This window comes from Acinetobacter sp. NIPH1876, assembly GCF_022808535.1.
GTDB lineage: Bacteria > Pseudomonadota > Gammaproteobacteria > Pseudomonadales > Moraxellaceae > Acinetobacter > Acinetobacter higginsii.
This window is the reverse complement of sequence record NZ_JALGBR010000004.1, coordinates 1-57,671: the sequence shown is the minus strand read 5'-3', so window position 1 is coordinate 57,671 and position 57,671 is coordinate 1. Positions and strand designations below refer to the sequence as shown.

General features: G+C 41.6%; 50 protein-coding genes, 1 CRISPR repeat array and 1 riboswitch. Of the genes, 31 read left to right on the top strand and 19 right to left on the bottom strand.

What is annotated here, in order from left to right; translation table 11 throughout:
* Window positions 1–119: 119 nt before the first annotated feature.
* Complete coding sequence (locus MN869_RS05490) at window positions 120–803, bottom strand: 3'-5' exonuclease (protein ID WP_033132986.1); 684 nt, start codon at window positions 801–803, stop codon at window positions 120–122.
* 242 nt (window positions 804–1,045) lie between these two features.
* Here MN869_RS05490 and MN869_RS05485 point away from each other — a divergent pair, with 242 nt between their 5' ends.
* From MN869_RS05485 to MN869_RS05455, 7 genes are all read left to right on the top strand, one after another.
* Window positions 1,046–2,293, top strand: a complete 1,248-nt coding sequence (locus MN869_RS05485) for an alpha/beta fold hydrolase (protein WP_033132985.1) — start codon at window positions 1,046–1,048, stop codon at window positions 2,291–2,293.
* A gap of 243 nt (window positions 2,294–2,536) precedes the next feature.
* The gene (glyA, locus tag MN869_RS05480; protein ID WP_033132984.1) at window positions 2,537–3,790 is read left to right on the top strand and encodes a serine hydroxymethyltransferase; all 1,254 of its coding nucleotides are present in this window, start codon (window positions 2,537–2,539) and stop codon (window positions 3,788–3,790) included.
* A 206-nt stretch (window positions 3,791–3,996) separates the two neighbouring features.
* Window positions 3,997–4,098: riboswitch (guanidine-I (ykkC/yxkD leader) on the top strand.
* Window positions 4,099–4,144: 46 nt separating this feature from the next.
* The gene (locus MN869_RS05475) at window positions 4,145–4,882 is read left to right on the top strand and encodes an urea amidolyase associated protein UAAP1 (protein ID WP_033132983.1); all 738 of its coding nucleotides are present in this window, start codon (window positions 4,145–4,147) and stop codon (window positions 4,880–4,882) included.
* A gap of 16 nt (window positions 4,883–4,898) precedes the next feature.
* Complete coding sequence (locus MN869_RS05470) at window positions 4,899–5,543, top strand: urea amidolyase associated protein UAAP2 (protein ID WP_033132982.1); 645 nt, start codon at window positions 4,899–4,901, stop codon at window positions 5,541–5,543.
* A gap of 9 nt (window positions 5,544–5,552) precedes the next feature.
* Window positions 5,553–9,158, top strand: a complete 3,606-nt coding sequence (gene uca / locus MN869_RS05465) for an urea carboxylase (RefSeq protein ID WP_033132981.1) — start codon at window positions 5,553–5,555, stop codon at window positions 9,156–9,158.
* A 299-nt stretch (window positions 9,159–9,457) separates the two neighbouring features.
* Window positions 9,458–9,895 (top strand): ribbon-helix-helix protein, CopG family, encoded by a 438-nt coding sequence (locus MN869_RS05460; RefSeq protein ID WP_004654007.1) that lies wholly within the window; start codon window positions 9,458–9,460, stop codon window positions 9,893–9,895.
* 79 nt (window positions 9,896–9,974) lie between these two features.
* Entirely contained in the window at window positions 9,975–11,009 is a 1,035-nt protein-coding gene (locus MN869_RS05455) for an ABC transporter substrate-binding protein (RefSeq protein WP_164467920.1), read from the top strand.
* Between the two features lie 132 nt (window positions 11,010–11,141).
* Here MN869_RS05455 and MN869_RS05450 read toward each other — a convergent pair whose 3' ends face one another.
* The 8 genes from MN869_RS05450 to yiaA form a co-directional block, all read right to left on the bottom strand.
* Window positions 11,142–12,017, bottom strand: a complete 876-nt coding sequence (locus tag MN869_RS05450) for a hypothetical protein (RefSeq protein WP_033132979.1) — start codon at window positions 12,015–12,017, stop codon at window positions 11,142–11,144.
* On the bottom strand, window positions 12,014–13,030 hold the full coding sequence (locus MN869_RS05445; protein WP_033132978.1) for a 2-oxoglutarate and iron-dependent oxygenase domain-containing protein: 1,017 nt from the start codon (window positions 13,028–13,030) through the stop codon (window positions 12,014–12,016). Before MN869_RS05445 ends, MN869_RS05450 begins: the two co-directional genes overlap by 4 nt.
* Window positions 13,031–13,083: 53 nt before the next feature.
* Window positions 13,084–13,962, bottom strand: coding sequence for an ABC transporter ATP-binding protein (locus MN869_RS05440; protein ID WP_033132977.1), 879 nt, complete (start codon window positions 13,960–13,962; stop codon window positions 13,084–13,086).
* Window positions 13,963–13,964: 2 nt separating this feature from the next.
* On the bottom strand, window positions 13,965–14,900 hold the full coding sequence (locus MN869_RS05435; RefSeq protein ID WP_033132976.1) for an ABC transporter permease: 936 nt from the start codon (window positions 14,898–14,900) through the stop codon (window positions 13,965–13,967).
* Between the two features lie 170 nt (window positions 14,901–15,070).
* A complete protein-coding gene (locus MN869_RS05430; protein ID WP_033132975.1) occupies window positions 15,071–15,325 on the bottom strand; it encodes a YfhL family 4Fe-4S dicluster ferredoxin in 255 nt (84 codons plus the stop codon).
* 1 nt (window position 15,326) lies between these two features.
* The gene (yegQ, locus tag MN869_RS05425) at window positions 15,327–16,694 is read right to left on the bottom strand and encodes a tRNA 5-hydroxyuridine modification protein YegQ (protein WP_033132974.1); all 1,368 of its coding nucleotides are present in this window, start codon (window positions 16,692–16,694) and stop codon (window positions 15,327–15,329) included.
* Between the two features lie 145 nt (window positions 16,695–16,839).
* Window positions 16,840–17,268 (bottom strand): hypothetical protein, encoded by a 429-nt coding sequence (locus MN869_RS05420; protein WP_004806422.1) that lies wholly within the window; start codon window positions 17,266–17,268, stop codon window positions 16,840–16,842.
* A gap of 236 nt (window positions 17,269–17,504) precedes the next feature.
* The gene (gene yiaA / locus MN869_RS05415; RefSeq protein ID WP_033132973.1) at window positions 17,505–17,972 is read right to left on the bottom strand and encodes an inner membrane protein YiaA; all 468 of its coding nucleotides are present in this window, start codon (window positions 17,970–17,972) and stop codon (window positions 17,505–17,507) included.
* Window positions 17,973–18,210: 238 nt separating this feature from the next.
* Between yiaA and prfA the strand changes: the two genes are divergently transcribed.
* Both prfA and prmC read left to right on the top strand, forming a co-directional pair.
* Window positions 18,211–19,299, top strand: coding sequence for a peptide chain release factor 1 (prfA, locus tag MN869_RS05410; protein ID WP_004653992.1), 1,089 nt, complete (start codon window positions 18,211–18,213; stop codon window positions 19,297–19,299).
* Entirely contained in the window at window positions 19,299–20,114 is an 816-nt protein-coding gene (gene prmC / locus MN869_RS05405; protein WP_033132972.1) for a peptide chain release factor N(5)-glutamine methyltransferase, read from the top strand. Before prfA ends, prmC begins: the two co-directional genes overlap by 1 nt.
* Here prmC and MN869_RS05400 read toward each other — a convergent pair.
* The 4 genes from MN869_RS05400 to MN869_RS05385 form a co-directional block, all read right to left on the bottom strand.
* On the bottom strand, window positions 20,111–20,956 hold the full coding sequence (locus tag MN869_RS05400; protein WP_005313245.1) for an ABC transporter permease: 846 nt from the start codon (window positions 20,954–20,956) through the stop codon (window positions 20,111–20,113). The two genes, prmC and MN869_RS05400, sit on opposite strands and share 4 nt — an antisense overlap.
* Window positions 20,957–20,959: 3 nt before the next feature.
* Window positions 20,960–21,934, bottom strand: coding sequence for an aliphatic sulfonate ABC transporter substrate-binding protein (locus MN869_RS05395; protein WP_004806432.1), 975 nt, complete (start codon window positions 21,932–21,934; stop codon window positions 20,960–20,962).
* A gap of 194 nt (window positions 21,935–22,128) precedes the next feature.
* Entirely contained in the window at window positions 22,129–22,761 is a 633-nt protein-coding gene (locus tag MN869_RS05390; RefSeq protein ID WP_033132971.1) for an FMN-binding negative transcriptional regulator, read from the bottom strand.
* Between the two features lie 15 nt (window positions 22,762–22,776).
* Window positions 22,777–23,835 (bottom strand): AraC family transcriptional regulator, encoded by a 1,059-nt coding sequence (locus MN869_RS05385; protein ID WP_033132970.1) that lies wholly within the window; start codon window positions 23,833–23,835, stop codon window positions 22,777–22,779.
* 143 nt (window positions 23,836–23,978) lie between these two features.
* Between MN869_RS05385 and MN869_RS05380 the strand changes: the two genes are divergently transcribed.
* Together MN869_RS05380 and MN869_RS05375 are read left to right on the top strand one after the other, a co-directional pair.
* Entirely contained in the window at window positions 23,979–24,749 is a 771-nt protein-coding gene (locus MN869_RS05380) for a 3-hydroxyacyl-CoA dehydrogenase (protein WP_033132969.1), read from the top strand.
* 150 nt (window positions 24,750–24,899) lie between these two features.
* A complete protein-coding gene (locus MN869_RS05375) occupies window positions 24,900–25,472 on the top strand; it encodes a hypothetical protein (protein WP_033132968.1) in 573 nt (190 codons plus the stop codon).
* Window positions 25,473–25,484: 12 nt separating this feature from the next.
* Here the strand turns inward: MN869_RS05375 and MN869_RS05370 are convergent, their stop codons facing one another.
* Together MN869_RS05370 and MN869_RS05365 are read right to left on the bottom strand one after the other, a co-directional pair.
* Window positions 25,485–26,060 carry a flavin reductase family protein gene (locus tag MN869_RS05370; protein WP_004806443.1) on the bottom strand — a complete coding sequence of 192 codons (576 nt, stop codon included), beginning with the start codon at window positions 26,058–26,060 and terminating at the stop codon, window positions 25,485–25,487.
* Window positions 26,061–26,116: 56 nt separating this feature from the next.
* A complete protein-coding gene (locus MN869_RS05365) occupies window positions 26,117–27,136 on the bottom strand; it encodes an AraC family transcriptional regulator (RefSeq protein WP_033132967.1) in 1,020 nt (339 codons plus the stop codon).
* Between the two features lie 278 nt (window positions 27,137–27,414).
* On the opposite strand from MN869_RS05365, the gene MN869_RS05360 reads away from it, so the two are divergent.
* The 8 genes from MN869_RS05360 to MN869_RS05325 all read left to right on the top strand — a co-directional run bounded on the left by MN869_RS05360 (window position 27,415) and on the right by MN869_RS05325 (window position 34,744).
* Window positions 27,415–28,431 (top strand): triacylglycerol lipase, encoded by a 1,017-nt coding sequence (locus tag MN869_RS05360; RefSeq protein ID WP_033132966.1) that lies wholly within the window; start codon window positions 27,415–27,417, stop codon window positions 28,429–28,431.
* An 83-nt stretch (window positions 28,432–28,514) separates the two neighbouring features.
* The gene (locus MN869_RS05355; protein WP_033133000.1) at window positions 28,515–29,546 is read left to right on the top strand and encodes a lipase secretion chaperone; all 1,032 of its coding nucleotides are present in this window, start codon (window positions 28,515–28,517) and stop codon (window positions 29,544–29,546) included.
* A gap of 499 nt (window positions 29,547–30,045) precedes the next feature.
* Window positions 30,046–30,374: direct repeats of the CRISPR family, unit length 28 nt; unit sequence TTTCTAAATGACGTATGCCGTCATGAAC.
* Window positions 30,375–30,620: 246 nt separating this feature from the next.
* Complete coding sequence (locus tag MN869_RS05350; RefSeq protein WP_033132999.1) at window positions 30,621–31,394, top strand: HesA/MoeB/ThiF family protein; 774 nt, start codon at window positions 30,621–30,623, stop codon at window positions 31,392–31,394.
* Between the two features lie 56 nt (window positions 31,395–31,450).
* Complete coding sequence (locus MN869_RS05345; RefSeq protein WP_004806458.1) at window positions 31,451–32,749, top strand: AarF/UbiB family protein; 1,299 nt, start codon at window positions 31,451–31,453, stop codon at window positions 32,747–32,749.
* 26 nt (window positions 32,750–32,775) lie between these two features.
* Complete coding sequence (folB, locus tag MN869_RS05340) at window positions 32,776–33,156, top strand: dihydroneopterin aldolase (RefSeq protein WP_005313266.1); 381 nt, start codon at window positions 32,776–32,778, stop codon at window positions 33,154–33,156.
* Window positions 33,113–33,547 (top strand): 2-amino-4-hydroxy-6-hydroxymethyldihydropteridine diphosphokinase, encoded by a 435-nt coding sequence (locus MN869_RS05335; RefSeq protein ID WP_033132964.1) that lies wholly within the window; start codon window positions 33,113–33,115, stop codon window positions 33,545–33,547. The genes folB and MN869_RS05335 overlap by 44 nt, the downstream gene beginning before the upstream one ends.
* A 40-nt stretch (window positions 33,548–33,587) precedes the next feature.
* Entirely contained in the window at window positions 33,588–34,139 is a 552-nt protein-coding gene (locus MN869_RS05330) for a DUF2799 domain-containing protein (RefSeq protein WP_005313269.1), read from the top strand.
* 140 nt (window positions 34,140–34,279) lie between these two features.
* Window positions 34,280–34,744 carry a hypothetical protein gene (locus MN869_RS05325; RefSeq protein WP_033132963.1) on the top strand — a complete coding sequence of 155 codons (465 nt, stop codon included), beginning with the start codon at window positions 34,280–34,282 and terminating at the stop codon, window positions 34,742–34,744.
* Between the two features lie 59 nt (window positions 34,745–34,803).
* Here the strand turns inward: MN869_RS05325 and coq7 are convergent, their stop codons facing one another.
* Window positions 34,804–35,439, bottom strand: coding sequence for a 2-polyprenyl-3-methyl-6-methoxy-1,4-benzoquinone monooxygenase (gene coq7 / locus MN869_RS05320; protein ID WP_005313273.1), 636 nt, complete (start codon window positions 35,437–35,439; stop codon window positions 34,804–34,806).
* Between the two features lie 3 nt (window positions 35,440–35,442).
* Window positions 35,443–36,762, bottom strand: a complete 1,320-nt coding sequence (locus MN869_RS05315) for an MFS transporter (protein ID WP_032858926.1) — start codon at window positions 36,760–36,762, stop codon at window positions 35,443–35,445.
* 162 nt (window positions 36,763–36,924) lie between these two features.
* Here MN869_RS05315 and MN869_RS05310 point away from each other — a divergent pair, with 162 nt between their 5' ends.
* From MN869_RS05310 to MN869_RS05285, 6 genes are all read left to right on the top strand, one after another.
* Window positions 36,925–39,639 carry an autotransporter assembly complex family protein gene (locus tag MN869_RS05310; protein ID WP_033132962.1) on the top strand — a complete coding sequence of 905 codons (2,715 nt, stop codon included), beginning with the start codon at window positions 36,925–36,927 and terminating at the stop codon, window positions 39,637–39,639.
* A gap of 48 nt (window positions 39,640–39,687) precedes the next feature.
* Entirely contained in the window at window positions 39,688–44,193 is a 4,506-nt protein-coding gene (locus tag MN869_RS05305) for a translocation/assembly module TamB domain-containing protein (RefSeq protein ID WP_033132961.1), read from the top strand.
* Between the two features lie 252 nt (window positions 44,194–44,445).
* A complete protein-coding gene (locus MN869_RS05300) occupies window positions 44,446–44,928 on the top strand; it encodes a DUF4124 domain-containing protein (protein WP_033132960.1) in 483 nt (160 codons plus the stop codon).
* Between the two features lie 102 nt (window positions 44,929–45,030).
* On the top strand, window positions 45,031–45,390 hold the full coding sequence (locus tag MN869_RS05295) for a hypothetical protein (RefSeq protein WP_005204329.1): 360 nt from the start codon (window positions 45,031–45,033) through the stop codon (window positions 45,388–45,390).
* A gap of 259 nt (window positions 45,391–45,649) precedes the next feature.
* Window positions 45,650–48,289 (top strand): bifunctional aconitate hydratase 2/2-methylisocitrate dehydratase, encoded by a 2,640-nt coding sequence (locus MN869_RS05290; RefSeq protein WP_004653959.1) that lies wholly within the window; start codon window positions 45,650–45,652, stop codon window positions 48,287–48,289.
* A 233-nt stretch (window positions 48,290–48,522) separates the two neighbouring features.
* Window positions 48,523–48,744 (top strand): hypothetical protein, encoded by a 222-nt coding sequence (locus MN869_RS05285; RefSeq protein ID WP_033132959.1) that lies wholly within the window; start codon window positions 48,523–48,525, stop codon window positions 48,742–48,744.
* A gap of 108 nt (window positions 48,745–48,852) precedes the next feature.
* Here MN869_RS05285 and MN869_RS05280 read toward each other — a convergent pair whose 3' ends face one another.
* On the bottom strand, window positions 48,853–50,310 hold the full coding sequence (locus MN869_RS05280) for a DASS family sodium-coupled anion symporter (RefSeq protein WP_033132958.1): 1,458 nt from the start codon (window positions 50,308–50,310) through the stop codon (window positions 48,853–48,855).
* A gap of 267 nt (window positions 50,311–50,577) precedes the next feature.
* On the opposite strand from MN869_RS05280, the gene MN869_RS05275 reads away from it, so the two are divergent.
* The 6 genes from MN869_RS05275 (at window position 50,578) to MN869_RS05250 (ending at window position 56,174) form a co-directional block, all read left to right on the top strand.
* The gene (locus MN869_RS05275; protein ID WP_033132957.1) at window positions 50,578–51,561 is read left to right on the top strand and encodes an ion transporter; all 984 of its coding nucleotides are present in this window, start codon (window positions 50,578–50,580) and stop codon (window positions 51,559–51,561) included.
* A gap of 291 nt (window positions 51,562–51,852) precedes the next feature.
* Window positions 51,853–52,809 carry an iron chelate uptake ABC transporter family permease subunit gene (locus MN869_RS05270; protein WP_033132956.1) on the top strand — a complete coding sequence of 319 codons (957 nt, stop codon included), beginning with the start codon at window positions 51,853–51,855 and terminating at the stop codon, window positions 52,807–52,809.
* Entirely contained in the window at window positions 52,799–53,755 is a 957-nt protein-coding gene (locus MN869_RS05265) for an iron chelate uptake ABC transporter family permease subunit (RefSeq protein ID WP_033132955.1), read from the top strand. The genes MN869_RS05270 and MN869_RS05265 overlap by 11 nt, the downstream gene beginning before the upstream one ends.
* A complete protein-coding gene (locus tag MN869_RS05260) occupies window positions 53,746–54,510 on the top strand; it encodes an ATP-binding cassette domain-containing protein (RefSeq protein ID WP_033132954.1) in 765 nt (254 codons plus the stop codon). Before MN869_RS05265 ends, MN869_RS05260 begins: the two co-directional genes overlap by 10 nt.
* Window positions 54,511–54,519: 9 nt before the next feature.
* Entirely contained in the window at window positions 54,520–55,473 is a 954-nt protein-coding gene (locus MN869_RS05255) for an ABC transporter substrate-binding protein (protein ID WP_033132953.1), read from the top strand.
* Between the two features lie 95 nt (window positions 55,474–55,568).
* Window positions 55,569–56,174, top strand: coding sequence for a DUF2238 domain-containing protein (locus MN869_RS05250; protein WP_033132952.1), 606 nt, complete (start codon window positions 55,569–55,571; stop codon window positions 56,172–56,174).
* Window positions 56,175–56,200: 26 nt separating this feature from the next.
* Here the strand turns inward: MN869_RS05250 and MN869_RS05245 are convergent, their stop codons facing one another.
* The gene (locus MN869_RS05245) at window positions 56,201–57,421 is read right to left on the bottom strand and encodes an MFS transporter (RefSeq protein WP_005204315.1); all 1,221 of its coding nucleotides are present in this window, start codon (window positions 57,419–57,421) and stop codon (window positions 56,201–56,203) included.
* Window positions 57,422–57,671: the final 250 nt, after the last annotated feature.

The following is a 57,671-nucleotide window of genomic DNA, read 5'->3' as shown; positions in this document are numbered from 1 at the left end:
CGGAGATTAAGATAAGGTTAAAAAATGACAATAATGTTAACAATTTATTAAATATCATTGTCTTGTTTAAAGTAACTGGCAAATAAGATAAAAATTGAGAACTTTATCCTTTATTTCACTCATTTAGTTTCTAATGCTTTGCGCAAATATGGGTCAAGATCATCCTGACGTATTAACCATTGAATGTAATCAGCAGGGAGGTCTTGAATGGCAGTGCCTTTATGTTTACCAAAGGTAATGCTTTTAGGAATACGGGCGTCTTCAGAAGCAAGATAAAGTTGTTCAATATTTTGAATGTTAAGCTGATGAATAATATGCATCAGAATGTTGGCGGTTAAGATAATGTCTGCATCAGCTCGATGTGCACCTTTCAACATTTCCCGTGCTTTATCACTGCCTTTTGAGATCAAATAAATCAAGGCGGAAATGTTATGTGCCTCTGCATCTTCCCATACGCGACGAGCTAAGGCCAAGGTACAAATTGGTTTTAATTTTGAGGTATCAACGCCACAACGTGCAATAGCTGCAATATCATAATCAACGTTGTGACCAATGATATAAGTTGTTTGAGCAGGAAGTTGAAATTCATTATAAAAAGGTTGGTCTACGAGATCAGATTCTAAAATATGATGTACCGCCATCGCAGCAAATGAAATGGGCTGGCCAACTTGATAAAGCTGATCAAAAATTTGTTTTTTATCGAGACTGAGTTTGCCATTTTCAATTTCAATCGGGGCATAGGCAATTTCAATCGGCAAACCATTCAGTGTATGTGTTTCAGTATCTAAGATGATTGCTTGCATAAAACTAACCTAGCTTGAGTTGAGTGTGCGAATATCTTACAAGAAATTCATAGTCAGCAGTGCTGAATGAAGGGGATGCGATTTAATTTTCTAGTTATCAAAAAGAGTTTGAATAAATAAACAGCAAAATAAAAAAATACTTGAACAATTTGATATTAAGCGCATCCTTATGGAAGTAATTGCCTTAGTAAAAGAAATACTAAGCACTAAAATGAAAACGATAATAATCAGGGAAACATGACATGAACATGAAATTATTAACGGTTGCACTGCTGAGCTCAAGTGTGTTGCTTACAGCTTGTAATGATGATGACGACAATATTTCGTTTGTACCGAAGCCAGAAATTCCAGAAAATAATATTAAAAATCCTGTGGTGGGTATTCCTGTCGCTTATACCAAAACAGATTTTAGCGCTGTGGCTGCTGAAAGTTCGGTCATGACGTATAAAATGCTAGGACAAAATGGTAAAGAGACCATGGCAACCAGTTTATTGTTTGTCCCTGGTGGACCAACGCCAGCAGGTGGCTGGAAAATTGTTGCTTGGGCGCATGGTACAACAGGGGTTGCAGATCAATGTGCACCGAGTCGTAATGCGACTAATCCTGCTATTAAAGATATGATTAGCCAATTTCTGGCAGCAGGTTATGTGGTGGTTGCACCTGACTATGAGGGTTTAGGAGAGCCAAGTGGTCGCGAACTTCATCCTTTCTTGAATGTTAAAAGTGAGGCATATTCAATTACCGATGCGGTGGTTGCTGCACGCTATTATTTAGCAGGGCAAGGTAAACTGCTTTCACGTCAATGGATGACCGTTGGGCACTCTCAAGGTGGGCAAGCCGCATTAGGTGCAGCACAATATCAAAGTCGTGCTAAGCTTGACTATAAAGGGACAATTGCTGTTGCACCTGCCTCAAATTTAGCTGCGATTTTAGTCAATGGTAATGCGTCAGTTGAGAATGCACCTTTAGCGCAAAAAATTGCGATGTACGCACAGTTAGATACATATACTGCATTGATCACAGCTGGGCTTAGAAATAGTGCGCCTGCTTTAACTTATCGAGATGTATTTAAAGTTCCTACAGATGATGTGGCAAGTAAAGCTGAAAGCTTATGCGCTAGTGGCGACAAAAGTTTAGGGCAGGCTTTTGTCCAAAGTATGGGGATTTATGCTGCAAGCCATAATAATAGTCTAGATGGTTACCCGCGAACTCAAACTAACTTTATGGGTATTCCTGTGATAAAAACATTCTTGGATACAGATTCCCAGCCAGCTCAAGTGAAGTTGAATCAACCTGTCACTATTTATCAGGGCGACAAAGATACAACTGTTCCTAAAGCTGTAACGGATGTGTTGGTCACAACTGCTCAAAATAAAGGATCAAAAATCCAATATATTACCAATGCAGAGTGGGACCATAGTACTGCCTATGAGGCGAATATTGTGAATATTGTGGATGATGTAAAAACGAAAATGCCTGCCAATAATTAAGAGACCAGAGGAGCCCGATTTTCCCTTTTGAGAAGATTGGGCTTTTTCAATTTTAGCCTCTAATATATAAAAATGTATAAAAAATAGCTTGTTGATTTTGGCTTATCAAAACCACTGCTAGGAATGAATAAAATTCACGAATAATTAAATAAATATCAATCTGTGAAACCATAAACTTCGTGCTACAATATGCACCAATCTTTAGCACGGCTTAAAAGCCCTAATATATAGGACCCTCCGCTAATGTTTGCCAATATTTCTATTGCTGAATTTGATCCAGAATTAGCTCAAGCGATTGCTTCTGAAGGCGTACGCCAAGAAGCGCATATTGAGTTAATCGCATCTGAAAACTATTGCTCACCAGCTGTAATGGAAGCACAGGGATCAAAACTTACGAATAAATATGCAGAAGGCTATCCTGGCAAACGCTACTACGGCGGTTGTGAATATGTGGATGTGATTGAACAACTTGCGATTGATCGCGCTAAAGAGTTGTTTGGTGCAGACTATGCAAACGTTCAACCACATGCGGGTTCACAAGCAAACTCTGCGGTTTACCTCGCGCTTCTTAACCCAGGTGATACCGTTCTTGGTATGAGCTTGGCTCACGGTGGTCACTTGACTCACGGTGCTAAAGTAAGCTTCTCTGGTAAAACCTATAACGCGGTTCAGTATGGTTTAAATACTGAAACTGGCGAAATTGATTATGAAGAAGTAGAACGTCTAGCGTTGGAACATAAGCCACGCATGATCGTTGCTGGTTTCTCTGCATATAGTCAAATCGTTGATTGGCAGCGTTTCCGTGACATCGCAGACAAAGTAGGTGCATACCTTTTTGTTGATATGGCGCATGTTGCAGGTTTAGTTGCTGCTGGTGTTTATCCTAACCCAGTTCAAATTGCAGACGTTACTACAACAACGACGCATAAAACACTTCGTGGTCCACGTTCTGGTTTAATCCTTGCGAAAGCAAATGAAGAAATCGAAAAGAAACTTCAATCTGCTGTATTCCCAGGCAACCAAGGTGGTCCTTTGATGCATGCGATTGCCGCTAAAGCAATCTGCTTCAAAGAAGCAATGTCTGATGAGTTTAAAACTTACCAACAACAAGTTGTGAAAAACGCGCAAGCAATGGCTGAAGTATTAATTTCACGTGGTTTTGATGTTGTTTCTGGTGGCACAGAAAACCATTTATTCTTATTGTCTTTGATTAAACAAGACGTAACGGGTAAAGAAGTTGATGCTTGGTTAGGTGATGCTCACATTACCGTAAACAAAAACGCAGTTCCAAATGACCCGCGTTCTCCGTTCGTGACTTCTGGTATCCGTATTGGTACGCCAGCAGTGACGACTCGTGGTTTTGGCGAAGCTGAAGTACGTGAACTTGCAGCTTGGATCGCTGACGTGATCGACAGCAAAGGTGACGAGAAAGTTATCGCTGACGTAAAAGCTAAAGTTGAAGCTGTTTGTGCAAAATTCCCAGTATATGCAAACTAATTTGTATATCTAAAAAAGCGCCGTAAGGCGCTTTTTTTTATGGATAAAGAAAACCTAAAAGTATCAATCATTCCAATTTCACAGCATCAAATTGGTGCTTTCTTTTTAAAAGCGCACCTAGAATAATCTAAAAATGATCATTTTAGTATTACGAATATGGAAAATCGTATTACCAAACTGGCATGTCTTTTGCTTCATACAATACAGATAAAGTTGTCTAGGGTTCCGATGTGTCCGTAGGGAGACATGACTGGTCCGAGAGATAACGGTTCGATAGAACTACACGGAGGGATAAAAGCCCGGGAGGACAGGCATATCGCCATAACGAGGTTAAGCATCCGCAAGAGGTTTGTTATGAATCAATCGTTCTATCACGACAATAAAATACTGTGGGAAGAAACACTACCGGGTGGGCATCACTGGTCTGATCGCATTCAACGTGGCGCAGTTTTGCAGTTTGAAGCACTGGAACATCGTGCCAATGTGTCTTTGTTCTGTGTCAATGCCGATGACAAGTTGGAGCGCTTTAATATGCCGGATAGTTTGAAAGCACAACATACGGCTTTTCTCTCGACAGGGCATGTTCTGTATTCTGATCTGGGTCGTGTGATGGCCTCCATTGTTCAAGATCAACATGGCTGGAATGATGTGTTTTGTGGTCCGAGTACGGCACAGCATATTGCACAACATTTTGGTCAGAAAAACTTTCAGGATGCGCGTAATGACATGCATCAAAATGGTCTAGATAGTTTATTGGTGGAATTGACCAAGTTTGGTCTAGGCCAAGCGGATTTGAGTGCGACGGTAAATTTATTTTCAAAAGTCCAGCCTGATGATCATGGTCGATTAAGCTACATCACAGACGATAATCAAAATCAAAAGATTGAACTGCGTTTTGAAATGGATTGTTTGGTGTTTCTTTCTGCGGCACCGCATCCACTCGACTCATCCACACCTTATCAGCCCTCCGATATCCAACTTCGCCTATTCAAAGCCAATACCTTAACTGAACAGGACGTTTGTCGGGATTCATGCACGCAAAATCAGCGTGGTTTTGCCAATAACACACGCTATTACGCATTGTCGAATTAAGGTGGGGAGCGAGAAAATGACAGCATCTGCAAAAATTGAACAGATTGTTTTAGATGAGATTTGCCTTGCAGGCGAAGCGTGGATGGGGGAGGTTAAACAAGGTCAGTACTTCCGCATTATTGATCTGGAAGGCAACCAAGCCGTTGATACCTTATTTATCAGTGCCAACAATGCCGAAGAGCGTTATAGCGCAACAGATACTTTGGCGCAAAATCAGCAGCTTTATCTGGAAAAAGGCACAACCTTATTTAGTAATTTTGCCCGTCCTATTGCCAGCATTGTCGATGACAATTGCGGCAGACATGACACCTTAGGCGGCGCGTGTTCATGTGAAAGCAATACGGTACGTTATGCACACGATAAATATCCGATGCACAGTTGCCGTAATAATTTTATGTACGCCTTGGCACAGCACCCAATTGCCAAAAAGCATCAGCTCAATGTCCGTCATATTGGACCCAATATTAACTTTTTTATGAATGTACCTGTGACCGCTGAAGGCCACTTAAAGTTTGAAGATGGGGTGTCTGCACCGGGTAAATATGTCGAGATCAAAGCGGAAATGGATCTGATCATTCTGATTTCGAATTGTCCGCAATTGAATAATCCTTGTAATGCCTATAACCCGACCAAAATTCAACTTGTTATACGTGACACGTGAGGTGACATAATGTTTAAAAAAGTACTCATTGCCAATCGTGGTGCGATTGCCTGTCGTGTCATTCGTAGTTTAAAGAAACTTGGGATTCAATCTGTTGCGGTTTATTCCGAAGCGGATCGGGATTCCTTACACGTCAGTTTAGCTGATGAAGCGATTTTTATTGGTGATTCAGCTGCACAGCAAAGCTATCTTAATATTGAAAAAATTCTGGCTGCAGCACAGCATACTGGGGCCGAAGCGATTCATCCTGGTTATGGTTTTTTATCGGAAAATGCCGCATTTTGTGATTTGTGCGAGCAACAAGGTATCGAATTTATTGGTCCGACTTCACAGCAAATGCGTGATTTTGGTCTAAAACATACTGCACGTGAATTGGCAATTCAAAACAATGTACCCTTACTCCCAGGCAGTCAGTTGCTTATCGACTTGGCTGATGCCGTGTTTCAGGCCGATCAGATTGGCTATCCCGTGATGCTGAAAAGCACCGCAGGCGGTGGCGGTATCGGGATGCGTTTGGTATGGAATGCGCAGGAATTAAAAGAAGCCTATCAAACTGTTTCTTATCTGGCACAAGCCAATTTTAAAGATGCAGGGCTGTATCTGGAAAAGTTTGTCGAAAATGCGCGTCATATTGAGGTACAAATTTTCGGTGATGGTCAGGGTCATGTCATTGCACTTGGTGAGCGTGATTGTTCCGTACAACGCCGTAATCAAAAGGTGATTGAGGAAACACCTGCACCGCATTTGAATGATGAGCAACGTACTTATATTCAAAAAGTTGCGATTCAATTGATGCAGTCGGTGCAATATCGTTCCGCGGGTACGGTGGAATTTGTGATGGATACCGATACACAACAGTTCTACTTTTTAGAAGTGAATACACGTTTGCAAGTGGAACATGGGGTGACGGAACAGGTTTATGACGTTGATCTGGTTGAATGGATGGTGAATTTGGCCAGTGGGGATTGGCAAGCACCGCAACAGATTGCGCCACCCAAAGGTCATTCGATTCAAGTGCGTTTATATGCCGAAGATCCGATTAAGAACTTTCAACCTAGCGCAGGCTTATTGACCAGTGTCAAATTTGACCCTCAATCACGGGTGGAAACCTGGGTGGAAACAGGCTCAAATGTTTCTTCATTCTATGACCCGATGATTGCAAAAATTATTGTCACGGCGACAGATCGCGAGCAGGCGATTGCTGCCATGCAAAATAGCCTAAGCAATACGGAAATTGCAGGGATTGAAACCAATCTCGAATACTTACAGGAAATCATTGCAGGAGAGGTGTTTCAGCAAGGCATACAGACCACGCGTTTCTTGAATCATTTTGAATGGAAAACCCAAAAAATAGAGGTGTTACAGGCAGGGATTCAAACTGCAGTGCAAGATGTAACAGGTCGCTTGGGCTATTGGGACGTCGGTGTTCCGCCTTCAGGCGCAATGGATGCATTGAGTCTGAATGTTGCCAATCAATTGTTGGGCAATACATTTAACAGTTCGGGACTAGAATGTACCTTGCTTGGACCGACTTTAAAATTTCATTGTGACACTCAGATTGCCATTACAGGCGGCGAGATGGAAGTCAGTTTGGATGGCCAACCGGTTGCGATGTGGTCAACGATCAATGTGCGTAAAGGGCAGGTGTTAAAATGTGGTCGTATCAGTACAGGTTGTCGCAGTTATATTGGGATTAAACATGGATTTAATCTGCCTGCTTATTTAGGCAGTTTAGCCACATTTACCTTAGGGCAATTTGGTGGTCATGCAGGGCGTAACTTATTGATTGGTGATATGTTGCCAATCACTGAGGCGAAAACCGAGCAAACAGTTGTATTAAAGCCTGAACAAATCCCTAGTTTTAAAACTGAATGGGAAATTGCGGTCATGTATGGCCCGCATGGTGCACCTGATTTCTTTACGCCAAATGATGTTGCCATGTTTTTTGATCAAGACTGGGAGATTCATTTTAATTCGAGTCGTACTGGTATTCGCTTGATTGGACCGAAGCCTAAATGGGCACGGATTGATGGAGGTGAGGCTGGTCTACATCCGTCGAATATCCATGACAATGCCTATGCGATTGGTGCAATTGATTTCACTGGAGATATGCCGATTATTTTAGGGCCAGATGGTCCGAGTTTAGGCGGTTTCGTTTGTCCTGCGGTGGTGATTAACTCAGAGTTGTGGAAGTTGGGGCAACTGAAAGTAGGCGATAAAGTCAGATTTATTCCTGTCAGCTATACACAGGCGCAACAGCTAGAACAACGCTATCAATCGGCTTTACAGGATGAAACGATATCGCAGGTTAATTTTTCACCTGTATTCAAAGCTGAGCCTGTTACTTTAAAAAATGCGGTGTTGGCGACTTTGGATCAGGGCGCTGATAAACCCAAAGTGAGCTATCGCCCTGCAGGTAACCAATATCTGCTGGTGGAATATGGTGAACTGGTCTTGGATCTTAATTTACGTTTCCGTATTCATGCCCTGATGCAATGGGTACAGCAACAAAATATTCAGGGCATCATTGATCTGACGCCGGGCATTCGTTCATTACAAATTCATTTTGATTCGACAGTCTTAGAGCAACTGGATTTACTCCGCTTGTTACAGGTCGCTGAAAGTGAATTACCTGATATTGAAAATATGCAGGTACCGTCTAGAACTGTGTATTTGCCGTTAGCTTGGGAAGATTCACAAACGCAGCTTGCAACCGAAAAATATACCCAATTGGTTCGTCCAGATGCACCGTGGTGCCCAGATAATATCGAGTTCATTCGCCGTATTAACGGTCTTGCATCTAAGCAAGCAGTAAAAGATGTGGTCTATGACACGGCTTATTTAGTGATGGGTTTGGGAGATGTCTATCTGGGTGCACCTGTTGCCACACCGCTAGACCCGAGACATCGTTTAGTCACCACCAAATATAATCCTGCTCGAACATGGACGCCTGAAAATGCGGTCGGAATTGGCGGCGCCTATATGTGTGTTTATGGCATGGAAGGGCCAGGTGGCTATCAGTTTGTTGGACGTACCACACAGGTGTGGAGCCGTTATCGTCAAAATCCGAATTTTGAACCGCACAAGCCGTGGTTGCTTAGATTCTTTGACCAGATCCGTTTCTATGAAGTGTCCGAATCTGAGCTGTTGGAAATGCGTGAAGACTTTAAAGCAGGACGTTTGCAATTACGGATTGAAGAGGGGGTGCTGAATCTCAAAGACTACAATGCTTTTCTAAAAGACAATGAAAGCAGTATTCAGGCTTTTAAACAGGTTCAACAAAGTAATTTTGAAGAAGAACGCCGTCGCTGGCACGAAGCAGGCTTGGCTGAATATGTTTCCGAAAACATGGATGTAGTACTGGATGATTCAGAAATAATTGTTCCGAGTGGTGGCATGATCGTGGAGTCACATATGCCAGGCTCAGTCTGGAAAATTGAATGTACCGTGGGGGATATTATCGAAGAAGGTGAAACCTTGGCGGTAATTGAAGCAATGAAAATTGAAATCCCAATCCTGGCGCCTGCAAAAATGAAAGTTGACAGTATCTTGATTGATAAAGCACAAACGGTAAAAACAGGACAGGCATTATTCACGCTTGCACCTGCCGTATAGCGATTAAATTCATGATGCAGAAAAGGCCCTATGATGAAACATAGGGCTTTTTTTATGTGCATTTATTCAGCAATGCACACGTTTTTTTCTACTTTATTTGGCTAAAAAACTGGCATAGATACTGCATTAAATATTACGAATTATAAATTTGGTATTACTAAGGCTGAGGTGGTTATGAAAACGCAATCAATCCTAATTCAGTATTTCAAAGTTGCAGCGCGCTGTTTTGCCAATTTACTGAGCGTCCGTGCAGGTCTGTATGTAAAGCAAACCCAGCTTCCTAAACAGTAGTCTTCATTATGAATGCTCGTCCTAAACTAACCCGAATCAGTATTACCGTCCCTGAAAAAACGGTTGAGGCCTTAGATCAAACTATTGTCGAAGAGCATTATGAAAGTCGCTCTCAGGCAATTGTCGACATGATCAACAAGCATCTCATTGCTGAGCAGGCACAGCAAAATGCAGTCATGGTTGGCACGCTGACCTTGCTCTATGACGCCAGTTGTATGCCGTTGCGTATGCAGCTATTAGATTTACAACAGAAATTTTTAGAACAGGTGATCAGTTCATTACATATTCAACTGGATCAACAAAAAATATTGGAAGTGATGCTATTACAAGGTGGCAGTAATGACCTTAAACAAATTAGTCAACAATTTACGGCCTTAAAAGGAGTCATTAAAGGGCATCTGGAACTCATGGATGCCGTGATGCCACCCTTACAGCAAAATGAATAGGAAGCGTCGGCATTGGTATTGTCGCAAAACGTGGGATTCACATGTTCTCTGGGCAAAATTTCAAAAAAGATATGGGGTGATTATGAAGCAAGCAATAGCAACTTTATCCGTTTCAGTGCTGTTGGGACTGAGCCTTACAGCGTGTGATAATTCGGCCAAGGTGCCAACAGCGGAGAAAGCAACCGAGGCCAAAGACTCAATGTCGACGACACCAATGACGATTGGTTATAGTGATTGGCCTGGTTGGGTGGCTTGGCAAGTGGCGATTGAAAAAGGTTGGCTCAAAGACGCAGGCTTAAATGTTGACTTTAAATGGTTTGATTATTCAGCCTCAATTTCTGCCTTTGCTGCCAATCAACTGGATGCGGTGTTTATTACCAATGGAGATAATTTGGTGAATGCCTCGGGCGGAAGCAAGGGCATGATTATTATGGTCACAGATTATTCTGCGGGTAATGATGTGATTATTGCCAAGAATGGCATCAATAGCATTCAAGATTTAAAAGGCAAATCCATAGCTACAGAAAAGGGCTTGGTCGATCACCTATTATTATCGACCGCTTTAACGGATGCCAAGATTCCATTCTCAGATATTAAACTGGTCAATTCGGTAACCAATGAACTTCCTCAAGTGTTTGGCAGTCAGGATGTTGCTGCAATTGCAGTTTGGCAACCTGTTGCCAATCAAGCCCTAAAAGCGGTGGCGGGTTCCAAGATTATTTATAGTTCCAAAGATAAACCAGGCTTGATCTACGATACCTTGGCGGTAAATCCAAGTCATTTATCTGCGCATAAAGAGGATTGGAAAAAGCTGATTCAAGTGTGGGATAAAACGGTGAAATACATCCAAGACCCTGCCACCCATGCAGATGCGGTAAAAATCATGGCCAACCGTGTTGGTGTTGATCCTCAACAATATGAGCAGTTTATTAAGGGGACGCATTTACTGGATATTGCTGCGAATAAGAAAGTGTTCCAGAAGGGAACAGGCTTTGATTCGATTTATGGTTCGACCTATCACGTCAATCAATTCAATGTCAGTAATGGGATTTATAAAACTGAAGTGGATGTAGATGGCTTGATCTATCCAGCGTTGGTGGATGAGTTGAAATAGATATTTTCTAGTATAAAAAATCGTTCTCAATGAACGATTTTTTATACTCTCAGATTCTAAATTAACAGGACGATTGTAATAGAACCCTTTATCACAATCGTCCTTGTCTAGATCAATCACATAGAAATAGGATTAGTAAGTTCGCGTGGCATTTTTTAATAAATGCTTTTGCTCGTCAGCCAGCCATTGTTGTGTATCCGTGGTGGTTGCGGTTGTGGTATGAAATACAAAATCAGGTTGATAGATATCCAAGTGAAAATAAAGTCGATACAGCTCACCCTCAATCTGTTTCAGTTGGGTCAGGGTATTGGCATTTTCTATTTCAAAATCATCCAGTGAAATTGATTGCTGCAAACGACTGGTGATGGTACTAAAACCAATATGACAACCATTTAAAGTGACCGAGACTTCATAGCTTTCAATTGCTTTTAGATCATTATCAGGATGATCAATTAGACCATTCCTCAGTTGAATTTGTTGTTGAGGAAGGCGTGATTGTGCATAAGCCATGTGTTGATCGCAAATCATCAAGCCCCCATCCATAGGTACAATCTTTTGTGTTGCCACATGTTGCATTTGAAATAGACGTAAACCAAGCAATAAGCCATGCTGAGCCTGTTGTCGCCAATCTTCTACGTAGGCATGGGAAGGTGAGAACTCTAAAATGCTATTGCCGATCGGGTAAAGCTTGGCGGGTTCAGGCCATTGAATATGATTTTGATAGTTTTGATGAACCTGCCAAGAGAGTAATTCACGATCTGCATCCCATAAAGTATCGCCAATCCATCCTTGTCGTTCATATACTGGGGTTTGATTGGCATCGATCAGTCGAAGGTCAATGCTGAAAGATTTGGACTGAAACCAATACACAATGGTTTTTTCATCGGTCATGCCATTGAAGAAGCTGATACTTTTACGTCTAAAGCATCCCAGTAAATAGCGCGGTAAGGGGAAGTGAGTATCCATTGGGGTTGGCTGAAGTTGCACTAGTACGTCAAATAGGTTCATTCGCTTGCTCCTTGTTCATTTAAACCAAAGGAGTACAGCGGACGGGCATTTTCAAGTACCAGCTCACCCGACTGAATGCGTTGCTTGAGGTACATAAAAGTTTGAGCGGTTTGATTAAATAGATGCTCACCACCTTTCATTGGCGGATATAACGGCGCTTCATTAGGAATCAGTGGTTGAATCAGATAGTCATAATCACAGGAGAAGAACAGCGGAAATGAGTAACGCTCTTGCTGTACCCGTCTTACACGATGCTTGGTTGCCAGATAACGACCGTTGGATAAGATTTCCATCATATCACCAATATTCATCACCATAGTGTTTTCAATTAAGGGAATATCGATCCATTCGCCTTGTTTATTGAGTACTTGTAAACCTTCCGCCGTTGGAAATAAAAGGGTGAAACATTCATAGTCGGTATGTGCACCAATACCTGATTGATCTTGTGCTTCGGGATTGTAAGGGTAGTGAATCAACCTCAATTGGCTTGGCGCATGCTTTGAATGCGGTTCAAAAAAGTCCTCATTCAAATCAAGTGCCAAAGCAAAAGCTTTAAATAGTTGATTGCCGATGGCTTTGATATGTTGATAATAATTTAAGACCGTGTGTTTAAAGTGAGCATCTTCAGGCCATAGTGTTGGGCCGAGTAAAGGACGACGATGCCGTTCACCGAGATAGTCATAATTAATGTCATAAGATTCTTTTAGATCATAGACATTGGTTTTGAATTGTTCTTCGCCGATTGGCACATAACCACTATGATTTTCGGATAGACCAATATAATGTTGCATTTTAGTGGCTTGGTCTTGGCTAAAATAATGCTGCGCGGTTTGTTTTAACTGATCGAACAGTTCGGGTTGAAATTGCTCCCCCTGAATGTATAAGAAGCCAACGTCTTTACAGGCTTGATCAAGTTGCTTCACCACCTGTTTGCGATCTTCTAAACTCGTGCTGTTGAGGAGTGAAATATCAATTAAGGGCAACACATAATCATGGTTCATGAGATTCACCATTGGCTGGTCGTCCAGCAATAAATGAAGCGTATTGGGTCGTCCCAAACGCTATTTTATTTCTGTGTACTCATTTGGGTCATACGTGGAATTTTAGGTAAATCCTGCAACGCGGGATCTAGGGCTTCCTCTTGGTGATGTACCAACAGATCAACACGTTCCCGTAGTCGTTTAAATTCAGGCGACTGCATCAATTCCATGCTTCGTGGGCGTGGTAAATTGACCTCAATAATCTCTTTGACCTCACCCGGATTGGCTTTTAAAGCCACAATACGATCTGCCAGTAAAATGGCTTCATCCATGTCATGCGTGACAAATAAAATAGTAATATCAATGTTTTGCCATAAGTCCATGAGATGCTTTTGCATTTTTTGTCGGGTGTAGGGATCAAGTGCCCCAAAAGGCTCATCCATCAGTAAAATCTTGGGTTCATTGACCAAGGCCCGGGCAATCGCGACACGCTGTTTCATCCCACCAGAAAGTTCATGTGGAAACTGATTTTCATATTTTTCTAAGCCAATAATATTGATCCATTCACGCGCCATTTCTTCGGCACGGGTTTGACTGATGCCTTTCATCAAAGGCCCAAACATCACATTTTCTTTGACGGTTTTCCATGGAAATAAGGTATAGCCTTGAAACACCATGCCACGTTCTGAACTTGGGCCTTTAATTTTTTGTCCTTCAACCAGAACCTCACCACTGTGGTAGTCATCTAGACCTGCAACCACACGGCTTAAAGTTGATTTTCCGCAGCCCGAAGGACCAATCACACAGGCAAACTCACGCTTATGAATACGTAAATCAATCTGGTTCAGTACGGTTCGTTCTGAATCACCATGCTGAAAAATTTGTGTTAGTTGCTTAGTTTCCAACATTACGGGACGCGTATAAATATGCTCAAAATAGGCTTTGGCATCAAAATGATCTGTCATATTTATACTCCTTTTTTCCATTTAAACAGGGAGTTGCCGAGTTTCATTAAAATCAAATCACATAACAGTCCAATCACCCCGATAATCAGGATGGCGGCATAAACATTATCGAAATTTTGATAACGCGCTTGTTGCGTAATGAACCAGGTAATTCCTGAGGTCGCACCAATCAGTTCCGACACGATCAAATAGGTCCAAGCCCAACCCAATAGGACACGTTGATCACGATAAATATCAGGCAGTGCTGCAGGAATCACTACATGGAACAGGCTTTTAAGCTTATTGGTACCTAGGGTATAACCTGCTTCAACCAAGCCGCGATCAACCATTCGAGTGGTATTGGCAATGATCAGAATTTGCTGAAATAAGGTTCCAATTACGATAATGGCAATTTTCGGAGCATCATTAATGCCTAAAATCGCCACCGCCAATGCCCCGAAAGCGGGTGCGGGCAGGTAGCGAAAGAACTCGACAAAGGGTTCAGTTAGCTTGGAAATAGTATTGGAAAAGCCACAGAGGATACCAAGCGGCACACCGATCAATGAAGAGATAAAAAACGCCGTAAACACAATCTTGATACTGTGCCATAGGCTTTGATGTAACCAAGGGGCATCGGCCTGTTGCGGAGGCGTGGTAAACGAAGTGAAAAGTGCTTTCGCCACTTGATGTGGTGCAGGCAAATAAATTGGATTGACCAGAATACCTGTAGGCGGTGTTTTGCCTTGATTGACGGCATCTTGAGCCTCTGCATAGTAAGCCTGCTTATCTATTCGGGTGCCTGCCTGTAGATAAGTGGCTGAGCCTGCATTGGTAATTTGAACTTGTGGATGCCAGATAAATGGTAAGTAACTGACACAGCTCCAGATTAAGATGGGAATCAGAAAAGATCCCAAACTCAATAAAAGCTTTTTCCTTTTTGACAATACTGAATGATGCATAGGTGCACACCCGTAGTAATACTAATTGAATAAAACGTAATACTAATTAGCAATTTTGATGCCAGTGCAGATGCTGAATCGCAAAATAAGGGTGAAGTGCAGTCAATGAAAAGAGAGATAGGCACTTTGTAATGCTTTTAATGTGTTTGTACCTATCTGTAAGTGAGTCCTTAATGCTTGAATAGATTCAGGTTATTGAATTTTATCAGCAGTTGATCAGGAGATTCCAGCCACGCTGGGTCAGGCTGAATACAATCGATGGGACAGACAGCGAGGCAGGTGGGTGCTGTGTAGAAACCGACGCATTCGGTGCAACGTTCTGGGTCGATTTCATAGAGTTTTGCACCTTCATTAATCGCTTGATTGGGGCATTCAGGCAAGCACATATCACAATTGATACATGCATTGGTAATGATGAGTGCCATATCAATCTGCCGAATAGGCAAGTGCTGCAGATTGCAACTCGGTTGTGGCGTGGGGCAAATTACGAATCAATAGGGCATATTTAATATCGATCTCAGCGGAGAGTGGAATTTCTACGATATGACCTGAACCTTTGGCATTTTCAATGGCATTGCCCTTAAGATCACGCATCTGTTCTAATTTGAAGTTGATATTGCCTTTGGGTGTCATTAACTCAAGTGAATCACCAATCACAAAGCGGTTTTTAACCTCAATGCGAATATAGTCACCATGACGGCCAATCACTTCACCGCAAAATTGTTGATAGTCAAAATGTGATGAACCATCGGTATAATTTTGATAATCGCTATGCACATGGCGTCGCAAGAAGCCCTCGGTATAACCACGATTGGCCAATCCTTCCAGTTGTGTCATCAAGCTAGGATCAAATTCTTTACCCACTAGTGCATCATCAATGGCTTTGCGGTAAATCTGTGCAGTACGGGCACAATAAAAATAAGATTTGGTACGACCTTCAATCTTTAAAGAAGCGACACCCATTTGAGTTAGACGATCCACATGCTGTACTGCGCGTAGATCTTTGGAGTTCATGAAATAGGTGCCATGCTCATCTTCTTCAGCGGCAAACATATCTTCATCATTACGCTGCACCAAAACAGTTTGCGCCGTATTAGTGTTGTTTGATGTCTGTGAGCAACATTGCTGTTGGGTATCGACTTGCTGAACAGGAATGACATCACCATTGGCATCTTCTTGCGCTGAGTGGATTTTATAGTCCCAACGACAGGCATTGGTACAGGCGCCTTGATTGGCATCACGTTTATTCATATAGCCCGATAACAAGCAACGACCTGAATAGGCCATACACAGTGCACCATGTACGAACACTTCCAGTTCAATTTCAGGGACATGTTTCTGGATTTCTTCTATTTCTTCTAGCGAAAGTTCTCGTGACAAGATCACGCGACTTAGACCATAGTCTTTCCAGAATTTTACAGTAGCCCAATTGATCGCATTGGCTTGTACCGACAGATGAATCTGCATCTCAGGGAAATGTTCACGTACTAACATAATCAAACCAGGGTCTGACATAATCAGCGCATCGGGTTGCATGGCAATAATAGGTTCGATATCTCGGATAAAGTTTTTGAGCTTACTGTTATGCGGCTGGATATTGACCACCACATAAAATTTTTTGCCTAGGGTGTGGGCTTCATCAATCCCGATTTTTAAATTGTCATGATCAAATTCATTGTTGCGTACGCGTAAGCTATAACGTGGCTGGCCTGCATAGACCGCATCGGCACCATAAGCAAAAGCATAACGCATATTTTTAAGTGAACCAGCAGGAGAGAGTAATTCAGTATTCATGATGCGGAATAAAAGGCATATAAAAAATAAGGAATTATTTTAGAAAGTTCAGCATAAGGATTCAACCTAGCATTTTGCTCAGGATTTTATAGATGTTTAGGGGAAATCTAGGCCATAAAAAAGCACCCGAAGGTGCTTTTTAGAATTAGTGATGACGGTGCTTTCTTTTCTTCTTGTATTTTTTAGACTGGTAATTGTCATAGTCACGGTCTTGACCGACTTTACGGCCTAGAGCAGAACCACCTGCCGCACCAGCAGCAGCACCGATATAACCGCCAGTCGTACCACCGAGGTTTTTACCTACAGTATAACCACCCACGCCGCCTAAACCACCACCAATGGCAGCTTCAGTACGGGTACGTTTGCTACTTGCAGCCGCTGCACCACCAGCACCACCGAGTGCAGAGCCAATCATTGCGCCGCTGTTTCCACCCATTTCTTTACCAATTGCAGTACCTACAACACTACCAAGCGCAGAAGTTGCAGCAACACGGGTTGCATTATCAGCATGAGCAGCAGTAACCAATGATGAGCTCGCAAAAACAGCAGCACATAACCAAGCATTTAATTTCATTTTTGACTCCGTGTCCGAAACATGACGGACCTCTTTTTCATGGCTGCAAATGTAACAAAGTTTGAGTATGAAAGTGTGGAGAAGCTTTTCTGAATTATTACTCTTTGGTGTCTGGATTGTAGTGTTTTGTTGCTGAGAATAGTAAGGAATGAGGGTTAAGTTTGATTAAACAATAAGATAGTTAATCACTGCACAAAAAAATGAAACCTTATTTTAAGGTTCCATTCATTTTTGAATTAATCTAATGGAGCATCTTTGCTGCTTTGTTCTTCAATTTTGAGCTGGCGAGGATTCAGTTCAGTTTGCAAACGTAGATAGTTTAAGTCACGGATATTCTTTTGGGTTGCGACCACGCCAAACAGACTTAATAAGAAGGACATGATGTAAAAGCCTTTTTCACTCATGGTCAGATCCGCATTCCATAAGCTCACCAATAAAAGACCGATACAAAGTGCCATCGAAGCCCAGCATAGCCCATAGTAAATCGTCGTAACGGGAATTTCTTCGAGTTGGTCACGGACAGTTTTCTGTAATGATGCAGCAGAGAAAAGTCCATAAAGCAAGATCACTAGATAATAGCCTTTTTCATGCAAGGGCATATTGGCATTCCATAGACCAATCATAAAGCCAACGCCACCTGCGAGTAAGGCCACCCAACTCGCAGCGATAAAGGCTGAGGTGGGGCGGTTTATAAAATTATTCATAGATTATCCTGTTGTTTTATCTTTCTATTTGTCTTTCATTATTTATATATAAGCCTTGATCAGAGAACAAGCAATGAAAACTAAAACTGAACAATTTGTGATGAAATGGGTGAGGAATAGTAAGTTCCCCTGATTCTCTATGTCTTTTAAGCAGTAGAGTCTGTAAACTATGCGCAATTTTTTGATTTTGCTCGTGCTTCATTGGCACTGAGTCTTTAGATTTTGAGATATTCCGCCCATGAAAGCATCACTCCGTTTAAGACTCGATCAACTTTGTGATCGTCACGAAGAGCTGACTGCATTACTCGCTGATGTAGAAGTAATTTCGGACAATAAACGTTTTCGTAAACTGTCCCGTGAACACAATGATTTAACTGAAATCACCGAGGTTTGGAGCAAATATCGTCAAGCGGAAGAAGATATCGAAACGGCTGAAATGATGAAATCAGATCCTGATTTCAAAGACATGGCCGAGGAAGAAATCAAAGAAAATAAAGCACTTTTGGTTGCGCTTGAAGAGCAGTTAAACGTGTTGATGATTCCGAAAGATCCAAATGATGCCAACGCAGCCTATCTTGAGGTGCGTGCGGGTACAGGTGGTGATGAAGCGGCGATTTTTTCGGGTGATCTATTCCGTATGTATAGCAAATACGCTGAAACACAAGGCTGGCGTATTGAAGTGCTTTCTGAAAACGAAGGCGAGCATGGCGGTTATAAAGAGATCATTTGCCGTATCGATGGCGAAGGCGTGTATGGTCGTTTGAAATTTGAGAGTGGTGCACACCGTGTACAACGTGTCCCTGCGACTGAATCACAGGGTCGTGTACACACTTCGGCTTGTACCGTTGCGATTCTGCCAGAAGTCGATGTAGATACCACCGTTGAAATCAATCCTGCCGATTTGCGTATTGATACTTACCGTGCATCAGGTGCGGGTGGTCAGCACATTAACAAAACCGATTCAGCGGTACGTATTACTCATATCCCATCGGGTGTAGTGGTGGAATGTCAGGAAGAACGTTCACAACATAAGAACAAAGCCAAAGCGATGGCTTTGTTAGTCTCACGTTTAGAAAATGCGAAACGTGCAGCAGCGGATGCAGCCACCTCAGAAATGCGCCGTGACTTGGTCGGTTCAGGTGACCGTTCAGAACGTATTCGTACGTATAACTACCCGCAAGGTCGTATGACCGATCACCGTATTAACCTGACTTTATATAAGTTGGATGCGATTATGGAAGGTGATTTAACTGAATTACTGGATAGCTTACACCGTGAATATCAAGCGGATCAGTTGGCGATGCTTGCACAGGAAAATGGCGGCTAATGAATATTGCTCAAGCCTTAGAGATCAAAGGTGAAATTGATAGCTATGAACGTCAAGAGGCGGCGTGGCTACTCGAACATATTTTGGGGATCAATGCTTTAGAACTCAAATTAAGACTTGAGCAAGAACTGACTGAAATGCAGGAGCAAGCTTATTTAGATGGGCTGGCTCGTATCGAACAAGGTGAACCGTTGGCCTATGTCACAGGTTCACAACCGTTTTGGACGCTTGATTTAAAAGTTACCCATGACACTTTGGTGCCGCGTCCCGATACCGAAATCCTTGTGGAAACGGTATTAAAACTGCCATTAAGTTCACATGCCAATATTGTTGATCTAGGTACAGGCACGGGTGCAATTGCTTTGGCACTGGCGAGTGAGCGTCCACAATGGCAAGTGACTGCAACTGATATCTATGCACCGACTTTAGAAGTGGCACAGGACAATGCCGTTCGACATGGTCTCATGCAGGTGAAGTTTGCTTGTGGTGCTTGGTTTGAGGCTTTAGAACAGCAACAGTTTGATCTGATTGTATCGAATCCGCCATATATTGATCCTGATGATGTGCATATGCAAAAGCTCAAGTCTGAACCTGAGCGTGCATTGATTGCAGATAAGCAGGGTATGGCAGATATTGAGATTATCATCACCCAAGGTAAAGACTGGCTTAAACCGAATGGCTGGATTGTGCTTGAACATGGTTATGACCAAGGCCAAGCAGTACGTGATATTTTTGAGCAACACGGTTTTGAGCAAATTCAGACCATCAAGGATTATGGTGGCAATGACCGAGTGACCTTGGCTCGTTGGGTTTAAGCCTGTTTGTGAATGGTATCACGCCAACCTAATAATCTATTTTCCAGTAGTTTCATCAAACTATCAGATATTTTTCCAAGCAAAGCCAATAAAATAATCGCAATAATTACAATATCTGGGCGTGAAGTTTCTCGTCCATCACTGAGTAGATAACCAATTCCTTGAGTTGCAGCAATCAGTTCGGCTGCAATCATAAACATCCATGATAAGCTCAAGCTATTGCGTAAACCTGTCAGGATTCCAGAAGACGCGGCAGGCAACACAATTGAGATAACTCGTTGCAATGCATTGAGGCGATAGACTTTTCCAACCTCAATCAGTTTGCGATCTACATTATGGATGGCTGCGACCGTATTGGTATAGGTCGGAAAAAAAGCACCTATCGCAATCAGTGTGATTTTAGAAGATTCATCAATCCCTAACCAAAGTAATAATAATGGAATCCATGCCAGGCTTGGAATGGATTTGAGTGCGGAAAAAGAGGGTTCTAAATAGGCTTCTACTTCTTTGCTTAAGCCAACCCAAATCGCAAAAATTAAAGCTAAACCACTACCGATTGCAAAACCGATGAGTACTCGCCAAGTACTGATGTAAATGTGCTGGAGTAAATCAGTTTGAGCCAAATCCCAAAAAGATTGCCACAAGCTACTGGGCGCAGGAAGCAGATATGCTTCGATATCGCCATTTCTAACTAAGAATTCACAGAGTATTAACAGCAGAGTAGGAAGTAGCAATGCTTTTAGCCAACGAATGAGGTTTGGGCTAAAACGCTTTTTATTAGTTTGTGTGCTTTGCTGAGCGAGAAAATCGGTTAGCTCAGCCTTGTGACTTGAATTGCTCATGGATTATTTCACAACTTTTTGAGCAAAGCGTGGATCAAGTAGCTGATCAATCACTTGATTGACATCAGTTCCTTTTCTAACCAAGTCTTCTTCTGTCAAGATTTTTCCTGATCGTTTCAGTGCTTGAGCTTGGGTAACTGAAGGAATGTTTTGGTCAAAGTTGGTACGGCTCAATTGTAATTGTGCCACTGGTAACGGGAGCTTAGCTTCACGTGCCAATAATGCTGCAACTTTATCTGGATTGGCTTTGGCCCATTTTCGTGCTTGTTCGTAGGCTTTAATTACCGCCTCAATCGCTTCTGGGCTTTGTTTACTAAACTCTTCTTTGACGTTCAAGACGCTATAACTATTAAACGCAACATTACGATAAAGCAATTTAGCCCCAGATTGGATTTGTGCAGATGCCATTAAGGGATCAAGTCCCGCCCATGCATCTACTTGACCGCGTTCTAATGCAGTTTTGCCGTCTGGGTGTTGTAAATGAACCAATTGAACATCACGTTTATTCAATCCGACTGTATCCAATGCCTGGAGCGTAAACAGGAAAGGATCTGTGCCTTTGGTTGCAGCAATTTTTTTGCCTTTGAGATCTTTTAAGTTTTTGATCGGTGAGTTTGCAGGAACAACCAATGCTGTCCATTCAGGTTGGCTTTGAATATAGACCGTCTTGATTGGGCTGCCATTTGCACGACTAAGCACTGCAGCCAAACCCGCGGTTGAAGCGAAATCAATACTATTGCTATTTAAATATTCTAGAGAACGGTTACTACCTTGGCTAAATACCCATTTAATTTCGGTATTGGGAAGGGCCTTTTCTAACAGTTTTTGATCTTTTACCACTAAGCTGGTTGGCGCATAGTAGGCATAGTCAAGTTTAAGTGTGGTGGGAATGGCAGCAAAACTGGAGGATATAAATACCGTAGAGAAGCCTAAAGCGAATAAAGTCTGAGAGAGAGGTAATTTAGAAAAGAAAGACATGAGATAAATCAGCGCCGTATAATGAAATATCAGCGATCTTTACATGGATCACAGCGCATCCCAACTGAGTTATTTTGATTTAGAAATCATGATAATAGATAAAAATCAAATTGGTCTCAAAACACTGTTTTTATTCACGAACAATGTTGATTATTACGTTGGGCTGCTATTGAAAATATCGTGATATCCTCAGCTTAATCTTCGATATATTGCTGTACTGCATTGGCTAAACGACTTTCACCTTGTTGTTGTAGTCCATCCACCACGCCCAGAGCATCTGGCTTTTCCCGATTTTGGCTGAGTTTATACTTTCCCGTGATCTGTGAGATCGGAATTTCGATCCCGACAATGCCTTGCAGTTCTTGAGCAATATAGTCATCTGGTGCCTCCGACATTTTCCAAGGCGTTGCTTGTTTGGCTTCATGGGTACGTGTCAGTCTGGCCAAGATGCCGCGTAGTGCTTTTTCATCATGTAAGAAATTGATGCTTCCTTTGACATGAACCACTTGATAGTTCCAGGTGGGTACATGTCGATGGTGTTGTTGCTTGCTAGGATACCAATTCGGTGAGATATAACCGTGTTCACCCTGAAAAATAATTAAAACCGCTGCGCCATTTTCAATTTGAGTGTGTAGTGGATTATTCTTGGCTATATGCGCAATCAGTGTCGCTGTTTGGCTGTGCTCATCACGCAATAAATGAAAGGGTAAATGATTGGCTTCTAAGCCTTCAGCACTATGACTTATCAGTGTGGCAAAAGGGTAGTCCTGAATCAGTCGGTATAATCTTTCAAGATCTGTTTCTTCAAATATTTCAGGCAAATACATTGCTTATTCCTTCGATTATTCTAAATGGCCCAAACGTTTCTTTTTATTGGGTGAAGACTTTCTATAGCTGCCCGGACTGACTCCCGTCCATTTTTTAAAGGCACGATGGAACGCACTTGGGTCATGGAAATGCAAATCATCACTGATGTTCTGGATTGAATCATTGCTTTTACTGAGTCGTTCAATGGCAATATCACAGCGGATATCATTTTTAAGCTGTTGATAGCTGACACCTTCTTGCTTAAGGCGACGTTGAATAGTTGCGGTTGACATATTTAGTTGCTGTGCAATCTCTTTCAGTTCATCCCATTGCGATGGTGGCTGTAGCAGCAGTTGACGGCGGATTTGCAAGCTTAACGAGTTCTCATTTTTAAAGCGTACAATCAGGTTATAAGGTGTATGTTTGAGAAAATCCTTGAGTGCTTGTTTATCTTTTTTGATTTTATGCTTGAGATAATGCGCGTCAAACTCGATTTGATTTTGCTCGGCATTAAATTGAATGTTCTCGCAAAACCGTACCCGATAATCTTGTATTTCCACAGGTGGATGACATCTAAAACTCATTTTTTGGAAACCAATGCGCTGATCACTCAACCAGCACATCAAACTATGCACCAACATTAAATAGGTTGAATAGGTAAACATCCGTTTCGGATGCTCACGATCATGCAAGATCAGATAGGCTTTACTGCCTTTTTGAATCAGTTCACCCCGAATATCATCCAGCACCAAACTTAAAAATTTTAAAATTTCTTGGATGGCTTGCTCCAGCGTTTCGGCATTAAAAGCTAATTTTGCTAATAGGCTATAACTGCCTCGGCGCATGGGATGAGTATCCATACCAAGAAATTCATCATTCATACTTTCTGCAACTTCGACCCATAACTGCGCACATTGGGTCACAGGCACTCGCGCCTTGGAGGAAGTCAATAGTTCAGCTGAAATACCTGCGCGATTGGCGATATTGACAATATTCAACCCACGACTTGCAGCAACACTTAATGCTTCACGGATTAAAGCATTTGAAATGGTGTCCTTAGCCGAATTAAGATCGAGGTTGAGGTTTTTGTTCATATATCAATAAAATACAGGAGAAGAATGAAATCGAATGCTCAAAAGCCGCAGCAAATTTGCTACTTTTTGAAATTGTATCGGAAAAAACTTGCCTTTAGGCTTAGTTATAAAAATTTATATCTTTAATTTGATAGGAAACGTAAATGAAAATTCAGGGAAAACATTTTGTTATTACAGGTGGCGGTTCAGGCCTAGGCGCAGCAACAGCGGAATATCTAGTTGAAAAGGGGGCTTCCGTCACTTTGGTTGATATGAATATCGAAGCTGGGGAGCAACAAGCGCAGACTTTGGGTGCAGCAGCAGAATTTGTAAAACTGGATGTGACCGATGAAGCGGCAGCAGAACAGTTCTTTAAAGATGTATTGGCGAAACATGGCAGCGTTTATGGTTTGATCAACTGTGCCGGCATTGGTCCATCTGCAAAAGTCGTCGGTAAAGAAGGCGTACATGATTTGGCGATGTTCTCTAAAACCTTGCATATCAACGTGACAGGTACATTCAATATGTTGCGTTTCGCAGCGGAGGCCATGAGCAAAAATACTGTTGCTGAAGGCGATGAAGATCGAGGCGTGATTGTGAATACAGCGTCAGTGGCTGCCTTTGATGGTCAGATTGGACAAGCGGCTTATTCAGCATCAAAAGGTGCTGTGGTGGCGATGACTTTACCGATAGCACGAGAGTTAGCACGGCATGGTATTCGTGTCATGACCATTGCTCCAGGGATTATGGAAACGCCAATGTTGAAAGGCTTGCCTCAAAATGTACAAGACGCCTTAGGACAAATGGTGCCTTATCCATCACGTTTAGGTCGCCCAGAAGAGTTCGCGCGTTTAGTGGCGCATATTGCTGAAAACTCCTATTTGAATGGTGAAGTGATCCGTTTGGATGGAGCAATCCGTATGGCAGCCAAGTAAGTTTTACTTTAATTCGAAGATTATGCTCTGATTTTGTTTAAAACCGTTGTGGATCTCACAGCGGTTTTTACTTTGTTATTTGATATTGTGTCCGAATCGATTTCGTTTTAAGGTCGAATCAGAATATTGATTTGGATGATAATAACAACGATGAAAGCACTGATCTTTTTATCTGCAGCAATGACTGTGTCTTTAGCAGGTTGTGTGGGCAATATGAACCCGACGGGTGGCAACTCAAGACCGAATTATCCTTACTATGTGACACAGCAACCGATGCTGGTTAAAAAAATTCATGTTCCAGCAGGAACGACCTTGGTCTATAAGGAACAGTACTTCAAACAAGGCAAACAAGACCAGATGATGTCAGAAAATAAACTGACCGATATTCGATTGCCGATTGGTCAAAGCATTGATTGGGGTGGTGTGCCGGTCACCATGATTTCGCAGTTTTTTAATTCAGCTATGCGTGGTTATTCTGTCCATGCAAATTTTAAAAAACTAGATGCAGCTAAGCGAACCAGATTTTCTCAGTTATGGCAGAGTTGTGATGATGAGCTAGGCATCAGCATTAAGGACAGAAAGGATTGGTCATTTAATAAAGCCAATATTGCGGATGTTGAAAGCTGTAGTACCAACTATCAACGTTACTTTAAAAATGACCAAGAACAGCAGCAGTTCTTGGATCTTATGTATCGGGAATTGATGAAAATCAATGGTCAATAAAAGAGGCAAAGATTATTTGGCCTTAACTTCATCCCCAATCAGATAAAATGTACCGCCTGCAATGTAATGCAGGCTGCGCAACGCTTTACTGGCCTCTTGAAAGTGCCAATGTCCATCGCGGAATACCCGTGAATCAGCCCAAGCACCCACCACCGAGCCGATAAATAAATCATGCGCTTGTTGATTGTGTGGTTCTGGAATCACTTTACAGACCAGCCAAGCCAGACTACCTGCTACCAGTGGGACAGGAAAATCATCTTGGTAAAACAATTCAGTTTTGCATTCTTCTAACTTGCTTGGATGATCAAACTGGCTAATGCTTCCGAGTTGATGCACCATATCAATTTGCGCATAGCAGGGCACTTGTAAGGCAAAATAACCACTTTGCTCAACCAATTGGCGAGTCTTGGTACTTTTATCTAAGACCACTGTGACTTTGGCTGGAGTAAGTTCCAATGCACAAGCCCAAGCTGCGGCCATGACATTGCGTTCTTGCCCATACTGAGCAGAAACCAAAACTGTCGGGCCATGATTGAGCAGGCGATAGGCTTTAGAAAGTTCAACAGCGGTAATTTCTGACTGACTCATATAACATCCACAAGGTTGAGACATCGCTCCATTGTTACATAAACTTCAGCAAAACTTTATTCAATTTCCCAACGTTTATAGGCACGATTAAAACTTGAAAGAGAGGAATACCCCAGCTTTTTAGCCAGCTCATCTTTGGTTATAAACGGATTCAGCATCAGTTTCTTGGCTTTCTCCTTTCGGACTTCATCATACAAAGTTTGAAAGCTGATCATTTTTTCTTGCAACATCCGTTGTAGGGTTCTTTTGGTCAGGTTTAGCTTTTGAGCAACTTGATCAATACTTAGTAAGCCTTCTGTTTTATCATCAATTAGATATTTGACTCGTTGTAAAATATCTTGGGTTGTAAGTAGTTCATCCAATTCTTTTTGGCACAGTAATTTAAATTTTTCTGCGGTGAGCGGATCGGCCATACTGAGTGGCGCCTCTAGAAAAGCTGCGGCGGCAATTAAGCGGGTATAAGGCTGTTCATAACGTATTTCTGCGAAAGTTGATGTCAAAATGTCAGTAAAACGAGAAAAATAATCAGGATATTTACATTGTAGATCAACACTTGGTTTGAAATCTGGAATAAAGAAACGGACTAAATGCACAAAACCGGTCAGAAAGAAAATACAGCTAAATTCGTAGGCTTGTGTATCCGATTCATCATTAAAATTTAGTAAGGAACGATCATAGGCAATGTTGTAATAGGCGAGCTCATTTTCAACTTTAAAATTTAATTCGACAAATGAACATTGCAAGCTGACAAATTGATTAATGGTTTCAATCGCTTCTAAGGCATTTTTTGAAATGGCAACGGTGAAACCGAGTAAGCCATGCGAACTGATTTTTAATTGTGTACCTGCATAAAAACCGATGCCTTGTTCTTGTGTTAACTCAATGGTTCGGGCAATCACTTTTTTAAAAGCATTCAGACTGATCTTATCATTGAGATCAGATAGTTTTTCGATTTCAACACCAGTGCCCCAAAATAAGGTTTCAGCTGAAATATTCCATCGTGATACCACCTCACTCAGTAGGTGTGCATAAGAGCTGCTAATAAAATGCTGATTATGAAGACGGGGAATACTCATAGTGCGAAGTAAATTCCATTTTAAAGCTGATCCAATTCATTCTGAAATTAAAGCAGAGTGATGGATTTGAAAATGTACATTCATCGGAATTTTTTCAATCCAGCGTAATTTTGGCACGAATTGTTATGATTTTGGCACAGTTTGTTTTAGTCTAAAAATCACACAATATTTCGAAGGAGTATAATTTCTGCCAGTCGTTTGTATGCTCGGAATGATTCCAGATACGAAGAAAAAGACTAAATCGTTGTAATAAAAATGAAAAATGCTAGGAGCAAAACGTGAAGAAAAAATATTTAAATGTCATGACGCTAATGGCGGGCATATTGGTGAGTAGTGGATCTGTGGTACATGCAGGTTTGTTCGATTTTTTTGCACCAAAAGCATCATGGCAAAACTGTAATGTGAACTCTTGTTCAGTCGGCGGTAGCACCAGTGTTACATCAAGCTATGCAAAAACCAAGTATCCAATTCTACTTGCGCACGGGATGGCAGGCTTCTCTGCTGTTGGCCCTTTGCAATATTGGAATGGCATTACTGAGGACTTGGTGGGTAATGGTGCGAATGTCTTTGTTGCACAGCAAGCTTCTTTTAATTCATCGGAGGTACGCGGCGAGCAATTATTGCTACAGGCGAAACAAGTATTAGCGATTACAGGTGCGGAGAAAATTAACTTAATTGGCCATAGTCATGGCTCTCAATCGGTTCGTTATGTCGCAAGTTTGTTACCTAACAAAGTTGCTTCAGTCACAGCAGTGGGTGGTCCAACCAAAGGCTCAGATGTTGCAGATGTGGTTGACTCAGTGGTTAAATCACCTGTGGGCCCAGCACTTGCACCGATTATTGCGGCAGGGGTGAATGCCTTCTTCTCGTTGGTGGGGATTGGTTCAGGACATTATTATGATCAAGATGCACTGGCGGGCTTAAATTCATTAACCACTAGCGGTTCAGCAAACTTTAACCAACGTTTTCCAGCAGGTGTACCAACCACAGCTTGTGGTTCAGGAACAGAACTGGTCAATGGTGTACGTTATTATTCATGGAGTGGAACCAGTCCATTTACCAATGCTTTAGACCCGATGGATTATGCATTAACAGCAACTTCTTTACTGATTTCTGGTGAAAATGATGGTTTAGTGCCACGTTGTTCGAGTCATTTGGGCACCGTGATTCGTGACAATTATGCATTTAACCATTTGGATGAAGTGAATCAGATTCTCGGTTTAGTTGGATTCTTACAGAACCCAGTAACACCTTATCGTACTCAAGCAAATCGCTTAAAAAATCAAGGTTTATAATTCATTTACCAAAGGAGCAATCCGTTGCTCCTTTGGTTTTAACGGTTCAAACAAAGAAAGAATGATAAATAGAGCAAGGGATGATGAACGGTAAATTTTTGAATAATAAAACCATCAGTATAGTTTTAATCGTATGTTTATTGCTCTTGTTGGCTTTAATCTATTGGATATTTAAACCAGATCCTCAAAATACCCAGCAAGCACCAAATCAGCAGGCTCAATCACAGGTCTCCGAAAATGGCTTAGAGGTGAGTGCGCAAAATAATTTAAAAGGCAAAATGCCTGAATTGGCATCTTCATTGCGAGGCACCGAAATTGACTGTCCGATTCAGGTCGATGCCAATGGTAAATTGATTTTAACCGTTGGAATTCGCAGTTGTTTTGATTATTTCTTTTCCAGTTTAGGTGAAAAAACTGAAACGGAATTGATTGCCGATATTCGACAGTATCTCAGTGCGACTTTACCTGACACGGCTTCAAGTTATGCCAGTTATCTGCTAGATCAATATGTTGCTTATACTCACGCCTTGAAAAATATAAAACCGACGGGCAATTTTAAAACTGGTGATATTGATGGCTATCAAAAAGTAATTGAGCAGATGTACAAAGTACAACAGCAATTTTTTAATGCGGCTGAGATCAATGCTTTATTTGGCAATGAACGTAATTTGAACCAGTTCAATATTGATCAAATGCGTATTCATGCCAATAAAACCCTGACCGCTCAGCAAAAGGCGACTGAGTTGGCGAAATTGATTGATCAACTTCCAACAACTTTGGCTGATGGTGTTCGGGTTTCAATGCAATTTGCTGAATTGCAGCAACTGACTCAAGAGGTACGGGAAAAAGGTGGTTCCGCACAAGAGCTGCGCAATATGCGTGAAAGTCTATTAGGGCCTGAAGCGGCTGATCGTTTGGAAAAGGTTGATCAAGAAGAAGCTGGATGGCAAACGCAGGTGAATGGATATTTGGCAGCACGTGACCAAATTTTAAAAAGTGATGCGAGTGATGCCAGTAAACAACAGTCGATTAATCAGTTACGCAATCAATCATTTGGAACTAAAGAAGATCTATTGAGAGCGCAGTCATATGAAATGATGCATGATCGGAAGTAGAGTCAAAGTAATAGATGGAAATATAATCGGTAATCATTTTATTAGGCAAAGTTGAATATGTATGTGGCTGATTATATCGGTTTAGAATTAATCCAAGATATGACAGATAAGAGTTTGCCTCAGTCTGAAGTCATGGTTAGGGGAAAAAAGACAGGGGTTATGGTTGAGGGTAAAGTGTTAGAAGGTGTGGTCTGTGTATATTCGCACTGCTATCTTCTTTTCCTTAGCCATGATTGTATCTTTGAGGAAACTTTAACTTTGGCCTTAGTCGATCTGGATAAAAATATATTGTTGGAGTCATTATGGATAGGACTGGCTTATCAGACAGATATCTTTACTGGCCCGAGAATATGCAATGATAAAATCTTATTTGAATTTTTAGCCGAAAAAACATGGGTTCTTCAAGTATTACAAACAGCCAGACTTCGATTTCCTATTTCTTTAAATGCTGTGATACATCGTGGTTTTCAGTTTAAATCTTATTTCAAGTTAGAACATTAATTTATGTGACGTATGTCGTCATGAACAACCACTGCCAGAGCACGTTCTTCATTTCATGTTTCTAAATGACGTATGCCGTCATGAACAACCATTCAGGAAGATATGTTGAGTGGCCAAATTTCTAAATGACGTATGCCGTCATGAACGCCCTAATTGCGCTTTGAGCATCAAATCGATATTTCTAAATGACGTATGCCGTCATGAACTCAAAAGTGGGATTTTACAATGGTCTTGACTAATTTCTAAATGACGTATGCCGTCATGAACTATCAGCGCGGTTCGGTGATGCCGTCCCGTCTTTTCTAAATGACGTATGCCGTCATGAACTATAAAATAATGAAAATAATATAAGCTAAAACATCAGGTTATATCCAAAAAGGCAGAAATACCCAAAGTTTTTAACTGATATAGTAACTTATTGATTTTATTAAGCTGTTAAAGAGTAAGAAAAATATTGGGGTAAAAATAGCTTTTTGTCAAAAGAAAACCATGTTCGTTCCAATTTATTACTTTCCTCTAAGCATACATCGACTTAAAATCAGCATTACCTTTGATGATAAAGAAGCAAGTCACGTGTCAGACCATTTAGAAAACGAATTTGAGCTAAGCAATGAGGAAATGCATCTCTATAGTCGTCAGATTTTATTAGATGGTTGGGATATCGAAGCACAAGAAAAACTCAAACTCGCGAATGTGCTGATTATCGGAGCAGGTGGGATAGGTTGTACCAGTGCCGAGCTATTGGCACGCGCAGGTGTGGGCAAGATTACCATTGTCGATGCCGATACCATTGAAATAAGTAATCTACAAAGACAAATCGCATTTACAGCAAATGATTTAGGTCGGTACAAAGCCGAAATATTGGCTAAACATCTACAAGACATTAATCCGCATATACAGGTCAGCTATCAAAATATACGATTTGATGAAACGAATGCTGATGAACTCGTACAGCATCAAGATGTAGTCTTAGATGGTTGTGATAATTTTACAACCCGTTATCTGGTCAATGCGGTGTGTAAAAAACATCAAGTCCCACTGATCAGTGCGTCAGCCATTGGTTTTGAAGGGCAGATGTTTATGGTGGAATCGGATTCAGCCTGTTATGAATGTTTGTTTCCGAAAGAAGAGCATGCCAATGAAGGGCTACGCTGTGCAGAGTCAGGCGTATTGGCAACCACACCTGTAATGATAGCGTCATTACAAGCACATCACACTTTGCTGTTTTTAGGCTTGGGTTTGACCCCACTTAAGCAAAAATTGTTGCTTTGGAACGGCTTAAATCTATCGCAACGCATTCTTAAATTTGAAAAAGATGTAAATTGTCCAGTTTGTCAGGCAACTTGATCGGTAAATTGAGCAAAATTTGCTAAACTAATGCCATCTGTGAGGCAAGAAAGATTATGAAAAGAAATATTTTATTCGATGGATTACGATCTGTTGCACGTATTGGTGAAACAGTGGTGGTTGCAGCACAAGCAGGTGTGAAATATGCAACTGAAAAACCAAGTAACGCCAAACTTATGCGTGAGACCTTTGAATCGCTTGGTTCGACTTATATCAAACTGGGGCAATTTATTGCCAGTACGCCGTCTTTATTTCCCCGCGAATATGTTCAGGAATTCCAAGGCTGTTTAGATCAAACCCCGACTTTACCATTTAGCTATATTCAAAAAGTATTGGCCGAGGAATTTGAAGGCCGCAATCTCAATGAAATTTTCAGTTTTATTGATGAAAAACCTTTGGCTTCAGCCTCAATAGCACAAGTCCATGCCGCTCGACTAGTCACGGGTGAAGATGTGGTGTTAAAGGTTCAAAAACCTGGTGTCGAAACCATTTTATATACCGACTTAAATGTAGTGCATTGGGCGACAAAACTTTTAGAAAAAGCTGTACCAAAAATCAAGTTTGCATCGCTTTCTGAAATCGTAGATGAGATCAAAACACGTATGGTTCGTGAAGTCGATTTTATTGAAGAAGCTCAGAACCTAGATGACTTTATTCAGTACTTGAATGTGTCTGGTAATCAAGCGGCAACTGCGCCAAAAGTTTATCACCAGTTTTCGACTCGCCGTGTGCTCACTATGCAGCGTTTGTATGGTGTGTCATTGACTGACTTTGATGTGGTGAAACAATATGCCAAAGACCCAACACAGGTCTTGATTACTGCGATGAATACTTGGTTTGGCAGTTTAATGTTATGTAAGAGCTTCCATGCGGATTTACATGCAGGCAACCTGATGTTGCTTGAAGATGGCCGTATTGGTTTTATTGATTTCGGTATTGTTGGACAGCTAAATCCTGAAGTATGGACGGCATGTATGGCGTTTATGGATGCTTTACAGCATACCAATTACAACGCAATGGCTGAAAACATGCTGAAAATGGGCATGACTCATCAGAAAATTGATACCCAAGTCTTGGCTGATGATTTAGAGCGCTTATTTAGTGGTGTGTTATTGGCAGATCCGCAAGAAATTCTCAGTTCCAATCCTGCAGATTTGAATGACATCATGATGGATATGGTGGCTGTCGGTGAGCGTCACGGTATCAAATTCCCGCGTGACTTCGCCTTGTTATTTAAGCAAATGCTATATTTTGATCGTTTCATGCGTGTTCTCGCACCATATACCGATATTTATGCTGACCAACGTTTAAAAATGGTTCACAATATTGAACCTGCTTCGTTTTTAAAGCATTAATTTATTTATCGGTTCATTAGGTCATTATGGATGCCATTATAATTGAAGGGTTGAAGGTTGATACTGTGGTTGGCTGTTTCAATTGGGAACGCCAGATTATTCAACCTTTAATGCTAGATCTCACCATTCATAATGATCTATCACACGCTGCCCATTCGGATGAGCTAGAAGATACGCTCAACTATGCGCAGCTTTGTGAGCTTGCAGCCCAAGTTATACAAGAGGCGAAACCGAAACTGATTGAGCACGCTGCACAATTGGTACTTGAATGTCTATTTAGGACTTTCCCCTCGATCGAATCGATCAGTATCACCATTCGCAAACCCGCCATCATTGCACAAGCCAATGCAGTAGGAATTCGCCTTGAACGCAACAGAAACAATTTTTGCGCTCGCACTGGCGAGTAATGTCCAGCAGCAACAAAATTTCACTTTTGCCTATGAGCAGCTCGCAAGTTTGGGTACAGTGGAATTTTCTCCGATTTATGAAATTCCATGTCGAGACGGGATTGGGGCTGATTATTGGAATTCTGCCTGCCTATTAAATAGTCGCCTTTGTGTCGATGAAGTGACAGAAATCCTTAAACAATTAGAAATGCAGTCTGGTCGAGTTCGCCCGTCACATCACATCAGTTTGGATATTGATGTGATTGCGTGGGGTGAAACTTTAGATCATATGCAATTTAATCCCAAAAAGTTACCATTGGCTTTGGATGTAAAAATTCCTTTATATGATTTATGGCAGCATGCAGATTTAGCCTATCTTCAAAGCATACATTATCCTGTCATTACAATGTAATACTTTGATAAAGTAACACTATAATAATAGGAAGTTTTTTATGAAACTTATTTTAATTTTATCGACTTTAACGGTTTTACTTTCGGGTTGTGCGGCCATGAGTGTCGAGCAATGCAAAACAGCAAATTGGTTTAATGTGGGCGAAAGAGATGGCTCCGATGGGCATGAATCCCGTTTAGATAAATACTATTCTTCCTGTCAAAAAGCCAATATTGTGCCCAATCAAAAGCTATATGAACAAGGCTATCAAAAAGGTCTAGGCTATTATTGCCGACCCGAAATTATCTTTAGTGAAGCGCTCGAAGGTCGTGGCGATATTCGTGTTTGTCCAATCGAAAAACGTGAATCCTTGCGCAGTTACTACCAAGTTGCCAATGAATATTATCAAGCAGATTCAGAGTTTAATCGCTCCCAAAATGATATGAACCGTTATTTGAAAGAGCTAGAACGAAAAGATCTCTCAAGCAAAGTTCGGGATGATTATCAAAAACGTTTATATGATCTACGTATCAATAGTAGTTGGGTACAGTCACGTTATCATCAGGCTGTCAGAGATCTAGAACGCTTTAAGGCCGAACATGGTTTGTATTAAGCAGTGATGTTTGAGTGATGATTTAAAAATCCATGGCTAAGCCCATGGATTTTTGTTTGTGACGAAACACACTTGAGTTACATACGCATGTATACAGGGATGGTTAAATAGATAACAAGCGAATAATGAAGGAATTATTTATGCAAGCCAAGTTACTTATTGCTCTAGGGATTATCCTCTGTGGCAGCATGAACTCAGCCTATGCAATTGATGCCAAATATCGACAACAATTAGAACAATCGGGTTGTACCCAAGTCAGTGAAGCACAGGGTTGTGATATTAGCAAAAGCAAAGAAGAAAATAGCAAGGCGGGATTTGTCGAGCAGACGGTAGAGGTATCAAGCCCGAGTGCATCAGCAACAACGCAGCAACCACAGTGGATTGCTGAGAGATCGGATGGTTCAATATTGGCTCTGATTAAAATTGATCAACAGCAGCGGGTTTGGGTGAATGACACACGTGTTATTGCAGTAAAGAAGAATGATCAGCTAAGTTTTAGACAAGGTAAAATCGACTACACGATTTTTACAGATTTAGACAAGCAGTCGCAGAGCTTTTGGAATGACCGTTATTCAACTGATAAAGGTAAAATTGTATTTCGTTAATTTTGATCGTGTCAGTTAAAAGAAAAGGGAATTACCTCGTAATAATTCCCTTGGATAACTTAAAGATAATAACTGGTTTTAGTCATGAGTTTTGAAATGGCAGTCATGGTAATCCGTACAGGTGCTGGTAAGTCCACACCACCTGCTTCTAAGGCGGTATCGCGATGATGCAATTCATCTTCATTCATCTGGACTAAAATTTTACGTGAACGTTCATCATGTGCAGGAAGTTGTTGAATGTGTTCCTGTAAGTGTTGGCTAACTTGACGTTCAGTTTCTGCCACAAACCCCAAACTATATTTGTCGCCTGCAATTCCTGCAATTGCCCCCATACCATAAGACAGGCCATACCAAATTGGATTTAATACACTGGTGTGGCTATCTAATTCTTTTAAGCGATCTTCACACCAAGCCAAATGGTCTTGTTCTTCAATCGCGGCTTGCTGCATTTCTTCACGGACATGCGGTAGTTTTGCTGTTAATGCCTGACCGTGGTAAAGCGCTTGAGCACAGACTTCACCACTATGATTAACTCGCATCAAGCCTGCAACATGACGGGCATCACTGACACAAAGTTGTGATGGTTCATCACTGGCGGGATTCGTCCGTTGTGCACTGGTCGCGCCTGGTACCAAACTACGTAAGGCTTGATCAAAAGAATGAATTACTTTATCGAGACCTGTGTAATGACGCATAGATTAATCCTCTAAAGTATTGGGAGCATTTTCCAATAAAGGTTTTAGGCGTTTTAATAACCAAAATGAAAAAATTGCACTTAAAACAGCGGTAATGGTAAATAAGATTTTAATATCAATTTTTAAAATGCTTAAGATTAAAATTGAAAAAATTGCGGAAGAGACCATAAATACAGCATTTAAAATATTATTTGCTGCCACAACTCGTGCTCGATGTGAGCGTGGTGAATAGGCCTGCATCATGGCATAGAGTGGCACAATATAAAATCCACCACTAATGCCCAGTAAAGTCACTGCCAACATCACATGATAATAGACTGCACCGAGCGTAAACATATCTTTTAAGCTGAGTAAGTCACCCGTACGCTCAGGCACAAAGGCTAGACTTGCTGCCAGATATAGCGCGAAAACGGTTAAACCAATTGCGCCATAGGGCACCATCTTAATATTAATGTCTGACCCACCAATTTTTCGGCAAAGTAAAGAACCGACACCAATACCGACCGAGAAAAAGGTGAGTAATAGGCTCACCACATTTTCCGAAGCATGCAGGTTTTGTTGAGTTAGTTGCGGAATCTGGGTTAGGTAGGTTGCGCCATAGAACCAATACCAAGAGTTACCCAACAAAATTACAAATACGACAGGGATGCTTTTGGCATATTTAATGGTTTGAAAACTGGTACGAATAAAGTTCCAGTCAATTTTTAAATCAGGTGCGGCGACTTTCTGTGGGAGAATAAATCGACTGCATAAATAGCCTAAGCAAGCAATTGTAACGACGGTGAGACTAATCCAGAGTAAATTACCTTCAGACGTGGCAATCACGGCACCACCTAAAATCATCCCCAGTAAAATCGCAATCGATGTACCTGACTGAAACAAGGCATTGCCTGACATGAGTTCTTGTGGTTTTAGTATTTCAGGCAAAATCGCATATTTGATTGGGCCAAAACAGGTGGAATGAGTGCCCATTAAAAACAAGGCAAACAGCAGTAACCACAAGTTTCCAAGCAGGAAGCCAGCAGTACCAATTAACATGATCACGATTTCTAATATTTTAATGAAGCGAATTAGTTGCGAGCGTTCGTATTTATCTGCAATTTGACCAGCAGTCGCTGAAAAGAAAAAGTAGGGCAAAATAAATAATAAGGCAGCTAAATTATTGAGGGTACTGACAGGGGCACTTTGTTGTTGAATCCAGCCATAGGTAATAACTAACAGCAGCGCTTGCTTATAAACATTATCATTAAGTGCGCCAAAGAACTGAGTGAAAAACATCGGGGCGAACCGACGCGAAGTCATTAAGTGCTCGTCTTGTTTCATCGTGTGTTCACTTCATTGTGATTTATAAAAAAATGTGACGAACTGTAAAAATGTGATGAAATGCATGTATGATACCTATGTCTGATTGGATGAAAAATCAAAGATTTGAAGTTATTTCACCCATCAAAAACGATAAATTAAAAAACAAATTTAGAGTTTTACATGTCATCTAAAACGAAGTTTAAACAGTCGACACTGGTTCATTCTATGCATTTAATTTTTAAAATGCAGGGTTTTCCTAAACTTATTTGTAGTGGTTTCTTAATTAGTTCTTGTATATCAGTTGCTTATGCTCAAGAACAAAATTCAACTGTGCCTGAAAATCAGGCAGCTGAACAGACGGAACAACCGGTCGAATTAGCCGTTGCAGCGGCAGCGCCAACGGTTCCAGCAATCAATCTTGCTGATCAAGGGGTATTGCCTGGGCAAGACAGTTTGGCTGCATTAAAAGAACAAGAACAATCCACTAACCAAATTAACGAATTGAAACCGATTCAGTTGGATGACAATTTAGAAAATTTGCCTGTGATTCCAGTGGATCAAGGTATGGCAAATGAAATCTTCCGTGTTGCTGAAGATGCGAAAAATGAAGCACAAGCATATCGCGAAAATACGGCAAGAAATCCTGAACCTATCATTGCTGATGCATCACAGACGGAGCTGACTGAAATCAAGCAAGCGCCGCTGAATATTGACCAATTGATGGGTGAGATTCAAGCAGACAGTAAAATTGTGGTTGAGGCCAATGAAACAGGTAAAACATTAGCTGATTTGCAGCCTAAGTCTGATCAACCACAGGAAAAAGTTGGATTCTTTAAGCGAATTGTAAATCGCTTCCGACCAGAAAACTTATTAAATACCGATAAAATTCCACGTATTACAGCGGATGTGAGCGGTGCACCGCCTATTCTTGCCCTCAATATTAAGGCAAAGCTCTCAAGTTTTACTCAAGAATCATTTGAGGAATTTAATGTCGCTTTACCACAACTTCGTGCACTCACTAATCAGGCAGCACAGGCAGTCGGTTATTACAATGCAACTTATACTTTTGTAAAAGAGAGCGACAGCAAAGTTAAGGTGATTGTGGTTCCAAATGAACCCGTTAAAATTAAAGAACAAAATATTGAATTCACTGGTGCAGGCGCCAATACACCACAATTCCAAGTGATTCGCTTAATTCCAGAGCAAGATGTAGGCGATATTTTTAATCATGGTTCATATGAAGCAACCAAAACTAAAATCACCACGGTGGCTTCAGACAATGGTTATTTTGATGCATTTTGGCGATTGCATGATGTCAAAATTAGTCAGCCTGAAAAAACGGCCGAGATTAATTTAAATTATGAAACAGGTGAGCGTTATAAATTAAAGCAAGTTGAATATCGGATGAGTGATCCGAGCAAGCCTTTGCCACTCACTCAGAAGGTTTTAGATAGTTTGGCACCATGGAAAGAAGGTGATGATTATGCCTTCTGGCGTGTCAATGCATTGGCGAACAACTTAACCAACTCGCGTTATTTTAACTATACCTTGGTTGATACGATCAAGCCGGATGCCATTCAACCGCCTCTTGATTTACCACCTGACTTGCAAGCTTTGGTTGATCAGCAACGTGTGCAAGAATCACAATTGATGAGCAGTCAACAAAAAGCAGATATTGCGCGTGCAAAAATTACCTCTGCGCAAGAAGTGACGCAGGATGTCGTGGATGAATCGCAATTTTCAGGTGCTGAACCTGCACAACCTGCTTTGGCTCGTTCAATGCCAATGCCGCCTGTACATGATGATGACGATGAAGAACGTCAAAAACTCGAAGAGCAAGCACGGGTAGAACGCAAAATTCCTGTCGTGGTGACGCTGAATGCCGACCGTTTAAATAGTCTTGAAACAGGTATTGGTTATGGGACAGATACGGGTGCACGTATTCGTACTCAGTACCGCCGTGCCATCGTCAATAAATATGGGCATTCTTTCGATGCCAACGTTGAGGTTTCAGAAATCCGTCAATCGATTGATGGTCGTTATAGCATTCCTTATAAGCATCCATTAAATGACTACTTTAACCTTGTCGGCGGTTATGAACGTGAAACCCGTGACGATATTGGTCCAGATGTCAACTTATTGGTTGAATCAGCGGTACTGGGTGGTGAGCGTGTAATTAAGAATCCATTGGGTGATTGGCAACATACTTTTGGTTTACGTTATCGTTTAGACCGCCTCACCAAAAAAGGTGATGTCAATGTTGATGAATTACCTGATGCTTTTAAAGTTTCAGGAATTGATTCTGAGCAAGAATCTTTGCTATTGGGTTATGAAGCATCAAAAACCAATACCAATACCCGTTTAAATCCAACCCGTGGATTTAAACAGACTTATAAAGTCGAATTGGGGACTGAATCTTTACTCTCCGATGCCAATATGGCAATTGTAAGTGCAGGTTGGCGCTTCATCTATTCCTTGGGTGAAAATGACAATCATCAATTTGTCGGTCGTGGCGATGCAAGTTATATTTTCACCGATGACTTTAATAAAGTTCCTTATAACTTGCGCTTCTTTACTGGTGGTGATCAGTCTTTGCGTGGTTTCGACTATAAGAGCTTATCACCTGAAGAAAACGGCTATAAGATAGGTGGTCAAGCCTTAGGGGTTGGCTCTATAGAATATAATTATCAATTTAAAGATGGCTGGCGTGCTGCTGTGTTCTCGGACTTCGGTAACGCGTATGACAAACAATTTAGCAACCCAACAGAATATAGTGTGGGTGTAGGTATCCGCTGGAGATCACCAATTGGACCAATTCGATTAGATATCGCATCTGGTATTTCTAATGATAACAATCCAATTCGATTGCATTTCTTTATTGGTCCACAGCTTTAAAACTTTTTAGCCCTGTGTTTGATCAGGGCAAACAATCTCGGGTTGATTATGACGGAAGTAGAACAGCAACTTACCCCTCCAACAAAACCAAGACCACCGCGGCGCATTGCTCGAAATGTTGTGCTGATTGTGCTGATCATTCTTTTATTATTGGTCAGCTCTTTGGTTGTGATGATGTCAACGGATAAGGGGAGCCGTTTTCTATTAGACCGTGTACTTCAAAGCCAGAAAACCATTAAATACGAATATGAAAGCGGTAATCTGCTTTCAGGCATTATCTTAAAAAATGTGTTGGTACGACTGGAAGGAATTGACGTTTCTTTAGACCGTGCCGATGTGTCTTTAGGGTGGAGAGCAATTCTTAAGAAAGAAGTACACCTTAGCCATGCCGATGTTCGTAATCTAAAAATTCTTGATAAGAAACCACCATCAGGTAAACCTTTTGGATTTGATCCAATCAAACTTCCTTTTGTATTGCGTGTTGATGAAGCCAGCCTAGACCATTTGCAACTTCAAACCACAACATCTAAAGTCGATTTTAGCGATATCTATCTAAAAGATGCTTTATGGTCAGAAACAAAATTAAAGTTCAAAGACTCTCGCATGAAAATGGAGTATTTGGCCGTCCAAAATGCAACGGGAGAAATGGACTTTAGTGGAAAATATCCAATCAATGCCAAAGCAGATCTGATTATTCCATCACTCAAAAGCCTAGATATTGATGTCATTAAAGTTGCTGCTAGAGGTTCTTTAGATACCTTAAAAGTAGGAGTTGCAACACGTACCCCAGACCTGCTCACAGGTTGGGCAGTCGTCCATCCAGTTCGTGATCATGTACCGATGAATGGTGAGTTATTCTTTAAAAACTATCATTTGCCATTACTGAAAGATCAAAAGTTGTTTGTTAAGGATGGTATTGCGAAATTTAATGGGGATATCCAAAAACTGATTTTAACGTTGGATACAGACCTAAAAGGCGAGCAAGTGCCGGAGGGTCAATATACAGCACAGATGGATACTGATTTAACTCACCAATTGAATATCCGTGAGTTTAATGGCCAGTTGATGGGCGGTGTGGTCAGCTTACTGGGTTTTGTAAACTGGCATGATCATGTGTCTTGGGATGTTAAAGGTCGTTTAGAACGTTTGGATCCGAAAGACAAAACCGTACCGCAAATTGCACAAGATTTCTTGCCACCAAACTTGGATGCGAATTTAAGTTCTACAGGTTCAATGGAAAAAGGCTTGGTGCTGAACGCACAACTTGCATTTGATAAATTTGAAACTTGGGCGGTTAAGCTAGACCAAGCGGAAGAAAAAGATAATAAAGCACAACCAATGTTGCTGGATGTTTCATGGAAAGGGATTGATCGTGCTATGCCATATATTGGCTGGCTCAGTAGTGAAGAAGGTCATACTAACCTGACCTTAAATGAAGGTCGGCAAGACATCTATCTGACAACCACGATTCGTCCTCATGAACAAGCTTTGTTACCAACAGGAAAATATGATGCGCGTTTAGATGTAAAAGGCGATCTATTAGATGTGGAAAGCTTCCGCTATGAGGCGGAAAAAGGCAGCTTGTCGGGACAGGCTAAAGTTAAGTTGCCTAACGAAAAGCAACAGCTTTCATGGCAAGCTCAGCTTAAAGCTCAGGATTTTAATCCGCAAACAATTGCCGCTGCTGCACCGATTAACTTATTAAATGGTGAAATAAAAGCAACTGGTTTTGCCAAACCGAATCAACAAATTATTCAGCTTGAACAGATTGATTTAATAGGGCAATTACCACAAGACAATAAAACAGAAACGATTGCCCTCAAAGGGAAAAGTACGGCTGCCTTGATGTTTAATGACGAAAAAGCAGGTGGTGGATTTAAGAGTTTTGCAGTCAATTATGATGGCTCTTTAAATGCATTAAACCAAGGTAACGGCGTATTAAAGATTAAGGTTGCAGGTACGCCTGATTACATCAAGATCAATGAACTTAATCATGATGGTGTGGCAGGCAAAATCTATGCAACGGGTGCTGTTAATCTCAAAGATAAACTTGGCTGGGATATTGATGCCTCGCTGGTACGTTTTAAGCCGCAGTATTTTGTTTCTAGTGTCAAAGGTGAAGTCTCTGGACGAGTTAAAACACTTGGTGTTTGGTCCGATAAATTGAAACGTATTGATATCCGTCAGCTCAATGTTGCAGGTTTCCTGAATAACAAACCAATTCGTGGTCGCGGTAATCTGAGTTTATTGCTTGATTCGAACCAAGAAGGTTTCTTGCCACAACAATTCGAAGCCAACGACTTATTCTTTGCTTATGCACAGAACCAGTTGCAAGCCACAGGCAATGCGCAAAACTTACGTATTAAGTTGAATGCACCTGCCTTATATGAGCTTTACCCAGGCTTACGTGGTCGTGCATACGGTAGCTTAAATGTGCAGTCGCAGCCACGCCTAAAAGCAACTGCGAATATGATGGTTGATAATTTTGCCTTTAATGATTTGGTGACGATTCGTTCATTAAAAGTGCAAGGTGAATTACCGACTTCTGAAACCACTCCAACACAACTGACTGCAACTTTAGATCGTTTGCGTAATGGCAATCGTGAAATTGAACAAGCAACAGTAAACTTGGCAGGAACACGCAAGGCACATGTGTTGAAGGTGGAGAGCAAAAACCGTCAATCGAATTTCTATCTGCAACTTGCGGGTGGTTTTAATCCGAAGAACGACTGGTTAGGCCAATTGCAAAAAGGTAACTTTACTTCGCGTAATATCAGTTTGGTACAAAACCAAAGTGCGCCGATTATCTATACCACGGCGCAACAGGAATTGTATGTTGGTCAACATTGCTGGCAGAGTTCGAGCAGTCAGTTATGTCTGGATCAGCCTGCACGCCTTAGCAAAGCCAAAGGTAGCTTCTCCTTTATTACCAAAAATCTGGACTTAAAAGACTTTACCGCATTTATGCCTGAAGGTTTGGCGGTCACAGGTCAGCTTAATGGTTATGCCAAAGCATCTTGGGCTCAGGGTAGTCATCCGAAACTAGATGCTCGTTTAGTCACTCAGAAAGGTGAAATCGGATTGGCGGCGGATGATCCACAAGATCCTGCTACAACGGTCACTTATGATGAGTTGAGTCTGATTGCAAAAAGCATCAGTGAAGGTTTGTTGTTACGTGTTGATATGAAAACACCTGACATTGGTACCGGTTATGCCAATGTGATTGTCAACCCATATCAAGCCAATATGCCAATGCGCGGTGAAGTTGCATTTAATGATGTGCAGTTGAAAGTCTTTAAGCCGTTTATTAAAGACGTACGTTCAATGTCAGGGACTTTGGCTTTGGCTGGTAAAATGAATGGAACCTTGACTCAACCTGAGTTTGTCGGTGAGATGCGCTTGAAAAATGGCGCAATTTCGATGATCTCTCTGCCTGTGAATTTAAGCAATATCCAGCTTTATTCCTCAATACGTCAACAATCTGCCAGTATTGATGGTGCATTTAATAGTGGTCAGGGTGTTGGGCGTTTGAAGGGTAATTTTGATTGGAAGAATGACCCACATTTAAATCTGACCCTGAAAGGCGACAACCTATTGGTACGCCAAGCCCCGATGATCACGGCGATTGTAGAACCTGATTTAAGTTTGGATGTTTATCCTTTTGATCAGCGATTAAGCCTGAAAGGGAAAATTGATGTACCACGTGCACGTATTTCGATGCCAGAAAGTTCTGCAACGGTGGTGAACTTGTCACCTGATGTACGTGTGGTTCAACAAGGCCAAGACTTGCTGGCGACTTTAAAAGCGGCTAAACCGTGGGATATCCGTGCCGATATGACTGTGACTTTAGGCAACCAAGTTATTTTCCAAGGTTTTGAAAGTACCATTCCATTGGTCGGTCGTTTGCACTTATCGCAACGTGGTTTAGAAACTGCAATGCGTGCCAATGGTGCGATTGGTGTCAGTCAAAAAGTGAAGATTGAAGCCTATGGTCAAAGTCTTGATTTGAATCGAGCGATTGCACGTTTCAATGGACCATTGGCCAACCCGACGTTGGATATTGATGCCAATAAACCGGTTCAAGGTAGTATGGTCGGCGTACGTGTCACAGGTACAGCCACTGTGCCGAATATTCAGATTTATAACGATGCAGGTTTGTCTGAGCAAGAAGCCTTGAATGCCTTACTCACAGGTCGTATTAATGAAGGTAACAGTGGTTTAAGTAATACTGAAGGCTTTAAGTCTGACGTGAATAACACCATTGCTGCTGCGGGTATCAGTATGGGCTTAGGCGGTACGCGTGCCTTGACCAACCAGATTGGTCGAACCTTTGGTTTGAGTGGTTTGGCATTGGACGCACAGGGTACAGGTGATGATACGCAGGTGAGTCTGACAGGTTATATTACGCCTGATCTTTTTATTCGTTATGGTATTGGTGTATTTACCCCAGTGAATAAGTTGACCTTGCGTTATCAGATGAACCGTCGTTTATATCTGGAAGCAAGCCAGTCCTTAGAACGTGCAATTGACGTATTCTACAATTGGAGGTTCTAACTGTACGTTTAGTTTAGAATCAGAAAGAGGAATTATTTCGCTGAAATAGTTCCTCTTTTTTATGGTTGTAACACTACTTGAACCTCCCAAAAAAGCATCCACATAAAAATTAATGAGGACAGATGTGTTAATGGTCTGAGCGAATTTTTAAACAGATTTCATAGCGGATGGTTTTAGAAAACAAGAATTGTGATAGAATTAATATAAACTATTGAAAATAAACGATTTTATGACATTTTTTGGAGGAAATAAATGAAATCTGTCACTTTTGGTCAGCTTTGGGCAGTGCTTGGCTTAGTGCTCTTCAGTTCGACACTCCAAGTCAATGCCAAGGAATATTATAAGTGGGTCGATGCCAAAGGCGTCACCACTTATTCAGCAACGCCCCAACCTGTACAGAGACAAGAACCTCAGCTCGATCCAGTTAAAAAGAATAGCGCTACCACAGTACAACAGCCGACTGCTCAAACTGGAACGGCACCGAAAGAGCCAAAAATCACAACAGTGATTGCAACTACAGCAACAACACCAACCAAACCTGTAACGACGACCACAACAGCCACAAGTAATCTTACTGCGACAAGTGACGTGCTTATCGCCGTCAAAAACTGCAATGGGGTCAGATGTTGGGATATGAAAGGTAAGTCCTATAATCTCGTCGCAGGAACGACATATCTGTCTGCCAATGGAGGAAAGTGTCAAAAGTTAGGCAATAACATGCGCTGTAGCAAATGATTTGTATGTTTTTATTACGGAAAGCATGGTTTTAAAGGCTTCCTTTTGCAAAATAAACAAGTTTCAGTATGATGTGTGCATCAAATTAGCCGCAGTATGATGATGAAAAAAGTTTTGTTTATTGCAATAGGTTTAGTTTTGGCTGGTTGTGCTGAGAAAAAGCCGTTAACCCCTGAAGAACAATGGCATGGCTATTGTGTCAGTGTGGGTAACGCTGCACGTTCGATTACACTAGATCGTCAAAATGGAATTGAGCAAAAACAAGCAACGGAATATGCGGCAAAGATTGAAGATGAGACCACACGTAAGTTTATCTTTAAAATTTTGGACACAGTTTATGCACTTCCTGCCGATCAACTGAAAAAAGATCCAGAAGCATTACGTGAGAATTTAAAGAAACAGTTTATGGAAGAATGCTTGGTTACCCCACATGACAAGCTGCCTAACTATAAACTTTTTTAATGTGTATATAAAAAAGACAACACCGTTTGTCTTTTTTTATGGGTGTAATTTATTGTTTTATTAGACTTTAACCTAAGACCAAAGCGGTATTTCCAAGGGATGAACATTTCGCTATAAAATAATGGGCATCACGTAGAAATACGGTAGTTGCATTAACATTTAACGCGAAGTCTAGTAAAATTTTGCTGTCCACATTACTTGTAAAGCTTGTAGCAAGCTGGAACTTACAAGTAATTTTTTAAAAAAGAGGAATAACACTGTGCTAGAAGCTTACCGCCAACACGTTGAAGAACGTGCCGCACTCGGAGTCCCACCGAAGCCGCTTGATGATGCTCAAACTGCTGAACTCGTAGCCTTATTAAAAAATCCACCAGCAGGTGAAGAAGCTTATTTAGTAGATTTACTAGAAAATCGTGTTCCAGCAGGTGTTGACCAAGCTGCATATGTAAAAGCTGCTTTCTTAGCTGCTGTTGCAAAAGGCGAAGCAACCTCTCCACTCGTATCTAAAGAACGTGCAGTTTACTTACTAGGTACAATGCTTGGTGGTTATAACGTAGCACCACTTGTTGAACTTCTAGACAATGCTGAGCTTGCTGAATTAGCGGCTGAAGCGTTAAAGAAAACACTTCTTGTATTTGATGCATTCCATGATGTAGCTGACAAAGCAAAAGCAGGCAATGCTGCTGCTAAAGCAGTATTACAATCTTGGGCTGATGCAGAATGGTTCACAAGCCGTGCTGACGTTCCAGAAGAAATCAAAATCACTGTGTTCAAAGTAACAGGTGAGACCAATACGGATGACTTGTCTCCAGCTCAAGACGCTTGGAGCCGTCCAGACATCCCATTACATGCAAACGCAATGTTGAAAAACGAGCGTGACGGTATTAACCCTGAAAAACCAGGTGAAGTTGGTCCATTAAACCAAATCAAAGAATTGATCGCGAAAGGCAACCAAGTTGCTTACGTAGGTGACGTTGTTGGTACAGGTTCTTCTCGTAAATCCGCAACGAACTCTGTACTTTGGTTCTTCGGTGACGAACTTCCACACATTCCAAACAAAAAAGATGGTGGTGTGTGCTTAGGTTCTAAAATCGCGCCAATTTTCTTTAACACAATGGAAGATGCAGGTGCATTACCTGTAGAAATCGACGTTGCCAACATGAACATGGGTGACGAAGTTGTATTGAAAATTGATCACGCTGCTGCAAAAGTAACTGCATTTAAAGACGGTGCACAAATTGCAGAAGCTGAGCTTAAAACCCCTGTACTTTTAGACGAAGTACGTGCTGGTGGTCGTATTAACTTGATCATTGGTCGTGGTTTGACTGCGAAAGCGCGTGAAGAATTAGGTCTTGCACCTTCTACATTGTTCCGTACTCCAGTACAACCTGCTGACACTGGTAAAGGTTTCACCCAAGCACAGAAGATGGTTGGCCGTGCATGTGGTTTAGCAGAAGGTCAAGGTATCCGTCCGGGTACTTACTGTGAACCTAAAATGACGACTGTTGGTTCTCAAGATACAACAGGTCCGATGACGCGTGATGAGTTAAAAGACTTGGCATGCTTGGGCTTCTCAGCTGACTTAGTGATGCAGTCTTTCTGTCACACTGCTGCGTATCCAAAACCAGTTGACGTAACAACTCACCATACATTACCTGACTTCATCATGAACCGTGGTGGTGTATCTTTACGTCCAGGTGACGGTATTATCCACTCTTGGTTAAACCGTATGTTACTTCCAGATACTGTTGGTACTGGTGGTGACTCACACACACGTTTCCCAATTGGTATTTCATTCCCAGCGGGTTCTGGTCTTGTTGCGTTCGCAGCTGCAACTGGCGTTATGCCACTTGATATGCCTGAGTCTGTACTTGTTAAGTTCAAAGGTAAAATGCAGCCTGGTATCACTTTACGTGACCTTGTACATGCAATTCCTTACTACGCGATTCAAGCGGGTGACTTAACTGTAGAGAAGAAAGGTAAGAAAAACATCTTCTCGGGTCGTATCCTTGAGATTGACTTATCAGAAATGGAAAATGACTTGACTGTTGAGCAAGCATTCGAACTTTCTGATGCATCTGCTGAGCGTTCTGCTGCTGGCTGTTCAATCACACTTTCTGAAGAGAAAGTTGCTGAATACTTACGTTCTAACATCACCATGTTGAAGTGGATGATTGCTGAAGGTTATGGCGATGCGCGTACTATGGCGCGTCGTGCTGAAAACATGCAGAAGTGGTTAGATAACCCAAGCTTGTTAAAAGCTGATGCTGATGCAGAATACTTAAAAGTTTACGAAATCGATCTTGCTGACATCAAAGAACCAATTCTTTGCTGCCCGAACGATCCAGATGACGCAAAACTTCTTTCCGACGTTCAAGGCGACAAGATTGATGAAGTATTCATCGGTTCTTGTATGACTAACATCGGTCACTTCCGTGCAGCGGGTCAGCTACTTGACAAAGTACCTGGTGGTTCATTGTCTACTCGTTTATGGTTGGCTCCACCAACGCGTATGGACGAGCATCAATTGATGGAAGAAGGTTTGTATAACATCTATGGCCGTGCTGGTGCACGTACAGAGATGCCAGGCTGTTCATTGTGTATGGGTAACCAAGCACGTGTAGCACCGAACACAACATGTGTATCGACTTCTACACGTAACTTCCCGAACCGTTTAGGTCAAGGTGCGAACGTTTACTTGGCTTCTGCTGAGCTTGCATCTGTAGCTGCGGTTCTTGGTAAATTACCAAGCCCAGAAGAATATCAACAGTACGCTTCGCAAATCGACAGCGCTTCTGCTGACATCTACAAATACTTAAACTTCGACAAGATGAGCGAATATACAAAAGAAGCTGATCAAGTTGATACCAAGAAAATCCAAGCAGCTCAATTAACCTAATACCTTAGTGAGCTAAAAATAAGGGCTGAGTAATCAGCCCTTATTTTTTTATATAATTTTTAATTAATCTAAATTTGAAAACCAAGATATACATCAAAAAAATTGTAGTGATATCCTGTGATATAGGAATCCAGTAATTTAAATTGAGATGGTCTAGCAATTTTGTCTTTACAGTTCAAATAATCCATCGTTTAATCATCGAAAATGAATGATTTAAAAGTAGATTCAACTCAATGGCGAAACAATCCCGCTTCTTATGTATTGGTGGATTTCTTAATGGTTCAGCTGTGAAAGATCAAGGTGACAGTTTTATCTGTATTGAAAATGGCAAACAAGTAAGCTACCACAAAAAGGAAATTTTCCATCAAGACTCATGGCATCAAGATTACTACGTCTGCGAAACGACGACGGATCAACAAGCACGAAACTGGGTTTATGACATCAAGCCTAATTAATGAAGCTGCTATCATTTTATTCGGTGTCTGGGCTTATAATCCTAGTATTCTTTAAATACATACATAAAAAAGCCCCTTTGATAGGGGCTTTTTTTAAACTAAATCATCCTACCAATAACCCAGCATTTTCCACCAAAGTCCGCCAATCACCACAAAGATGATGATATTGACCACACTCATGACAAAGCCAGCTTTCCACCATTCACCCAGAGTGGTGTAACCCGAACCAAACACCACAGGCGATGTACCCGTTGCATAATGGGTTAAGGTCATCATGATACTCGAAGCTGCTGCCATCATTAAGGCAAATAACATCGGTGGTGCACCCAGCGCCAGTCCAGCCGTATAGAAGGCCGCAAACATGGCAGTGATATGGGCCGTGGTACTGGCAAACATATAGTGTGCATACAGATAAGCAAGCATCAATAATAAACAGGCAGGCATCCAACTAAGACCTAAATGACCAATCCCTGTTTCTAACACACCTGAGAACCATGTGATTAAACCGAGCTTATTTAAATAAGTCGCCATCATCACCAAGGCAGCAAACCAAGTGATGGTATCCCATGCGCTTTTTTGCGTCAGGATATCTTCCCAAGTCAATACGCCCGTAATCAGTAGCAAGCCCAAACCAATAAAGGCAGTCGTGGTGGGATCAACCGCCCAAGCTGAACCGAAGATCATGGCAGGGATACCTGCCCATAACAGCAGTAAAATCCCAAATACGCCAAGCATAATGATTTCATTTTTGCTGACAGGCCCCATTTCTTTTAACTTGGTTTTGGCAAACTGAGCCGCATTCGGAGTTTCTTTGACTTCAGGTGGATACATCCAGTACATAATCAACGGCATGACGATCAAGGCAATTAAACCTGGTAATAACATCGCCAGTGCCCAAGTACTCCAACTCAAGGAAATCTGACTGTTGGTTGCTTTCGCTACAAGATCAACCACCAAAGGGTTAGGAGCGGTTGCGGTAATAAACATGGCAGAAGTAATTGGGTTGGCTTGATAGTTGACCAAAGCTAAGAATTTCCCCATACGACCTTCGGTGCCTTTGGCAGGGTCAGAGTCATAACTGGTAGAAATTGCACGTACAATCGGGTGAATAATCCCACCACCACGTGCAGTATTACTTGGGGTAACTGGTGCAAGAATCAGTTCAGACAGTACCATGCTATAACCGATACCAATGGTTTTCTTGCCCCAAACTGCGATAAATAAATAGCCTAAGCGTGCACCCAATCCAGTTTTTTGCAAGCCTTTAGAAATCATGATTGAAATACCAATCAACCAGATCAGCGGGTTAGCAAAACTGCTGAGCGCATCTTGAATGGCACCACTTGGGCTATCGTTGGTAACACCTGTCACGGCGACCAATGTAATGGCAATAATCGCAATCGCACCAATCGGCATGGCTTTACCAATAATGGCGGCAATCACACCGACAAACATTGCGAGTAAATGCCATGCATCAGGATCAACACCTGTAGGCACAGGAATGACGAACCAGATAATTAATGCAATAAATAAAGAGATCAGCGTCGGGAGAGCTTTAAATCCCATGTAATTTCCCCTTGTTGTACGGGTTTAATAAAATTTATAGTTCTTTATGAATGAATCGTTAAAGAAAATAACCACTAAGCTTTTATTATCGTTGAAGCGAGCAATAAACTGCAAAGAAAGTTTTGTTGAAACAGCGTTATATAGCGCAATGAAGTGAAGAATGATTTTTTTTAAACGAGAAAATAAGGCTTAAGGTTAAAATCCCTTATTAAATATGAAAGCATCATGCTACATTTTCAGCTTACTTGATCAAACAATAAGTATGGTATGACTCAATTTTCATGGCAGCAATTAAGACGCTTTGTTTATGACAACTTGCACAATGATGACTATAAAAGTACGGTCAGCACCTGCGTAAACTATCTATTGATTGCCTTGATTATTGGCAACGTTGCTGCGGTTTTGTTGGAGTCCGTCAACGAATTTTATCAACTGTACAAGCCTTATTTCGATATCTTTGAAAATCTCTCGATCATGATTTTTAGTGGGGAATATCTGCTCAGGCTCTGGAGTATTGTTGAGGAAGAACCACAAGAGGATGCATGGAAACAGCGGATTCGCTGGATGAAAAGTGGTGGGGCAATTATCGACTTATTGGCGATTTTACCTGCTTATCTCAATTTCATTGTTCCGATCGATTTGCGTTTCTTACGGGTCTTACGCTTGGTTCGCTTACTAAAACTGACCCGATATTTTGTTTCCCTGCAAATTCTATTGCGCGTGATTCAACGCGAAAAAGGCTCATTCCAAGCGGTCATTTTTATCTTGGTGATTATGATCGTGATGACGGCATCAGCGATTTATGTGGTGGAAAATAAAGCCCAGCCTGAGGCGTTTAGTTCAATACCACAATCGATGTGGTGGGCAGTAGTTACCTTAACCACGGTTGGTTATGGCGATGTAACACCAGTAACTAACTTGGGTCGGATACTTGGTGCATTCATTACCATTCTTGGCGTCGGTATTGCCGCTTTACCTGCGGGTATTTTGGCTTCTGGCCTTGCCAATGAATTAAATATGCGTAATCAGCGATTGGAACAGGAGTTTAGGGAAGTATTACAGGCCAAAGGTTTGGATCTGTTGCATGATCAAGTGGAAATTGAACGGATTCGCAAAAAGGTCGGTTTACCCAAAGAGCAGACCCATGAAATTATTATGCAACTGGTCAGAGAAAAGTTGCTAGAAGATCAGGAGCAGGAAAAGAAACTGTGCCGTTACTGCCCACACTGTGGTGAAAAGCTTCCTGAATAATTTGAAATTTATTATAAAAATGTAGCCTAAGGCTTCAGTATAAGTTGGTAATGCTTAGCTATTTATTCGGATGAGGCGACACTCGATTTGGCTCTAAAGCTCGGTAATACTGAGACTTAGGGCTTTTTATTAAAAATTAAAAGTTCAGTTCATTAAGCGTTACTTCACGCAGATATCATTTCATTTAAAAAAGTTAACAATAATCTTTATCATTTGTGATAGTTTCTTGTTAAATGTTTTGTAATTTTTAAGCTTCTTTTAAGTTTAAGCATACTATGAAGTTCTCCCAACATGATTAAGCGGCGTTATCTAATTTTATTATTGCTTCCACTGGCATTGATTTCCCTATTTGTCGGTGTAGGCGAGATGAGTCTTGCTGGTTTGTGGGCAGGCAATCCACAGGATTGGCAATTGTTCTGGACCAGTCGTTTGCCGCGTCTTATGGCAATTGTTGTGGCTGGCGCGGGCCTGAGCGTCTGCGGTTTGATTATGCAATCACTCAGTCGCAACCGTTTCGTTTCTCCAACCACCGCAGGTTTATATGACTGTGCCCGTTTAGGTGTATTGGTTTCGATTATCTTGCTACCGAGTGCTTCAATTTTTGTAAAAACAGGTTTTGCCATAACTGTGACACTGATCGGGGCAATGGCCTTTATGAGCATTCTGGCAACCCTCAAGCATCGAGATACCGTCTTTGTTCCTCTGGTGGGGATGATTTTTGGCAGTATTATCTCAGCCTTTACCACCTTTATCGCCTTGCAAATGGATTTATTGCAGAACTTGGCGGGGTGGTTGCAAGGTGACTTTTCCACCATTTTAAATGGTCAATATGAGCTGATTTATCTTAGTATTCCTGTCTTGATTCTGATTTATATCTTTGCCAATCGTTTTGTCTTGGCAGGCTTGGGACAGGATTTTGCCACCAATCTTGGACTGAATTATAAACAGACCTTATTTCTGGGTTTGCTTCTGGTCTCGGTGATTACCGGTGTGGTGATTGTGACCGTGGGTGCGATTCCGTTTCTTGGGCTGATCGTACCGAATTTGGTCAGCTTATATCTAGGTGACAATATCCGCCGAACCTTATCACATACGGCGCTCCTGGGTGCTTTGCTAGTTCTGCTGTGTGATGTTTTTGGTAGGGTAGTGATCTATCCCTATGAGGTGTCGGTGAGCCTGATTATGGGCATCGTTGGTAGTGTGATTTTCCTGTGGTTATTGCTCAGGAGATACCGCTATGCCACATAAAACCAAGCTCATTGTTTTAGCCTTTTTAACTATCCTCAGCATTGCCTTGTATTTGGGTTGGGGCTTAGGTGTGACATGGCAATATGCACTCGGTCTGCGTTTAAAAACAGTTACCGCAATCATTGTCGCTGGCGTTGCTGTAGGGGTGTCGACTTTGGTATTTCATACCATTGTCAATAATCGGGTCGTGACACCGCAGGCATTAGGATTGGATAAATTATATGAACTATCCAAGACCAAGATTATTTATTTCTTTGGTGCCAGCACCTTGCTGTCATTTAACTTTGTCTTGGATTATTTGATCAGCTTGGTGTTAATGCTGAGCTTTGCCTTATTGTTGTATCGCTTTATTTTCAAGAAAGTTGCACAGCAAAATATTTACTTCCTGTTGTTGGTCGGGCTGATCTGTTCGACTTTATTCGACAACATGACCACTTTCTTTCAAGTCTTGCTCGATCCTGATGAATTTCAGATTGCAGCCTATGCCGGTTTTGCCAGTTTTAATGTGGTGAAAATGGAAACTGTTGGACTGTCTTTACTGACCATTGTGCCGATTCTATTTTACAGCTTAAAGCATTATCACAAGTTGGATGTGATGGCGTTGGGACGCGATCATGCTCTGAATTTGGGTCTGTATTATGACAAGACCAGCCGCTCGCTATTGATTCTGGTGGTATTGGCATTGGCTTCTGCGACAGCCTTGGCAGGCCCGATGATGTTCCTTGGTTTGCTGGTCCTCAACATTAGCCTTGAGCTGTTCAAGACCCATCAACATCACATCTTATTAGTCGGCATTATTTTGGTCAGCATCCTGTGTCTGATGATTGGGCAATTCATCGTATTACATCTATTGAATCTTAAAACCACGCTCAGTGTGATCATTAATTTTGTCGGTGGAATTTATTTCTTCTGGATATTACTGAAGGAAAATAAAAAATGGCAATAGAGCTAAAGAATTTAAGCAAAAGCTATCAGCAACAGCAGGTGGTACAAGAGCTTTCACTCAGTATTGCCAAAGGTCAGTTTACGGCTTTTATTGGCCCGAATGGCGCGGGAAAAAGTACCGTGCTTTCGATTATGAGCCGTCTAATCGAGGCTGATCAAGGACAAGTTTTGCTGGATGGACAGGATCTACGCCAAATGAAAAGTGCCGAGATTGCAAAAAAACTGGCCATCTTAAAACAGTCCAACCACACCGAGTTACGACTGAGTATTGAAGATTTGGTGTCATTTGGTCGTTTTCCCTATTCGCAAGGCCGCCTAACGCAGGAAGACCGTGAGGTGATTGATCGTTCCATTGCCTATATGGATTTAGAAGCATTACGCCATCGCCAATTGAGTGAGCTGTCAGGTGGTCAACGTCAGCGTGCTTATATCGCCATGATTCTGTCACAAGACACCGATTATATTTTGCTGGACGAACCTTTGAATAATCTGGATATGAAGCACTCTTCACAGATTATGAAGGTGTTAAAAGATCTGGCTGAAAATCATGGCAAATCCATCATTGTGGTAATTCATGACATCAATTTTGCCTCGGTCTATGCCGATCACATCATTGCCATGAAAGAAGGGCAACTGGTCTATCAAGGTCATCCACAGCAGATGATGGATGAACGCATTCTCAATGATATTTTTGATTTTCATATCCCGATTCAACAGGTTCAACAGCACAAATTAGGTTTGTATTTTATTAGTTAGGAGTTCGTTATGCTTTTCAAAAAAACATTGCCAGTCATGATGCTGAGTGTGGTCTTGGCTGCATGTGGTAATTCCGAAGCACCTTCGGCAAAACAGGACGTAAATGCTACTGCGACACAGGATAGTTTGAGCTTTAATAGTAAGGCTGGTCAGATCACGATTCCTGCAAACTTGTCTCGTATTGCGGTACTGGATACCAATGCCCTAAATACCATTCATGCCTTGGGTGCGAGTGATAAAGTGGTGGCCTTACCCAAAGGCACGCCCTTACCGAAAGTACTGCAAGATTTTAATGATGGGAAGTATCTGGATATTGGAACAGCCAAAGAACCGAATCTGGAAAAAATTGCAGCCAGTCAGCCTGAGCTGATTCTCATGAGTGGCCGTATGGAAAATCTGATGGGGCAGATTAAACAGATTGCGCCGACTTATTTTGTTGATGTGGATTACAACGATCAGTTTAATTCCTTTAAACAGCAAACCCTAAATATCGCTGAAATGGTGGGTAAAAAGCCAGAAGCAGAGCAACAGTTGCAAACTTTAGAAAAAGACATTAACGCATTAAAAGCCAAGACTAAGGGTAAAACAGCGTTAGTGATCTTGGTCAATAACAGCAAAATTGCAGCTTATGGGCCAGGCTCACGTTTCGGTAATATCCATGATCTATATGGTTTTACTCCTTCAGATCCTTCAATCAAAGTGGGCTTGCATGGTATGGCGGTGTCGCATGAATTTATCGCTCAGAAAAATCCAGATTATCTATTCGTGATTGACCGCGGTGCTGCAATTACTGAAAATCAGCAAGGTGCAAAACAGGTCTTGAATAATAAGATTATCAACCAAACTAAAGCCGCGCAAAATGGCAATATTGTTTATCTAGATTCAAGTAACTGGTATTTAATGAACAATGGTTTGGATGGCATGAAGGACATGTTGAAAGAAGTGGCAGATGCCGTAAAATAAAAATTCAATCTGCTGATTTTATAACAAAAACCCGAAGGACTTCCTTTGGGTTTTTTATATGATGGGATTTAATAAATCACTACTTTTATAACATCATGCGTATTTCTTTATTGTATTTGGGCACGGCGATTTTAGCCATTTTGCTGCTGATTTCTGGAATTCAGCCTTTTGATCGAACCACATGGTGGCTTGAAGTGATACCCGTATTGATTGTGGTCCCGTTATTATTTGCCACTTATAAAGCTTTTCCACTCACTCCTCTGTTATATGGACTGATTTTCTTGCATGCCATTGTGCTGATTGTGGGCGGGGCATATAGCTATGCGCGTGTGCCGTTGGGTTTTGAAATGGCACAATGGTTTGGTTTAGAACGTAATCCTTATGACAAAATTGGACATTTTATGCAGGGCTTTGTCCCAGCCATAGCTGCGCGTGAAATCCTAATTCGCAACCATATTTTAAGCAAAGGCAAAATGCTGAGCTTTATTGTGATCTGTATTGTATTGGCCATCAGTGCCAGTTATGAATTGATTGAATGGGCGGCTGCATTGTCTTTGGGACAAGGGGCAGAAGAGTTTTTGGGGACACAAGGGGATGAGTGGGATACACAGTCAGATATGTTTTTTGCCTTGATTGGGTCGATCACAGCCTTATTGTTATTCTCTCGATGGCATGATCGACAAATAGCAGAGTTAATCTAGTCACTGCCAATGCAATGAATCTACCGTTAAGACACGGCAGATTCATTTTTTTGTGAATATTTGGCGTACGCTAGCGCAATCAATAGAATCGCTAGACCACCTAAACTTAATACAAAACCGACCCAAATCGGTGCTAACCAGCCCATATTATGACTGAGGACCCAACCACCCAAGAAAGCACCGAGCGCATTGGCCAAGTTGAAAGCTGAATGATTCAGTGAGGCCGCCAAAGTTTGTGCATCACCCGCAATGTCCATCAAATGGGTTTGTAAAGCACCGCCTAGACCGATTACGGTAAAACCAATTAAGAATAGGGCCGCAATTGCTGTATAAAGATTGGACATCATAAAACTGGCGGCAACAAAGGCCAGTGCCGAACTGATCAAGATCCCAATAATAGTTTTAAACAGATTTTTATCTGCCAACCAGCCAGCAACTAGACCACCAATCACCATACCTACACCCCAAATTGCAAGGGCCACAGGCACCACACGAATATCGGCATGGGTATATTCGGTTAGAATCGGTGAAACATAACTATACACCGAGAACATGCCACCAAAGCCAATTGCACCAACGGCAAGAGTCAGCCACATATTGATATTTTTTAAACCCGCCAACTCTGCTTTGATACTGGCCGTTTTCTGCAATGGGATATTGGGAACAAATAGACTGACACCGATCAGGGTAATAAACGCGATCACCGCAGAAAACTCAAAACCTGATTTCCAGCCAAATTGTTGACCCAACCATGTGGCAATCGGCACGCCAATGACATTGGCAATGGTGAGTCCCATCATCACTTGTGCAATCGCGGTGGCACGGCGTTGTTTGCCTGCCAGTTCAGCCGCAACCAATGCGGCTACACCAAAATAAGCACCGTGTGGAAATCCTGCAATAAAGCGAGACAGTAACATGGCTTCAGGTGTAGTGGCAAAAGCGGTTGCTGCATTGGCCAAGCCATAAAAAAGCATCAAGCTAAGCAATAGTGTCTTACGGGGTACTTTTGCGCCTAAGATCGCAATAATCGGTGCACCCACCATGACACCGAGTGCATAAGCGCTGATGAAATAGCCTGCATGTGGCACACTAACGTTTAAATCGGTAGCGATTTCCTGAATCAATCCCATTGCCACAAATTCAGTAGTACCAATACAGAAACTACCCACTGCAAGGGAGAAAATAACCAGGAATAAGGAATAGTTGGGTGAGGGAGATGAGTGCAAGGGAGAGCTTGACGAGGACATAATATCTCGAGTCTAAAAGTACCGCCGTATTATATTCGACTCGCTTTGGGAAAGGTGAAATAGAACACAATTTTTATCTCAATTGGTTTGGGGGCGGTACTATATAAAAACACAATAATTGAATGATAATTATTTTCATTTATGTATAATGCAAAGCAGACATTTTTTGATGCGCGCCGAGATAATTTACGCAGAATTTTGAGATAAATCGAATAAATAATAGTTTCACCATTTGAAACCATTTTTCATA

Excerpts from the sequence above, each read along its gene's own strand:
- MN869_RS05330 (WP_005313269.1), top strand. The coding sequence starts at position 33,588 with ATGAAACTTATTTTAATTTTATCGACTTTAACGGTTTTACTTTCGGGT.
- MN869_RS05260 (WP_033132954.1), top strand. The coding sequence starts at position 53,746 with ATGGCAATAGAGCTAAAGAATTTAAGCAAAAGCTATCAGCAACAGCAG.
- MN869_RS05245 (WP_005204315.1), bottom strand. The coding sequence starts at position 57,421 with ATGTCCTCGTCAAGCTCTCCCTTGCACTCATCTCCCTCACCCAACTAT.
- MN869_RS05265 (WP_033132955.1), top strand. The coding sequence starts at position 52,799 with ATGCCACATAAAACCAAGCTCATTGTTTTAGCCTTTTTAACTATCCTC.
- MN869_RS05445 (WP_033132978.1), bottom strand. The coding sequence starts at position 13,030 with ATGGTGAATCTCATGAACCATGATTATGTGTTGCCCTTAATTGATATT.
- glyA (WP_033132984.1), top strand. The coding sequence starts at position 2,537 with ATGTTTGCCAATATTTCTATTGCTGAATTTGATCCAGAATTAGCTCAA.
- MN869_RS05390 (WP_033132971.1), bottom strand. The coding sequence starts at position 22,761 with ATGTATTTGCCTGAAATATTTGAAGAAACAGATCTTGAAAGATTATAC.
- MN869_RS05400 (WP_005313245.1), bottom strand. The coding sequence starts at position 20,956 with ATGAGCAATTCAAGTCACAAGGCTGAGCTAACCGATTTTCTCGCTCAG.
- MN869_RS05325 (WP_033132963.1), top strand. The coding sequence starts at position 34,280 with ATGCAAGCCAAGTTACTTATTGCTCTAGGGATTATCCTCTGTGGCAGC.
- folB (WP_005313266.1), top strand. The coding sequence starts at position 32,776 with ATGGATGCCATTATAATTGAAGGGTTGAAGGTTGATACTGTGGTTGGC.
- MN869_RS05300 (WP_033132960.1), top strand. The coding sequence starts at position 44,446 with ATGAAATCTGTCACTTTTGGTCAGCTTTGGGCAGTGCTTGGCTTAGTG.
- prmC (WP_033132972.1), top strand. The coding sequence starts at position 19,299 with ATGAATATTGCTCAAGCCTTAGAGATCAAAGGTGAAATTGATAGCTAT.
- MN869_RS05435 (WP_033132976.1), bottom strand. The coding sequence starts at position 14,900 with ATGCATCATTCAGTATTGTCAAAAAGGAAAAAGCTTTTATTGAGTTTG.
- MN869_RS05395 (WP_004806432.1), bottom strand. The coding sequence starts at position 21,934 with ATGTCTTTCTTTTCTAAATTACCTCTCTCTCAGACTTTATTCGCTTTA.
- MN869_RS05450 (WP_033132979.1), bottom strand. The coding sequence starts at position 12,017 with ATGAACCTATTTGACGTACTAGTGCAACTTCAGCCAACCCCAATGGAT.
- MN869_RS05365 (WP_033132967.1), bottom strand. The coding sequence starts at position 27,136 with ATGAGTATTCCCCGTCTTCATAATCAGCATTTTATTAGCAGCTCTTAT.
- prfA (WP_004653992.1), top strand. The coding sequence starts at position 18,211 with ATGAAAGCATCACTCCGTTTAAGACTCGATCAACTTTGTGATCGTCAC.
- uca (WP_033132981.1), top strand. The coding sequence starts at position 5,553 with ATGTTTAAAAAAGTACTCATTGCCAATCGTGGTGCGATTGCCTGTCGT.
- MN869_RS05420 (WP_004806422.1), bottom strand. The coding sequence starts at position 17,268 with ATGAAATTAAATGCTTGGTTATGTGCTGCTGTTTTTGCGAGCTCATCA.
- MN869_RS05430 (WP_033132975.1), bottom strand. The coding sequence starts at position 15,325 with ATGGCACTCATCATTACCAATGCATGTATCAATTGTGATATGTGCTTG.
- MN869_RS05275 (WP_033132957.1), top strand. The coding sequence starts at position 50,578 with ATGACTCAATTTTCATGGCAGCAATTAAGACGCTTTGTTTATGACAAC.
- MN869_RS05385 (WP_033132970.1), bottom strand. The coding sequence starts at position 23,835 with ATGAACAAAAACCTCAACCTCGATCTTAATTCGGCTAAGGACACCATT.
- MN869_RS05280 (WP_033132958.1), bottom strand. The coding sequence starts at position 50,310 with ATGGGATTTAAAGCTCTCCCGACGCTGATCTCTTTATTTATTGCATTA.
- yiaA (WP_033132973.1), bottom strand. The coding sequence starts at position 17,972 with ATGAATAATTTTATAAACCGCCCCACCTCAGCCTTTATCGCTGCGAGT.
- MN869_RS05250 (WP_033132952.1), top strand. The coding sequence starts at position 55,569 with ATGCGTATTTCTTTATTGTATTTGGGCACGGCGATTTTAGCCATTTTG.
- MN869_RS05285 (WP_033132959.1), top strand. The coding sequence starts at position 48,523 with ATGGCGAAACAATCCCGCTTCTTATGTATTGGTGGATTTCTTAATGGT.
- MN869_RS05375 (WP_033132968.1), top strand. The coding sequence starts at position 24,900 with ATGAAAGCACTGATCTTTTTATCTGCAGCAATGACTGTGTCTTTAGCA.
- MN869_RS05485 (WP_033132985.1), top strand. The coding sequence starts at position 1,046 with ATGAACATGAAATTATTAACGGTTGCACTGCTGAGCTCAAGTGTGTTG.
- MN869_RS05470 (WP_033132982.1), top strand. The coding sequence starts at position 4,899 with ATGACAGCATCTGCAAAAATTGAACAGATTGTTTTAGATGAGATTTGC.
- MN869_RS05270 (WP_033132956.1), top strand. The coding sequence starts at position 51,853 with ATGATTAAGCGGCGTTATCTAATTTTATTATTGCTTCCACTGGCATTG.
- MN869_RS05310 (WP_033132962.1), top strand. The coding sequence starts at position 36,925 with ATGTCATCTAAAACGAAGTTTAAACAGTCGACACTGGTTCATTCTATG.
- yegQ (WP_033132974.1), bottom strand. The coding sequence starts at position 16,694 with ATGAATACTGAATTACTCTCTCCTGCTGGTTCACTTAAAAATATGCGT.
- MN869_RS05295 (WP_005204329.1), top strand. The coding sequence starts at position 45,031 with ATGAAAAAAGTTTTGTTTATTGCAATAGGTTTAGTTTTGGCTGGTTGT.
- MN869_RS05490 (WP_033132986.1), bottom strand. The coding sequence starts at position 803 with ATGCAAGCAATCATCTTAGATACTGAAACACATACACTGAATGGTTTG.
- MN869_RS05370 (WP_004806443.1), bottom strand. The coding sequence starts at position 26,060 with ATGAGTCAGTCAGAAATTACCGCTGTTGAACTTTCTAAAGCCTATCGC.
- MN869_RS05380 (WP_033132969.1), top strand. The coding sequence starts at position 23,979 with ATGAAAATTCAGGGAAAACATTTTGTTATTACAGGTGGCGGTTCAGGC.
- MN869_RS05345 (WP_004806458.1), top strand. The coding sequence starts at position 31,451 with ATGAAAAGAAATATTTTATTCGATGGATTACGATCTGTTGCACGTATT.
- MN869_RS05315 (WP_032858926.1), bottom strand. The coding sequence starts at position 36,762 with ATGAAACAAGACGAGCACTTAATGACTTCGCGTCGGTTCGCCCCGATG.
- MN869_RS05460 (WP_004654007.1), top strand. The coding sequence starts at position 9,458 with ATGAATGCTCGTCCTAAACTAACCCGAATCAGTATTACCGTCCCTGAA.
- MN869_RS05440 (WP_033132977.1), bottom strand. The coding sequence starts at position 13,962 with ATGACAGATCATTTTGATGCCAAAGCCTATTTTGAGCATATTTATACG.
- MN869_RS05355 (WP_033133000.1), top strand. The coding sequence starts at position 28,515 with ATGAACGGTAAATTTTTGAATAATAAAACCATCAGTATAGTTTTAATC.
- MN869_RS05255 (WP_033132953.1), top strand. The coding sequence starts at position 54,520 with ATGCTTTTCAAAAAAACATTGCCAGTCATGATGCTGAGTGTGGTCTTG.
- MN869_RS05475 (WP_033132983.1), top strand. The coding sequence starts at position 4,145 with ATGAATCAATCGTTCTATCACGACAATAAAATACTGTGGGAAGAAACA.
- MN869_RS05305 (WP_033132961.1), top strand. The coding sequence starts at position 39,688 with ATGACGGAAGTAGAACAGCAACTTACCCCTCCAACAAAACCAAGACCA.
- coq7 (WP_005313273.1), bottom strand. The coding sequence starts at position 35,439 with ATGCGTCATTACACAGGTCTCGATAAAGTAATTCATTCTTTTGATCAA.